Here is a 40,382-nt window from a genome sequence, read left to right as displayed (position 1 = left end):
ATCTATGCAAAGATATATCAATTAATGAAATAGAAAGTATACTTTCAAAATACGTGAATAAATATAAAGAAAACTCCTCACTACCTGATCTTAAATTTTTTAGACTTAATGCTACAGGGTTGGGATATATTAATGAAGAAGATCTGGATTTTATGAGGATAAGATCAGAGTTCTATAAAATTTTTAAAAAACAAAACTTAATTTTAGAAAATAATAATACTATTAACAATTTATATAAATTATTGCCATTTATAAAAGCTGGAGACTGGAATAATACGTATAGCAGCTATGAAAAATACAAGTATAAAGTTTTTCTGACTGAAGAAAATGTTAATCAAGTTATGGAAGGCTTAATTGATGATAGCAATAATTATAATGGATTATATAATTTTTGTTACTTTCTTGATGAAAGATATAAAACAAATCATACTATTGATGGAATAACATTAGCAGAATATTTGGAAGCTGAAGAAAGCTTTATTGATAAGTTTATAGCTTGCTTAACTAATAGATATAATTCAAAAGAGCTTGATCCATTTGATAAATTTAAATTAGATGAAATTTTAAATATGCTAAGGCTAAAAAAAGAAAGATTCAAAGTTCATTAGTCTCCCCCATGATAGCGCAAGCGTCCTCGCTTGTGCCTCTCAGCTAAAAGCGCGATCAAAAAATCCAAAGAATTTTGAATATTGGTTATGCCAACGGCTTATAAATAAAATTCGTAATGTTTTTATTAAGCTGCACCAGCGTGACCGCTGGTACTATCTTTCTTTATTTACACTCTATTGGCACACGCTTCACAGCGTGTGCCTAATTCCAACAAAAATACTTCAAAAATCAACCGCACTTTATTTAATGTCCAAGGCACGTATTAGGAAACGCGCACCAGCATAAACATTAATCACAAAAGTGCGGTTAAAATTTCCAACGTTTTTATATTTACTGCAACAACCAATCCACCACATAAATCACTTCAATCCCATCAATCTCCGTTTGTTCGTAATATTTTCCCGTAATTAAAATCTTTTTATAGTTATCTTTAATATGCAAAAGATTATCTGTTTCGTGGGTATTTTCAGGGATTTCAAAGGCAACTTGTACATATAGAATTTCATCGGCTTTTCGGGCGATAAAATCAATTTCTTTGCTGTCGAGTTTACCGACATCTACGGTATAACCCCGTCTTAGCAATTCAATAAAAACGATATTTTCTAAACGATTGGCATAATTTGCCCCTTTTTTGCCGATAGCGTGTCGTCTCAAACCGTTATCCACAATAAAATATTTCGCGTTGGTTTTTAAATAGCCTTTTCCGCGAATATCGTATTGTTTTGCTTTATAAAAAAGAAACGCATTTTCTAACAGATCAAGATATTTGCTGATCGTGTGATTTGAGGTGGGGACACGTTCGGATGTGAGCGTGTTGCTGATTTTGCTTGGATTCACCAACTGTCCTACGTTATCCGCCAGAAAGAGAATCACGCTTTTAAGAATATGGGTATCTTTCACGCCGGCTCGATGCGCAATGTCATTCAGCACAATGGAATCAAAAATGCCTGATAAAATCGTTTCTTTTAAAGGTTCATTAGCAATAGCAACACTGGGGAAACCACCGTATTTTTCGTATTCCGAATAGAGTTTATCGACCAATCTTGATTGACTATCCACATTTTTGGCGTGCAAAAATTCTTTGAAAGAAAGCGGGTAAATTTTGATTTCTATATACCTACCGCTTAACAGCGTCGCAAGCTCGCCAGAAAGCAAATTGGCATTAGAACCCGTGATCACAATATCGGTGTTAAAACTCACGCGAAGCCCATTGACGATTTTTTGCCAACCTTCCACAAATTGAATTTCATCAATCAGAAAGTAGGTTTTAGCTGGGGAAGACGGCATTTTTTCTTGAATAAGCTGTTGGAAATCTTGAGCGTCTTTCACCCATTGATATTCAAAAGATTCAAAATTGAGATAAATAATGTTTTCGGAAGCAATGCCCTGCTGTTGCAAGTAATCACGGTATTGCATGAGTAACACCGATTTACCAGAACGACGAACACCCGAGATGACTTTAATAAAATCGGTATCTTTAAATTGAATCAGTTGTTGTAAATAATTTTCACGAGAGATCATAGCTTTACTCATTGGAAGTTAATTTCATATCTGTAAAAAAGTGTACAAAAATCGGAAGTTAATTTCCATATTTTATTTTTTTGTGTGTATTTGGAATTACATTTCCAGTTTTTATTGCATTTTTTAGTCTCATTCCAATCCCTTGCACAATCCCCAATTTCCGCTATCATACGCGCTTTCTTATTTCTCGGAATTTTGTATTTATGAATAAATTAAAGATGGCATTGTTTGTGGGTGTCCTAGTGAGTTTATTTGCTTGTACCACAACACATCAGCCCAAGAAAACGGTTAAATCTCGATTTTTAAAGAATAATATTAGCCAAGCTGAGTTAAATAATTCGGTTAATTACAAGCCATATCATTATCGTTGTAATAATAAAGAAACTGGGGGGATTTCTCATTTGACGACTTATTTCCCTCTTTCGCGTGAAAGCCGTATGAAAGATAACTTCGGGTTTTATTTCCAGTTAGATAATGGTAAGGCGGTGCCTTTTGATCATTCATATACGCTGACACTGAATGCGCGCGGTACAAAATTTGAAGTGGTTTATCGTTCGTATGATCCAATTCAAGGAAGTTATGTGGACTTAATCGCGCGATCTCAAAGTTCCATTTACTACAAGAATCAACAAGGCAAGCAAGTTCCTTGGTTGATTTGTAAGGGCGGTTGATTTTTCTCGAAAATACTTTTTTACTTTCAGCAAAATGAGAAATTGGAATTAAGTTTCCAATTTCTCTATTCCATAAATCTCTCTTTTTTCTACATCAAATTTCACGCTTATATCAAAGGCTTGTGCAAGATTCGCTGAATTTAGCACCGCTTGTGTTTTGCCAGTCGCAATGATTTTGCCTTTATTGAGCAAAATCACTTCATCACAGTATTTATATGCAAGGGATAAATGATGGATCGCTACAACGCAAGTATGCTGGGGCGTGAGCGATTTTAATTGTTCCATCATGTCTATTTGGTAATAGGGATCGAGTGGTGCGATAGGTTCATCAGCAAGCAATATCGGTGCATTTTTGATACAACAACGAGCGAGTTGCACTCGTGCTTTTTCTCCGCCTGACAGTTTCTGAAAGGATTTATTAAGCAAATGTTCTATCGAAAATTTTTGTGAAATCTCCGTGATTTTTGACCGCTCTTTTGCCGATGATAATGGCGAATTTAAGCCGAGAGCAATCACATCATAAACCGATAAATCCCAATGGATATTGGTATCTTGCGCAAGATAAGCGAGTTGCTGGCTTTTTTCCGTTGTACTCATTTTGCTTAACGGGCTATTCCCAAAATAAATTTCACCTTTTGCAATAGGTAAAATTCCTGCGATCGTTTTGAGCAAAGTTGATTTACCCACACCATTTGCGCCCATAATGCCGATCAGTTTTCCTTTAGGAAGCGTGCAGCTGATGTTGTTTAAGCCATAAGGCTGAGAAAGGTTTTCGATTCTAATCATTATCTTGCCAACTTGCGTTGCTCCGTAATTAAAATCCAAATTAAGCAAGGGGCGCCAATGATTGCGATGAGCGTGCCAATATAAATATGTGAAAAGACAGGAATATATTGCACGCAAAGATCCGCAATAAGTAGCAATAATGCGCCAAGTAATGCACTGGTGATGTAAAGTTGCGAAGGGCGTTTTTTTAGCAATAGGCGAGCAAAGTGCGGTGCGATTAAGCCAACAAAACCGATAGTGCCTGTTTGTGGAATCGTTGCTCCAACTAATAATGCCACGCCAAAGGTCATGACGAAAAAGCTACGTTTAGGATTTACGCCCATTGTACTTGCAGTTTCTTCACCGAAGGTGAGCAAGTCAATATAGCGGCGTTCACGATACAAACAGAATAATCCCAATAATACGATTGGAAATGAAATGAGTAGCGTATCAAATTTTGCCGATACAAGAGAGCCTTGTAGCCAGCGGTACAGTTCAGCCAACGCCCACGGGCTTTCTGCGTTCGAAAGTAGCAATGCGACGGCAGCAGAGAGAAACATATTGACGGCTAAACCACTTAAAATCATCGCCGTTGTACCGTGGTTTTTAGCGATTAAATAAACCAATAAAAAACTAGATAACGCGCCAGCTACACCGCCAATAAGCAACAGACTTAAGGGTACGGAAAAATAGTAAAGCAAAAAGACACTGGTGGTGGTTGCACCGGTACTACTACCCAATAATCTGGGACTTGCAAGTGGATTTTGAAATATCCCTTGTATTGCATTGCCTGCTAAAGCAAGGCTTGCGCCAGTTAAAATGGCTAGTCCGATGCGCGGTAGGCGAATATCAAGCAATACGAGCGAACGCATATCCGTAAGCACACCATCGGCATTTTTGAGATGAGCAAAATCGCCGAGCTGATGATAAATTGCAAAACTGCTAATCAACAGCAACGCTAAGAAAAGTGCGGTATTTAATTTTAGTGTTTTGGTCAATGAATAATTTCCTATGTAATCCAAATATCATTTTAATTGTTGATAAATCTTCTCTGCACCTTGCCACACGCCGTGATCGAAGCAATAGGTATATTTCATTGGAATACGAAAGTGCGGTCGATTTTTAAAAAGATTTTGTAAAAGCGGATGTTTAAGTAATTCCGCTTGCTCGTTGTAACTTTGTTGGTCGCTGATTTCAATCAACACGTTTGGGTCAGCTCGTAACACTTTTTCAAGAGAAAAATTTTGTTCCGTAAGCAGTGTTTTTAGCGGGGTTAAGCCTAGCAAATTAAGTAAAGTAGGTACTGTGGCGTATAAGTTTCTACAATGCCTGTATCTGAAAGTATTAATGTGTCAGTGAGTGATAGATTGAGGCGAGAATCTTGTAATTTAAGTTTTTTAACCAAAGATTCCGCATGGGTTTCGTTACCCGTAAGTTTGCCCAAGTGCAATATAAGCCCAAATAATTCTTCTGCCGTTTGTGGCGTGTTATTAATTGGCTCAATTTTTGCCCCGAGTTTTTTCAAATCTGCTACAAGTTGTGGGTAAAAGGTTTCATTGATAAGAAACGTTTTATCGAGATAGGGCAATAATGCGGTGAGTTGCGGCTCAAGGGTTGGTTTATCCACATTGAGTTTATCCAACATCATCAAGCGATTTTTAGAATAAGGAGATTGTGCGGCAATTTGCTCAGGAAAAGTGCGGTAGTAATTAAGTTAGTTTTCATTAAGTTGGTTCCTCTTTTTAAAAAAGTGCATTATTCTGGCACAATAGAAATTCATTTCCTAGTTGAGAATTTTCATTTACTTTACAAATTCTGTCCATTTTGTAAAAAAATTCGTTTTTTGACCGCACTTTTTCGCCTTTATCCGCCTTACGCTTTCAAGTATAATGCGGGCATTTTTAATCACATTAGATCAACGATTATGAGCACAAAATTTAACGTAAAAACATTCCAAGGTATGATTTTAGCCCTACAAGAATATTGGGCAAACCAAGGCTGCACCATTGTGCAACCTTTTGATATGGAAGTGGGTGCAGGTACTTCTCACCCAATGACCGCATTGCGTGCATTAGGCCCAGAGCCAATGGCATTTGCTTATGTTCAACCTTCACGTCGTCCGACCGATGGTCGCTACGGCGAAAACCCAAACCGTTTACAGCATTACTACCAATTCCAAGTAGTGATCAAACCTTCTCCAGATAATATTCAAGAACTTTATTTAGGCTCGCTTGAAATGCTCGGCTTCGATCCAACACAAAACGACATCCGTTTCGTGGAAGATAACTGGGAAAACCCAACCTTAGGTGCTTGGGGCTTGGGTTGGGAAGTATGGCTAAACGGTATGGAAGTAACCCAGTTTACCTATTTCCAACAAGTGGGCGGCTTAGAATGTAAACCTGTAACAGGCGAAGTGACCTACGGTTTAGAGCGTTTAGCTATGTACATTCAAGGCGTCGATTCTGTGTATGACTTAGTTTGGTCTGATGGTCCATTAGGCAAAACCACTTATGGCGATGTTTTCCATCAAAATGAAGTTGAGCAATCAACCTATAACTTTGAACACGCAAACACAGATTTCTTATTCTACTGCTTCGATCAATACGAAAAAGAAGCACAAGAGTTATTAGCTTTAGAAAAACCGTTACCATTGCCAGCTTATGAACGTATTTTGAAAGCAGCACACAGCTTCAACTTGTTAGATGCACGTAAAGCAATTTCGGTCACCGAACGCCAACGCTATATTTTACGTATTCGTGCCTTAACCAAAGGGGTGGCTGAAGCCTATTATGCAAGCCGTGAAGCCTTAGGTTTCCCTGGTTGTAAAAAATAACGCTTAAAGGTAATTCAAAAAAGTGCGGTAAAATTTGACCGCACTTTAGGAGAGAAAAATGAGCAAACCCATTCTTTATTATGCGGCAGATTGCTCTGATACTGCGCCATTTGTGGCGGAGTTAAAACGCTTGGGCGTGGATTATGAGTCAGTGGAAGTACTATCTTCCATCCCGAATTTGAAACAATGGTTACGCTTGCGTGATCGTCACACCGCATTTGATGATGCAAAAGCACAAGGCTATGCGGGCTTTCCGGCGTTATTGTTAGATGACGATCGTGTTATTTTGGATGAATCCAAACTAAAAGAGATTTTCTAAAATGGTGAACAAAACCCTTAGCCTTTGCAACTTCAGCGATGATTTTGACCGCTTGTAGTAATGCGCAACCGCAAACTGAAATGCCAACTTTGGGCGGTCAAACCGATGCTCACGGTTGCTTACCAAGTTCGGGGCAGTCTTATTCTTATTTGAGAAAAGCCTGTGTACACGTGTTTGATGTAGCGGATATTAAGCTAGATGACCCCGCCAATAAAACCCAAGCGGTTTACGGCATTCTTTCGGAAGATAAACAACAGGTTGAAGTGTTTGCGTCTGATTTGCCAGAAAATACGGTTTTAGATGTGGTAAAAGGCGGCTATGTCTCAAAAGATGGTAAAGTGCGTTTAATGAAAACCAAGACAAGTTGGAAGATTCGTAAGTAATGAAGAAGGTCAGTTTTTTACAATTTTTATTTAAAATTGGCGATGACTATTTAATGTTTCTACGAAATTTAACGCCTGCAGTGTTATTTTTATCACTGGCATTATTTATGTTTTCTGAGTTGGATTGGGTACATTGGGGCTGGAGTGATGTACTAGTGCTGTTTTTATGCCTCGCTTCTGGATTTATTGCACTCAGTGTAATGGCAATCAATACTGTCGCTTTTCTACGCAAGATGCTGAAAACCTTAAGAGCATTAAGCGGAGAGAGTGAACTTGATGAAAATATTGGTACGCTCGCATTATTTAAAATGCTCTGGGTGGAGAGCAACAGTAAACAACTAATCTTTTTTGCGGTAGTCAATATTGTTGCAGTATTTATGGTGTTAGTTTACGGCACCAAATATGCCTTGAATTTTTATAGTTCAATTTCAACATTAAATGATTAAGTCTCGAATATGAAAAAAATAACCCTAAAATTTACCGCACTTTTGCTTGGCTCTGCTTTAGCAACTAGTGTGTTAGCAACAGAAAATAGCTCAAATTCCTCAAGTTCTGATTATGAATTAGAGAAAGTATTGATTTTTAGCCGACACGGATTGCGTTCGCCAGTGGAAAAAGATCCGCAAGAAATGGCGAAATATTCCCCTTATGAGTGGGCAAAATGGAATGTACCATCTGGCTATCTCACGGCAAAAGGGACGGTGCTAGAAACCTATTTCGGACAGTATTTAGGGCAATGGCTGGCAGACAAAGGATTATTAACAACAGAACGTTGTGCATCAGGCAAAGGCATTTTCGCTTATGCGAATGGCGTGCAACGCACCATTGCAACAGGTCAGGCGATTGTTTCTGGTGCATTTGCAGGTTGTAATGTTCAACTGCAACATCACGGTAAAATTGGTTCAGAAAAAGATCCGATTTTTAACACCCAAGCGCATAATCCAAGTAAAGCCTTAATTGAATCTGCAAAAAGCAAAGTAGATTTAAATGCGTTACAGCAAAAACTTGCACCAAATTATGCGTTATTAAGTAAAATCATTGATTATAAAAATTCACCAAACTGCTTACAAAAAGGCGAATGTGATTTAGGTGGAAAAGTCGGTGAATACAGTATTAAAGATGGTAAGTCAGTCAAAATTACTGGTTCTATTAGCACCGGGAAGAAAATTGTCAGTGCGTTATTGCTTTCACATTATGTGGGTAAGCCTGATTCAGAAATCACAAACGGCCGCGTGGATAGCCAAGAAAAATGGCGTGCAATTAACGAAATTAAAAACGAATATTACCGCACTTTATTTAAAAACAACGAAGCATTGGCACAAAATGCATCATATCCGTTGTTAGCATTTATTCAGCAACAGCTAAATAGTGAAAATAAAATTAACTTATTGGTTGGACACGATTCTAATATCGTTGCTCTGCTTGCAGCACTGGGTGTTGAGCCTTATGAATTGAATGATTCATTGGAAAATATCCCAATCGGTGGCAAGTTGCTATTTGAAGTGTGGAAACACAAACCAAGTGGCAAGCTTAAATTTAAGTTGGATTATGTGTATCAAACCACTGAACAACTGATTAACATCACGCCATTAAGTTTAGCAACACCACCAAATCAAACGGCATTAACCCTCAAAGGCTGTGAAAAAGATGCAAATGGTTTTTGTGATTACGAACGTTTTCAACAGGTGTTGAGTGGGAGTATTGAAAACGGTAAGAAGTAGCGTTCATGCAACCCTATGAAAAATACTTAAAAGAGAATTCGCAGAAATTGCGAGTGGAGCAAACGGATGCGGAAAGAAAATTATGGCAACACATCAATCGAGATCAATTATTAGGCTTTCGATTTAATCGACAAAAGCCACTTTTAAGTTATATTGTTGATTTTTATTGTGCGAAAGCAAAGCTGATTATCGAATTAGATGGTAGCCAGCATTATGAACCTGATTATCAGGAAAAAGACGCATTGCGAGACGCAGCATTAAATTCACTTGGTTTTACGGTGATGCGGTTTAGCAATGATGAAGTCATACGTGAAATTGAAGCGGTAGTAGAGAAGATTTATTTGTTTTTAGAGAATGTGAGGGCTAATTGAGTATGAGGCTGGATTAACCTCTGACAAATCTCCCCTACCCCTCTTTGCTAAAGAGGGGGGAAGTTCTTGAGTAAATTGACAGTAGCGGGCTATTTATATTTTAGAATATGAGGGATTATTGAGTATGAAGTTGGATTAACTTCTGTCACAAACGCAAGCGTTTGAACGTTGCTTTAGCAACGGCACGAAGTGCGAGCGAAGCGAGTAAATCTCCCTTACCCCTCTTTGCTAAAGAGGAGAATTCTTGAGTAAATTGATAGTAACTGACTCATTTACATTTTAAGTTTAATAGAGATTAAATTATCTGCTTTCAAAAAACGTTAAAATAGAACATAAATATTTAACTCTCCAAAGATCCAATCCCCTCTTTAGCAAAGATGAATAGGGGAGATTTGGCAGAAATGATAACGGGAAATATAATGAAGCAACATACTTATCAAACTACGGTAGAGTGGGTTGGAAATTTAGGAGCTGGTACTTCATCTTATATTGCATACGAACGGGATTTTATTGCTTCGGCATTGAATAAACCTAATATTTTAGGTTCTGCTGATCCTGCTTTTCGTGGCGATAAAACTCGTTGGAATCCTGAAGATATGCTACTGGCATCTATTTCTGCCTGTCATAAATTATGGTATTTACATTTTTGTGCAGTTAATAACATTATTGTGCAAGAATACCGTGATGAAGCAATAGCAATTATGGATGAAGGCAATTCTGAGCATGCTGGACGATTTATTTCGGCAACATTAAAACCTCGTGTGAGAATTTCAAGCGAGTCGGATGCCGTTAAGGCATTGGCATTACATGAAAATGCACATCACGCGTGTTTTATTGCAAATTCACTTAATTTTCCGGTGAAATGTGAAGCTATTATTGAAAAAGATTAAATTAAAATAAAATGGTGCCAAGGTGCACCTTACCAGAGAAAACAAAATGACAACCCAAAACTTCCTAGTAGAAATTGGCACGGAAGAGCTGCCACCAAAAGCTCTCAAAACATTAGCAACCTCTTTTGCGGATAACGTTGAGGCGGAATTAAACCAAGCGGGCTTAACCTTCGACAAGATCGAATGGTTTGCGACACCGCGTCGTTTGGCGGTGAAAGTGTTGAACTTAGCCACACAGCAACCGAGCAAAGAAATCGAAAAACGCGGGCCAGCAGTATCTGCAGCCTTTGATGCAGAAGGTAAACCAACTAAAGCGGCAGAAGGCTGGGCGCGCGGTTGTGGTATTACCGTTGAGCAAGCAGAACGCATTGCGACTGATAAAGGCGAATGGTTAGTTCATCGTGCAAAAATTGAAGGTCAGCCGACCAAAAACTTGCTAAACGACATTGTGGCTAATGCCTTAGCAAAATTGCCAATTCCAAAACCAATGCGTTGGGCTGACAAAACCGTGCAGTTTATTCGTCCTGTTCATACTGTGACCATGCTGTTAGGTGATGAGTTAATCGAAGGTGAAATCTTAGGTGTAGCAAGCGCACGCACCATTCGAGGTCACCGTTTCTTAGGCGAGAAAGAATTTGAAATTCAACATGCAGACCAATATCCACAATTATTGCGTAAAAAAGGTTATGTAGTGGCTGATTTCAACGAGCGTAAAGCAGAAATTCTTGCAAAATCTCAAGCAAAAGCGACCGCACTTGGCGGCGTGGCTGATATTGAAGAAAGCCTGCTTGAAGAAGTGACTTCGTTGGTGGAATATCCAAACGTATTAGCGGCAAAATTTGAAGAGCGTTTCTTAGCTGTGCCTGCGGAAGCATTGGTTTACACTATGAAAGGCGACCAAAAATATTTCCCAATTTATGACAAAGACGGCAAATTATTACCGCACTTTATTTTCGTATCGAACATCAACCCAGAAGATCCAACCGCGATTATCGAGGGGAATGAAAAAGTGGTTCGTCCACGTTTAACCGATGCGGAATTCTTCTTCAAAACCGACTTAAAACAAAAACTGGTCGATCGTTTACCACGCTTAGAAACCGTGTTGTTCCAACAACAACTGGGCACATTGAAAGACAAAACAGACCGCATTGAGCAACTTGCAGGCGAAATTGCAAAACAAATTGGTGCAGATGAAGCGAAAGCAAAACGTGCAGGTTTACTGTCAAAATGTGACTTGATGACGAACATGGTATTTGAATTCACTGATACGCAAGGTGTAATGGGTATGCACTATGCTCGTCACGATGGTGAAGATGAAGAAGTCGCAGTCGCATTAAATGAGCAATATATGCCACGCTTTGCGGGTGATGAGTTACCAAAATCGTTGGTGGCAAGTGCGGTCGCTTTAGCGGATAAATTTGACACTTTAACAGGGATCTTCGGCATCGGCCAAGCACCAAAAGGTAGTGCAGACCCATTTGCATTGCGTCGTGCGGCATTAGGTGCATTGCGTATTATCGTTGAGAAAAACTTGCCGCTGGATTTGGACGATTTAGTGAAAAAATCCACCGCACTTTTCGGTGATAAACTCACCAATCAAAATGTGGTTACTGATGTCGTGGACTTTATGCTCGGTCGTTTCCGTGCATGGTATCAAGATGAAGGCATTGCGGTGGATGTAATTCAAGCGGTATTGGCGCGTCGTCCAACTCGTCCAGCTGATTTTGATGCGCGTGTGCGTGCGGTATCACACTTCCGCACGTTAGATTCAGCAGAAGCGTTAGCGGCAGCAAATAAACGTGTAAGTAACATCTTAGCCAAAGCGGATGCTGCAATCGGCGAGATCAATTTGACCGCTTGCGTAGAGCCTGCAGAAAAAGCCCTGGCGGAAGCAGTACTTGCATTACGCACTGAAGTACAACCGCTTATCGCAGAAGGCGATTACACCGCAGTATTAGATAAATTAGCGAACTTACGCACACCGGTAGATAGTTTTTTTGATAACGTAATGGTAAATGCTGAAGATCCAGTATTACGCCAAAACCGCTTAGCGATATTGAACACACTTCAAGAGTTATTCTTACAAGTGGCGGATATTTCAGTGCTTCAATAATGATAAAAAGGGATGATTGATTTTTCATCAATCATCCCTTCTTTTATAGACTTCAAGTGATTATTTCTCTATAATCACCGCACTTTCCCCCCTTAGCTCAGTCGGTTAGAGCAGGCGACTCATAATCGCTTGGTCACTGGTTCAAGTCCGGTAGGGGGGACCATTTCCTCTTACTATACCCTTTAAATTTCCTTAGATTAATTACTTTTATCAATATTTATTACTTTAATTCTAGATCTTATTTTTTGAATAGGACTCTCATTAGAAATAATCGGTAATGATTTCTAGAAAATGGTGTGTTAGCTAAAAGCATTATTTCTGATAGACCTAATACCTACATCACATGAAAAATCCATAGAATCTCTCTTGATATTCCTTTCGTAATGGTGTTAAATCACTCATATATTGTGAGGTTATATCTTATTTAAATTATGTGTCAATTACTCGGAATGAATTGTAATACGCCGACGGATATTGTCTTTTCTTTTGAAGGTTTTCGTCGTCGTGCTGGTTTAACTGATTGTCATTCAGATGGCTTTGGAATCGCTTTTTTTGAAGGGCGTGGAGTGCGTATTTTTCGCGACAATCAAGCTGCTAGCCTTTCCCCCATCGCTGATTGTGTGAAGCAATATAAAATCAAGTCTTTGAATGTCATTGCGCATATTCGTAAGGCGACTCAGGGTGAAGTGAATATTGAAAATACTCATCCGTTTATTCGTGAAATTTGGGGGCAAAACTGGGTTTTTGCGCATAATGGTAATCTGAAAAACTTACCAGATATGACAGAACATTTTTTGCAGCCAATCGGTTCTACAGATTCTGAAGCTGCTTTTTGTTATATGGCGGAATATCTTAAAAATACTTTTCGTAAAAAACCGAGTGAAATGGAAATTTTTGAGGCTATTCAAAAAGTAACAAAAGAGCTTGCTCAACACGGCACATTTAATTTTATTCTCTCTAATGGCGAATGGATGATAGCTCATTGTTCAACGAATTTACATTATGTTATGCGACAAGCGCCTTTTGGTAAAGCGCACAGAATTGATGATGATGGTGTCATTGATTTTAGTGATTATGCAAAGGAAGGCGATAAAGTGAATATCATTACAACCTTTCCATTAACCAAAGATGAAAATTGGACAAAAATGGAAAATGGTGGATTTGTATTTTTCAAGAACGGGGACAAAATTGCTGAAGTGGTAGGTACTCCGAAAGAATCGATTGATGATGGTACCTTAGGTAATCGAGTAGCTTAATTAAATCTAGCCAAATAAAAGTGCGGTTAAACTCAAAGAGAATTAACCGCACTTTTTTTATTGAAGCGTGAAACTAATCGGCACATTTAACCCAGAAGGGAATCCTGAAGGTCTTGCACCGACAGGTCTTGCGCTGTTAACTGCTTCTAATGCTGCATTATCTAGGCTTTCATCACCTGATGATTGAGTAACGCGAGCACCACTTAGTGAGCCATCAGGACCTACATTGAAGGATACGCTAACTTTACCTTGCTTACGCATCATTTTTGCGCGAGTAGGGTAACGTTTATGACGTTCAATTTCACGACGAATTGCGGAGCGATAGGCTGCCATTTCGCTTGTGTCGGTTCCACTACCTGCTACTTGTGCATTGCTATTGGTGGCGCCAGTTGTGGTTGCTTTAGCATTCACGTTTGCATTTGAATCAATATTTTTATCACCTTTTGGTAGATCTTTATTGATTGGTTTTTCTTGTGGTTTAACGTCTTTTTTCGGTTTATCCTTTGGCTTTTCTTTAGGTTTTTCTTTTGGTTTTGGCTTTTCTTTTTCTGGTTCTTTGATTTTTTGTGGTTCAGGTTTCACTGTTGGATCTTCCACAACCTCTTGTTTTTCTGGTTCTGGATCTTTTTGTACATTTTCTGGCTCAGGAGCAGGTTCTTCCATCACCATGCCTTGCACCATTTCCATGGAAATACTTGTGGATATGTCGCCTGATACGCTATTGGCGCTATCACTTGGCTTATTCCAACTCCATAAGATTAATCCTACAACAATGCTGTGCACGATCAAAGAAATAAGCAAACCTAATAGCGAACGTTTTGTTTGCTGCATAATTATTCCTTAAGGCGTCGTTGGCACAGATTGAGCGGGTGCAGATTCTTGAGGATTTTTACCCGCACTTTTACCCTTATCTTTCATAGAAACAATAGCTACATTTTTGATCTCATTTTTAGAGAGCATATCTGTAATGGTCACAAAATCTTGGAAGGAGGCTTCAGCATCAATTTTTAATGTGACTTTTTGATCTTTGTTCCATTGGGCAATTTCTGCTTCTAGGGCTTCTTGCGTAATAGGTCTATCATTGAAATAGAGTTGTTTATCCGCTGTCACAGTCAATAATTTAGCAAGCTCATCAGCTTTAAATGCAACGGCTGTACTGGCTTTAGGCACGTTAACTTGAATTTTACCTTGAGAGATAAAAGACGCAGTGATAAGTACCACAGCAAGTAACACCAACATAATATCAATGAAAGGGATAATGTTGATTTCATCGAATTTTTTCACGGACTATTCCTTATCTTTTTGTTCGTTTAACACTTTCCATTTCAAACGATTAACTTCAACTTTACGACCTAAACCGTTATAAAACACCATCGATGGAATAGCCACAAGAATACCTAATGCTGTCGCTTTTAATGCTAAAGATAAGTGCATCATAATCACGCCGGTATCAATTTCACCACCGCCATGACCGATTTGATAAAACGTTAATAAAATCCCGATAACTGTACCAAGCAAACCAACATATGGTGCATTTGCGCCAATGGTAGAAATAACGGTCATATTGCGATTTAAATCGATATCTAATGCGTGAATGGTGGAATAGTGTGCGACGTTTACCTTTCTTAAGAAAAGATAACGTTCAATTACCATGGCTAGCATAATAATGCTCATCAGTAATAATAAACCGATGATAAAGTAGTCACTGTACTGTTGTAAAAAATCAAAAAGCTGCATCATTTTTTTCTGTCCTTATTATTTGAGAAATATCTTGGGAATATAATTGAGAATGAATTTCAATCAAGGATAAATTCTAGCAAAGGCAGAATAACGCGTAAATATTGAACTGAAAAAATAATGAATTTTTACCGCACTTTATATAGAAAAGTGCGGTAATTTTTGAAGAGTTATAGGGATCGAAGATAATCAACAATAATTTGATGATGTTCTGTTGTTTTGAATTTATCAAATACGTGAATAATTTTTCCGTTTTCATCAATTAAAAAACTAATTCGGTGAATACCATCGTAAGTTTTACCCATGAATTTTTTTTCACCCCACACGCCAAATTGTTCTGCAATTTTGTGATCAGGATCGGAAAGTAGTGTGAAATTAAGGGCTTTTTTCTCAATAAATTGAGCTAATTTTTTCGGTGTATCGGGGCTAATGCCAAGTACAACTAAACCTAATTCATCTAATTCTGATTTACTATCACGCAATCCGCATGCTTGCGTTGTACAGCCAGGCGTGAGTGCTTTCGGGTAAAAATAGACTAACACCTTTTTACCGCGAAAATCATTTAAAGAAACGGGTTGTTCTTGCTGATTTAATAACGTAAAAATGGGTGCTTGGCTACCAACGGATAACGGATTCATAAAAAGCTCCTTTGATGAAAAAATATTTGCAAATTCAAGTCATTTTAGCGACTATAACGAGCTATACCAAATAATAAAATTAAAAAACCAACGGAGGTTCTATGTCAGCACAAAATCATTTATTTTCAGGTAGTATTGTTGCACTTGTTACGCCAATGAATAATTACGGCGAAGTAGATTTCGCTTGTTTAGAAAAATTGGTGGAATATCACGTTCAGGCAGGCTCTAATGCGCTTGTTTCTGTGGGAACAACAGGTGAATCAGCAACATTAAGTATTGAAGAAAATGTAAAGGTTATTGAGAAGACGGTTGAATTTGCCAAGGGGCGTATTCCTGTGATTGCTGGTGCAGGTGCAAATGCGACAAGCGAAGCAATTACAATGACAAAATTATTACGCGATAGCGGCGTTGCAGGTTGTCTATCTGTTGTACCTTACTACAACAAACCAACCCAAGAAGGAATCTTCCAGCATTTTAAAGCCATTGCTGAATGTACAGATTTACCGCAAATTCTTTATAACGTACCAGGTCGTACCGGTAGCGATATGAAGCCAGAAACTGTTGCTCGTTTAGCAAAAATCAACAACATTGTTGGTATTAAAGAAGCAACTGGAGATATTAGTCGTGTCACCAAAATTAAAGAACTCGCAGGCAAGGATTTCATCGTTTTAAGTGGTGATGATGCAACGAGTTTGGATGCGATGAAACTCGGTGCAGAAGGCGTGATTTCTGTAACGAATAACTTAGCACCAAAAGATATGGCTGATATGTGTCGCTATGCTCTTACGGGAGATTTTGCTAAAGCCGAAGAAATTAATGCTCGCTTAATGCGTTTACACCATGATCTCTTTATTGAATCAAACCCAATTCCTGTGAAATGGGCGGCTTATCGTTTAGGTTTAATTAAGTCAGCACATCTACGCTTACCATTGACGGTGTTAAGCGAAGAGGTTCAACCAAAAGTGGAAGAAGCACTAAAAATCGCAGGATTATTATAAAAATCAGGGGTAAGTCATTACCCCTAAACTTTTTGCATTATAGGCTGTCGAAGTGCGGTCAAGATTCATAAAGTTTTCAATTTAGTTAAGGTTCAAATATGAAAAAAATAATGTTGAGTTTAGCAGCGGTTATCGTATTGGCTGGCTGTTCGTCTGATCCTGAAGCATTAAAGACTGCTAATGATTCTTTCCAAAAATCAGAGGCTTCTATCCCTGGATTTTCACCGTTGGCGAGCGGGGGCGTAATGCTACCAAAAGCAGACGATACTTATGCGTTGCCTAATATTGCTGTGAAAAAGGGAGAAAATATTGATATTCGTCCTCCATCAACACCGTTAGCGATTATTGAAAATTCATTAACACAATTCGATGGTGAACGAGCATTGATCGTGTATCCAGAACAGCAAGCGAGTGTGTATAACCTACAACAAGTTGAACGCTTATTAAAAGAAGACGGTATTTCATCAACGACGAATGGTGCGATTTTAACGACGGACTGGTCGCCAACAGGAAGAATTGGTGATAAGTCGGGCACTGAGATCAAATATCAAGTAGAACAAGTTATGGCTCAAGATGCGAGTGCACTAGCAGTATCTGTTTTACAAATGCGTCGTGATGGCGTAATTTTCACTCCAAGTGTATCTGATAAGCAACGTTATACGTCTGAACGCTTAAACCGCATTGTGTCTGCATTAACTTCTGCTTACAACAAACAGCAACAAGATTTATCTGGCGCTTCTGTGGGTGCGGTAGCTTCGCAAATTATTCAGGATTTGAATGGCCAAACTGCATTAGCGATGAATGTTAATTTTGGTCAAGCATGGGAAAAATTAGGTGGAGCTTTACCTAAAGTAGGTTTTGCGATCAAATCTGAAACTGCGGGTAAAGGTTATCGTGAATTAAAATATTCAGCATTAAAAAAAGAAGATTGGTTGCGCATGGGGACTGAACTTCCAGAGCTCGAAAACGGTACTTACCAAATGCAAATTTCTGATCATGGCAGACAAAGCTCCGTTGTCATTTCGGATGAAAAAGGCAAAGCATTGTCTGGCGATTCAGCCGAGAGAATTTACCAAGCAATTAGTAACTTGATTGCAAGATAAATAAAAGCTCAGCATTAGCTGAGCTTTTTCTTTAGAATAATCCCAATTTTTTCATTTGTTCAATGACGGGTTCGACTTGAATCTCTGCCATCAAATTTTTCCCTTTTAGTTTGGTTGCCCAAGGTAGTTCAGATGACGGTTTGCCAAATTCTTTTTGGGCATTTTCTTCATATACTGATACCACGTTATCTAAATTATTATAAGGCGCAGTACGCAAAGGATTGTGATAGGCATACAAGCCAATAACGGGTGTACCTTGTGTTGTCGCAATATGGGCAGGGCCAGAATCTGGCGAAAGCACCAAATCAACCTTAGAAATTAAAGCGGTAAGCTGTTTTAGGTTTGTTTTTCCTGCAATATTGGTTGGCGTGAAATGGCAAAGTGCGGTAATTTTTTCGACTATTTCTAATTCACGTTTGGCTGGCGAACTGCAGAAAATTACATTGACATTATTCTGATGGGCAATATTGGCAACCTCTGCATAACGTTCGATTAGCCAATCTTTTTCTGCTTTACTAGAACAAGGGGAAATTAATAAATTTTTACGAGAGAAATCAATAAATTGATCGGCAAATTTATAATCATCTTCTGAGATAGCTAATTCCCATTTCGGTTCTGATTTCGGTACGCCAATATATTCAGCGAAAGCCATAAATCCATCTAATACATGGGGCGATGAGGGATCGGTGATACGACGATTTACAAATAGCCATTGCCCTTCGCGAGAACGTTTTTCTCCAAATCCAATTTTGTATTTGGCTTTAATTCCTAAAGAAAGGATTGATGCACGAAATGCTGTTTGCATATTTAATAGCGCATCAAACTGTTTATTTTTTAGTTGTTTCCAGAGTGATAAAACGCCTTTCCATCCCGCCTTTTTATCGTAAGGAATGAGTGTGATATGAGGAATGCCCGAAAGCAAACCCATTTCGGTTTTACCTACAATCCACGTAATTTCTGTTTGGGGATAATGTGCCTGAATGTGCTGAACCACAGCTAAGGCATGACAGACATCGCCTACAGCTGACAATCGGAGAATACAAAGAGATTTTGGAGCTTCGATAAAAAGTGGCATTGACATTCCTTTCTCATTTAACTTGCGCCTATTTTAAAGTAGAATGAGTGCATTTTCTATTCATAACAACATTTCCATGCACCAATTCCAACAAGATAACCAATATTTTATCTTTAATTTTGACCGCACTTTTGAGCAAGCAACTGAGTTTTTCCAAGCGGAATTTTGGCAAAAACAAGAACGAGTGATAGGAAGTGCAAAAGGTCGAGGCACCACTTATTTCTTGCAAACGGAAGATTGGTTTGGCGTAAATTGTGCGTTGCGTCATTATTATCGCGGTGGACTTTGGGGGAAATTGAACAAAGATCGTTATCGTTTTTCTGTTCTTGAAACTACCCGTAGTTTTGCTGAGTTTCATTTGTTGCAACGTTTGTATGAAGCGGGGTTACCTGTGCCTAAACCGATTGCCGCACGTATTCAAAAAGGCAAGTTAGGTATTTGCTATCAAGCGGATATTTTGACGGAAAAAATCGAAAATGCGCAGGATTTAACCGCACTTTTACAAACACAAACATTGCCAAAAGAAACTTGGATGCAAATTGGTCGTTTGATTCGAAAATTACATGATTTACAGATTTGCCATACAGACTTGAATGCACATAATATTTTGCTTCAACAGACTGAACAAGGGCAAAAATGTTGGTTGATTGACTTTGATAAGTGCGGTGAAAAATCTGGAGATTTTTGGAAAGTGCAAAATCTGAATCGTTTAAAACGCTCCTTCGAAAAAGAAGTTGGACGAATGAATATTCAATTTACCGAGCAAAACTGGGCTGATTTAACGGCAGCTTATCATCAATAAAAGGATTGATTATGAAACAAAAAATCGTACTTGCTACAGGCAATAAAGGCAAAGTGAAAGAAATGGCTGATGTCCTATCTGATTTTGGTTTTGAAGTGATTGCGCAAACAGATTTAGGCATTGAAAGCCCAGAAGAAACAGGCTTAACTTTCGTTGAGAATGCGTTATTAAAAGCGCGCTATGCCTCAGAAAAATCAGGTTTACCTGCTATTGCGGATGATTCTGGCTTGGTGGTTTCCGCACTTAATGGCGCACCGGGTCTATATTCTGCACGTTATGCTGGTGAAGAGGGAAATGATGCTAAAAACCGTGAGAAATTATTGGCAGAGCTTGCTCATGTTGCACAAGATAAACGCCAAGCCAAATTTGTGAGCTGTATCGTGTTTTTACAGCATCCAATGGATCCATCGCCAATTATTGCCGAAGGTGAGTGTCACGGTGTGATTGGTTTTGAAGAAAAAGGCGAAAATGGTTTTGGTTATGACAGTTTATTCTTTAGCCCAGAACAATGTTGCACATTTGCTGAATTAGAAACAACTGAGAAGAAAAAAATTTCTCATCGTGCACGAGCATTGAAAGTATTAAAAAGTAAGTTATAAGCTTAGTTGAAAGTATGATGATAAAAGGCACGCATATTTTTATATGTGTGCCTTTTTATATGGAGTTTATCTATAGCGGAAAAGCAACATTATTCAGCATGTTCACTTAAAAAACCGCCACTTTGATGATTCCAAAGTTTAGCGTACAGACCATTACGCTCCAGTAATTCAGCATGGGTACCCTGTTCGACAATTTGCCCTTTATCAAGCACAATCAGACGATCCATCGCTGCGATGGTGGATAAACGATGGGCAATGGCAATCACTGTTTTATTTTCCATCATCTTATCGAGACTTTCTTGTATCGCCACTTCTACTTCTGAATCCAGTGCGCTTGTGGCTTCATCTAACAATAGAATTGGCGCATCTTTTAACATGACACGAGCAATAGCAATGCGCTGACGCTGACCACCAGAAAGTTTTACACCTCTTTCACCCACATGGGCATCGTAGCCTTTTCTGCCTTGAGCATCAGTGAGGAATGGAATGAAATCAGCGGCTTCTGCTCTTTCAGCTGCTAAAACCATTTCTTCATCTGTGGCATTCGGGCGTCCATAAATAATATTGTCACGAACAGAGCGATGTAGCAGCGAAGTGTCTTGGGTCACTAAACCGATTTGGAGGCGTAGGCTTTCTTGTTGCACATCTAGTACATCTTGCCCGTCAATGGTAATCTCACCTTGTTGTGCTTCATAGAAGCGCAGCAACAAGTTCACAATTGTAGATTTTCCAGCACCTGAGCGACCGATCAGTCCGACTTTTTCACCAGGTTTGATGGTGAGATTGAAATGATTGAGTAATGGTTTTGTCGGATCATAAGCAAAGGTAATATCGTTAAACTTAATTTCCCCTTGTGTCACTTGTAACGGCGATGCTTGAGGTTTATCCACAATAGTGTGAGGTTTAGTTAAGGTATTCATTCCGTCATTTACGGTGCCGATATTCTCAAACAAACGGGCAGACTCCCACATAATCCAACGAGACAGCCCATTTACGCGTAATGCCATTGCCGTTGCCGTTGCTATTGCACCCACGCCAATTTGACCATTTTTCCATAAAATAATACCAAGTATTGCAGTACTTAACGTAAGGAGAATATTTGTAGCGTAAGTGAGTGTATCTAGTGATGTTGCTAAGCGCATTTGAGCGTGCACTGTGACCATAAAATCTTCCATAGAACGCTTGGCATAAGCGGCTTCGCGCGAACCATGAGAGAATAATTTTACTGTAGCGATATTCGAATAAGCATCTGTAATGCGTCCTGTCATTAATGAACGCGCGTCAGCTTGTCGTTGTGCAGTCTTTGATAATTTAGGAATGAGGGTTCGTAGTATAAAAATAAAAATAGTAATCCAAGCAATAAATGGCAGTAAGAACCAAGAATCTAATGCTGCGAGAACTAAGCCTGATGTAATAAAATATACGATGACATATACAAACATATCCGCAAGTGTGAGCACTGTATCACGAACAGCAAGTGCGGTTTGCATGACTTTGGCAGACACTCTGCCAGCAAATTCATCTTGATAAAAACTTAAACTTTGTCCAAGCATTAAACGATGGAAATTCCAACGTAATCGCATTGGAAATACGCCTTGTAAGGTTTGTAAACGTACGGTAGAAGCTAAAAATCCCCACACGATGCTAATAAGTAATAGAGCAGCCATGCCAATTAATAAATGGCCTTTTTCTTGCCATAATGTCTTAGGCGTGAATGTCCCTAACCAATCTACAAGCGTTCCCATAAATTGGAATAATACGGCTTCCATTACACCAGTACCCACCGTTAGCACTGTCAGTAAGAGAATCCAGCCTTTCATTCCTTCCATGCTAGACCAAATAAAGCGCAATAAACCTTTTTTAGGTGTTGTTGGGTTACCTTCTGGATAAGGATTTAAACGGTTTTCAAACCACGAAAAAATTTTGTTAAACATATCTTTTCCTTAAAAAGAAAAGGCAACAGATGTTGCCTTTCAAAAAAACTTGGCGATTATAGCGCAAAAATTCTCCAATTTATAGGCTGGCAGATTTTCTGTATTGGCTTGGCGAAAGTTGGTAGTAATTCTTAAAGGCTTTACTAAAATGCGCCTCAGATTGATACCCCACTTCTAAAGCAATAGCAAGCACGGATTGTTGGGATTGTTTTAATAAAAACGCTGCCGATTGTAACCGCACTTGAGTAATAAAACGCCCTGGCGACATACCAAGTTGTTGTTGAAAAACACGAATAAAGTTTGCACGAGACATTGCAGAAAGATCGGCTAATTGTTCAATTCGCCAATCTTCTTGAGGACGTTGTAATATCGCACCTAGCACCGCATTTAATCGCTTATCTTGCAACGCGAGTAGCACACCGCCTGTAATTAAGTTCTCTTGAATCGCATGGCGTAAAATATAAATTAAAAGCACATTCGAAAGTGCATCGACGACTGATTTCGTGCCTGCATCGTTTTTTTGTGCTTCTTGTAGAAAAAGCTGAACCAAAGGATGAATCGGTGTATCGCATAAATTGAGATGCAAGTATTCAGGCATAGAAGCGGTGAGGAGTGCATCTTGCTGATAATAAAACGCCCCGCAGAACATTTTTAAATCTGGTGTGCCTTGCCCTACTTGATACAATTCAAATGCACCTTGCCAGCTTTTTTTCAATGATGCGTCCTTTGTTTTATCAGACGAATGACGCATAAAGTGCGGTTGATTTTGGGGAAGGAAAAAGATATCGCCTTCCTTTAAATGAAATTGCTTTTGTCCGAGTGTAAGCCAGCATTCGCCTTGTTCAATAAGATGGAATACGCCTTTTCCTGCATCTTTTTCTTGGTGGGCAACTTGCCATTCACCTTGAAATTCACAGCGAATATTAATTTCCCCACGCACTTGTGCTAAATGGGTGAGTTTATCTAAATAATCCATAATGAGATGTTAGCGATAAAAATTGAGATAAATAAGCAAGTATCATAATCCAATCTGCCTATAATTTGCCACACCAGTTCGTTATTAATTCAATATATTTAGGAGAACATTATGTTTGCAGATTGGAAAGAAGAAACATCACACGTTAAAAAATCATTCGGTGCGTTAGGTAAACAATATCCAAAAATGTTACAAGCTTACCAAGCATTAGGCGCGGCAGCGGCAGAAGACAATGTGCTTGACGCTAAAACTCGTGAACTTATCGCATTAGCCGTTGCTGTAACAACTCGTTGCGAAAGCTGCATTAGCGTACACGCAGAAGAAGCGGTAAAAGCTGGCGCAAGCGAAGCTGAAGTGGCTGCAGCATTAGCAATGTCTATCGCGTTGAATGCAGGCGCGGCTTACACTTATTCTTTACGTGCATTGGAAGCATATAACGTACAGAAAGGTTAATTACCCGTCATTCCATAGAGTTAAGTTGATTAAAGGAAAGGGAGTATTTTTAATACTCCCTTTGTTTTATCGATATTTGACTGCCTAATAAAATAAAAGCATTTTGTGATTAAAATTCTAACGATTTTCTAGCGCTTTTTTCACAGGGGCAAAGCTACGACGATGTTGCGGTAACGCGCCAAGTTCAGCTAATTTTTCCAAATGTAATTTGGTCGGATAGCCTTTATGCTGGGCAAAAGCGTATTCTGGATATTGCTTGTCTAATTCTTCCATTTCTTGGTCTCGTGCCACTTTCGCCAAAATAGAGGCTGCACTGATTTCCGCCACAAGGCTATCGCCTTTTACGACGGCTTGCGCTGGAATATCTAAATCTTTTGGGATCTTATTGCCATCAACCAACACAAAGTGCGGTTGAATTTTTAAAGATTTTACTGCCCGAGTCATTGCCAGCAAGGAGGCTTGCAGGATATTTATCTCGTCAATTTCGTTAGCTTCAGCTCGACCTAATGCCCAAGCAAGGGCTTTTTCTTTGATTTCTTCAGCAAGGGCTAAACGTTTTTTCTCAGAAAGTTTTTTAGAATCAGCGAGGCCTTCAATTGGGTTATTCGGATCTAAAATGACGGCAGCCGTTACAACGGCCCCAACTAGAGGGCCGCGTCCAACTTCATCAACGCCAGCGATCAATTCATAGCCTTGTGGATATTCAAACATTTTCTGTTCCTTCTAATAAATCAATGACTGCTTGGGCTGCTTGCTTATCGGCATTGCATTGAATTTTTTGGTGTAAATCCGTGAAGTGCTGAATTAAAACATGGCGATTTTTTACCGCACTTTCATCATCCGAAAGATAAGCAGATAGTTTTTCAGCGAGCAATTCTGGCGTGCATTCTTCTTGAATCATTTCAGGAACGAGCATTTCATTCGCAAGCAAGTTTGGTAAAGAAATATAATCGGTTTTCACTAAACGTTTTGCTAAGAAATAGGTCAGTGGTTTCATTCGATAGCCAACCACCATGGGGGATTTACACAGCATTGCTTCAAGTGCTGCTGTCCCTGACGCAAGCAATGTTGCATTAGCTGAGATCATTGCTTGTCGTGCATTGCCATCAATTAAATGCAGGTCTAGATTTGGCGCAATTTTAGCTTTAATGGCTTCAAATTGCATTCGTCGTTTTTCGTTCACCAAAGGAACTAGGAATTGTAAATCAGGAAATTGTTCTTTTAACAATAAAGCGGTTTTCAAGAAAGGCTCAGCCAGAAATTCCACTTCTGAACCACGGCTTCCAACTAGGATAGCTAAATAGCGTTGTGCGGGATCAATCTGTAGCATTTGGCAGGCTTCGGCACGGTTTGGTTTGAGTGGAATAGCATCTGCCATTGTATGTCCAATAAAACGGCAAGGTACGTTAAATTTATCGTAAAAGGCTTTCTCAAAAGGCAAAAAGGCAAGAACTTGGTGAGTCGCTTTGGCAATTTTATGGATGCGATTTTGACGCCAAGCCCATACAGAGGGGCTCACGTAATGAATAGTTTTAATTCCGTTTGCTTTGAGCTTGAGTTCTACATCCAAATTAAAATCAGGTGCATCAATGCCGATGTAAACATCAGGCTTTTCTTGCAACATGGTTTGAATGACATTTTTGCGAATTTTCAACAGACGAGGAAGATGTTTCAAAATTTCAGCTAAGCCCATGACTGAAAGCTCTTCCATATCGACAAGCGTCTCACAGCCTTCAGCCAACATTCTTGGGCCTGCAATGCCAATAAAGCGAGCATTAGGATAATGAGCTTTGAGCTGGCGTATTAATCCCGCCCCGAGAATATCGCCAGATACTTCTCCAGCAACAAGAGCAATGGTTGGATTTGTTTTGTTCATCAAATTTATCCTAAAAAATAACCGCACTTTGGTGTGCAAAGTGCGGTTGAAAATAAAGAAGTTTTATTAACGAATAATTCCGCGAGTTGAACGTTTGAAAAATTCAACAAAGAAACTGATCGCTGAATCGGTTTCCGCAATTTGCTCAATTTCTGGTAACACTTCTTCAAGTGTTTTACCGCTACGGTAGAGCATTTTATAAACGTTACGGATAGCGTGCATAGTTGGTTTATCAAAACCACGACGTTTTAAACCCTCTAAGTTTACGCCAAATGGACGGGCGTGGTTGCCTTGAGCCATAACATAAGGAGGTACATCTTGGCTTACCATAGAACCGCCGCCTAACATGACGTGTGCACCAACGATCACAAATTGGTGAATTGCTGACATACCACCAACAATGACGAAATCATCTAATTCTACGTGACCTGCAAGCGTTGCATTGTTTGCCAAAATACAGTTGTTTTTAATTTGGCAATCATGTGCAACGTGAACATTCACCATTAATAAATTGTTATTGCCAATAGCGGTTACGCCACCGCCTTGGATCGTGCCTCGATGGATTGTCACGTGTTCACGAATTCGGTTGCCATTACCAATAATCGTTTTGGTTGCTTCGCCGTTATATTTTAAATCTTGGTTCACTTCACCAATGCTAGCGAATTGATAGATTTCATTATCTTCGCCAATAACTGTATCACCACGTACGACAACGTGAGATTTCAATACGGTGCGAGCTTTAATTTCAACAGTGCCTTCAACAATACAGAAAGGCCCGATAACAACACCTTCACCAATAACCGCGCCTTCTTCAACTAAGGCCGTTGGATGGATTTTTGCATTTGGGTGGATCATATTTACCCCCTTAATTAACGACGAGCGCACATTAGTTTTGCTTCACAAGCAATTTCACCATTTACGGTTGCTACGCCAGTAAATGCAGTGATGCCACGGCGTTCTTTAATCACTTGAACGTTTAATTCCATTTGATCTCCAGGTAACACTGGGCGTTTAAAGCGCGCTTCATCAATACCTGCGAAATAGAATAATTCACCGCCTTTTAATTCGTGAGTTTTAAAGGCTAAAATGCCCATTGCTTGTGCCAAAGCTTCTAAAATTAAAACGCCCGGTAAAATAGGTTCGCCAGGGAAGTGACCTGTGAAACAAGGCTCATTGACGCTAATATTTTTAATCGCTTTTAACCATTCACCTTCTTTAAAATCCAATACGCGATCCACTAATAAAAATGGATAGCGATGTGGTAATAAACTCATAATTTCTTTTGATTCGATCACTCTTGGTTGTTGTTCTGACACGTTGACACCTTACAAAAAATAAACAAATAAAATCTGTCGGATTATACGATATTTACGGCTAAAAATAAAACGCACCCAATATAGCCTAGTGTTTAGGACGAATATCAATGGCAGGATCGTCATCTTTACGATATTTTTCATCAATTCGTTTTTGCAATCCAAAGTCATTTTTATCCGACTCGTTAGAAAATAAATCTTCTGTTTGCGTTAATTGAGGATTTTTAATTCCCATCCAATTTGCGATTCCTTCTAAGAAGTTCAACCCAGATTTAAACACCTTATATTCTTTGCGTTCGGTGTCATCCGACGAAATTTTGAATAACGGAATATTATGATGTTCTCGACTGAAACAGTTTTGATTGAACAAAAGTATATTGTTTTTTTCATCTTGTTGGTGGCATAAACCGTGATCTGAGAAATAAATCATTGAGAAAGTGCGGTGATTTTTCTTCGCGTTTTCTGCAAGCTGATCATATACGCGTTTTAAAAATTCATCAGTTTTCTTAATAGACGACACATAGCAATTTAAGTAACCATATCTCGGATTAAGATCTTTATCGTTAAAGATTTTTGGATAATCTTCGACACGGTCGCAAGCCATTGGATGTGAGCCATAAATATGCAACACAATAAAACGTTTTCCTTGAATAGGATCTTCTAGTACTTGGGCGAATTTTGGTAATAAATCAAAATCACTAAAGTTAGTAGAATTAAAGCTCCCGCCTTTTTTCAAGAAAAAGGTTTCATCAGATTTTGAAGCAAGAGATGAAACTGGCGTATCGAATTCACCGAGCATACCTTGATTAGAAAGCCAATAAGTTTTCACGCCTGCAGATTTGATGAGATCGACTAAACTCAAACTGTAATTGGGTTCCCATTTTTCTTTGTTAGGAAGGGTTAACATAAGTCGAAGTGAGGCGACGGTATTGGTTCCTGCTGAACGAAAACCATCAATCAATGTGCCTTTAGCGCTAGACATAAATGGCGTGTTTTCAATTGGATAGCCGTAGGCATTGTGATAATCTTTCCGTGCACTTTCACCAAGAACAATCACATAATCATCATAGCGTGAATTTTCTAATGTTGATTTTCCCCAGTTATCAGATTGGGACATTTGTTTGAGTTTTTGTACTTCATCCACAATTTTTAATGTAGAACTTACGGTTTCTTTAATCGGTTCAGCAAGCGGCATGTTGTAAGCAAAAAGCAATGTCGCCAAGGCAATAAATGTTTTATTACGATAAAATTTTATGCCAAATTTCACCGCACTTTTGTACTGAAGAAAAATCAAAATAGGAATGGCGAAAGCAATTAAGTAACTACTCACTGGGATTTGCAATAGAAATTCCTTTGTTTCCAACATATCTGTCGCGAAAAGCGAGGCGATATATTGGTAGCTTGGAGGGCCAAAATTTAGTCCTGTAGGCGTATAAAAAGCATGCAGTAATGCAAGCGGTAGCAAAATAAAATAAAAGGATTTTTTACTGCTACTTAATAAGAGAATAGTTGTTGTCGCAAGCAGAATGAGAACCACAGTTGGTTCTGTAAACATTCCAGAACCGATTAAAATAAAATAACCTGCTAATGCGGCACAAATCACCGCAAAAAGTGCGGGCAAAATTGGGCTTGTTTTTTTCGTGTTCATAATTGTCTTCCCTGAAAAGAAAATGCCGCTATTATCCTCCTTTCACTCAGAATTTCCATATTTAACTTCTTCACTCTTGAGCGGTTATTTTATAGAATAAGCCAATTTTTTAAGCCAGAGGGAAAAAACAATGAGCCAACCAATTTATAAACGTATTTTATTGAAATTAAGCGGTGAAGCATTACAAGGAGAAGATGGTTTTGGTATCGATCCTGCAATTCTCGATCGTATGGCTGTTGAAATTAAAGAATTAGTGGAAATGGGCGTGGAAGTTGGTGTCGTTCTTGGTGGTGGAAACTTATTCCGTGGCGCAAAACTAGCAAAAGCTGGGATGAATCGCGTGGTGGGCGACCATATGGGAATGCTTGCTACGGTGATGAATGGTTTGGCAATGCGTGATTCTTTATTCCGCGCTGATGTGAATGCAAAATTAATGTCAGCTTTCCAATTAAATGGTATTTGCGATACTTATAACTGGTCTGAAGCAATCAAAATGTTACGTGAAAAACGCGTAGTCATTTTCTCTGCGGGAACAGGAAGTCCATTCTTTACCACTGATTCTGCTGCTTGTTTGCGTGGTATTGAAATTGAAGCTGATGTTGTGTTGAAAGCGACTAAAGTTGATGGTGTGTATGATTGTGATCCAGCGAAAAATCCTGATGCAAAACTTTATAAAAATTTAAGTTATGCAGAAGTGATCGATAAAGAATTACAAGTGATGGACTTAGCGGCGTTTACTTTAGCTCGTGATCATGGCATGCCGATCCGAGTATTCAATATGGGTAAACCTGGTGCATTACGTCAAGTAGTGACTGGTACCGAAGAAGGCACCACTATTTGTTAGTGAATGTTGAAAAGTAAAACGGTAGGAAAATTCCTACCGTTTTTGTTTGGCTACAGCCTAGAGATTATAACAATCCACCTTGACCTAAGGCTGGGTCAGTTTCACGTGCTTTTAATGCATCTTCAACGGTTAAGCCCAATGCTTTTGCAACGCCTTCACCATATGCTGGCTCACACCAGTGACAGTTACGGATATGACGGTATTTGATGAACTCAGGTGCATCACCCATTGCAGCTGCAGTGTTGTTGAATAACGCTTGTTTTTGCTCTGCACTCATTAAGTTAAATAATGCTCGCGGTTGGCTGAAGTAATCATTATCATCATTACGGAAATCCCAGTGTGCCGCATCACCATTAATGCGAAGCGGTGGTTCAGCAAAGTCTGGTTGTTGTTGCCATTGGCTGAAGCTGTTTGGCTCGTAGTGCGGTAGGCTACCATAGTTGCCGTCTACACGGCCTTGGCCATCACGTTGGTTGCTATGAACAGGGCAACGTGGACGGTTTACTGGAATTTGACGGTAGTTCACACCTAAACGGTAACGTTGTGCATCCGCATAGTTGAATAAACGAGCTTGTAACATTCTGTCAGGACTTGCACCGATACCCGGCACCAAGTTACTTGGTGCAAATGCAGATTGTTCTACATCTGCAAAGAAGTTCTCTGGGTTACGGTTTAATTCAAACTCACCGACTTCAATTAATGGGTAGTCTTTTTTCGGCCATACTTTAGTTAAGTCGAATGGATGATAAGGCACTTTTTCCGCATCTGCTTCAGGCATAATTTGTACGAATAGCGTCCATTTCGGGAAGTCGCCACGTTCAATTGCTTCGTATAAATCACGTTGATGGCTTTCACGATCATTTGCGATAACTGCAGCTGCTTCTGCATCGGTTAAGTTTTTAATACCTTGTTGAGTATGAAAATGGAATTTTACCCAGAAACGTTCACCCGCTTCGTTCCAGAAACTGTAAGTATGTGAACCATAACCATGCATATGACGATAGCTTGCTGGAATACCACGATCACTCATAACAACGGTTACTTGGTGCAATGCTTCAGGTAATAATGTCCAAAAATCCCAGTTGTTAGTGGCTGAACGCATATTGGTACGTGGATCGCGTTTTACTGCTTTGTTTAAATCTGGGAATTTACGAGGATCACGTAAGAAGAATACCGGGGTGTTGTTACCCACTAAGTCCCAGTTACCTTCTTCGGTATAGAATTTTAATGCGAAACCACGAATATCACGTTCAGCATCAGCTGCACCACGTTCACCTGCAACAGTGGTAAAACGTGCGAACATTTCTGTTTTTTTGCCAACTTCACTGAAAATTTTTGCGCGAGTATATTTAGTAATATCGTGTGTGACAGTAAAGGTACCAAATGCACCAGAACCTTTTGCGTGCATACGACGCTCTGGAATAACTTCGCGTACGAAATCAGCTAATTTTTCGTTAAGCCATAAATCTTGTGAAAGTAATGGACCACGCGGACCAGCAGTTAAACTGTTTTGATTGTCCGCCACAGGGGCGCCATTTCCCATAGTTAGGTTAGTAGAAGATAAATGCGAAAAAGGGCATTGAGAACTCATTATTAACTCCTTGTATGTATGAAATAAGTAGGGTTGAAATAAATTTCGTGAAACATCATACAAAAAGGTTTTAACGATTGAAATCTATTAAATCAATCAAAAAAAACTATGCAAGATAACAAGGTTTTGAGATTTGATGAGACCTTTGCAAAATTTCCCAAAATCCCCTAAATTCCCACCAAGACATTTAGGGGATTTCTCATGAGCACCTTCTTCCAGCAAACCGCCTAAGCCATGATTGCCAAACATATTGACCGCTTCCCGCTCTTGAAGTTGGATCAGGTGATTGATTGGCAACTGATCGAACAGTACCTGAATCGTCAAAGAACCCGTTACCTCCGAGACCACCGCGGCCGTCCCGCCTATCCCCTGCTGTCTATGTTCAAAGCCGTCCTGCTCGGACAATGGCTCATCCTCTCCGATCCTGAACTCGAACACAGCCTCATTACCCGTATTGATTTCAACCTGTTTTGCCGTTTTGACGAGTTGAGCATCCCCGATTACAGCACCTTATGCCGCTACCGCAACTGGCTGGCGCAAGACGATACCCTGTCCGAATTGCTGGAACTGATTAACCGCCAACAGACCGAAAAAAACCTAAAAGTAGAGAAAGCATCCGCCGCCGTCATTGACGCCACCATTATTCAGACCGTCGGCAGCAAACAACATTAGGCCATAGAAATCGATGACGAAGGACAAGTTAGCGGTCAAACCACACCGAGTAAAGACAGCGATGCTCGCTGGACAAAGAAAAACGGTTTATACAAACTCGGTTACAAACAACATACCCGTACCAATGCGGAAGGCTATATCGAGAAACTGTACATTACCCCCGCCAATGCCCATGAGTGCAACCACCTGTCGCCTTTGCTGGAAGGTATAGCCGAAGATACGGCCGTCTATGCCGATAAAGGCTACGACAGTAAGGAAAACCGGCAACATCTGAAAGAACATCGGTTGTTGGACGGCATTATGCGCAAAGCCTACCGCAACCGTCTGCTGACGGAAAATCAAACGAAGCGCAACCGCTATTTGTCGAAGACCCGTTATGTGGTTGAACAAAGCTTCGGTACGCTGCACCGTAAATTCCGCTATGCCCGGGCAGCCTATTTCGGACTGATTAAAGTGAGTGCACAAAGCCATATAAAGGCGATGTGTTTAAACCTATTGAAAGCGGCTAACAGACTAAGTGTGCCTGCTGCCTTATTATGGGGCATCTGGGGAGGATTAAGGGGGTATTTGGGTAAAATCAGGAGGTATTGGGGGAGGGAAAGAGCCGAAAACCTGTGTTTGGGTTCCGGCTGTCGAAGGAAGGGCTTTTTTGCAAAGGTCTCGGATGGATTTGTTTTTTGATTTCTATCCGCATCCGCAAGCAATTTTTCGAGGGTATTAAGAATTAAAAATAGATGTCTGCTTGAGAGGGGAAGGGCAAGGGGCGATATCGACTGTTTCGAATTACTATTATGAGAAATTAAGTTTGAACCAGTACAGCCTTACCTTGCCGTAGCTCAAAGGGAACACTTATCAAGGTCAAAGTACCCAATGAATTGGGCTTAATACAGTCTGAGACCTTATTGCTTTGTCCTGATTTAAATCTAATCCACTATATTATGTCTTAAGGTCGTCTGAAAACACAGTTTCCATGGCATTAAGCCTTGAACTTGGGGTTAAGACGACCTTTTCTATTTTCAACCACTCAATCAACGCCTCCGCTGCCTGCGTTTTGTGGCGGTTGGGCGGGTAGCACAAGGCCATCGGTGGATAGATGGCCGGGCGTGAGCGAAAATTTCCAGCAGTGCGCCCGAGACAAGTTGGTCGGCGACGGCGTAATGCGGCAGCCACGCCAGCCCCAAGCCGTCGAGGGCGGCGGTTTTGATGAGGGCGGTGCTGTTGAATGTGAGGATGGCCGGAACGCGTACGCGGTGGATTTGCCAGTTTTTGAAAAACTCCCAGTCGTCCAAGCGGTTAAAGGCGTTGAACGCGGGTACGATGCAGCGGTGTTGCACCAGTTCGGACGGCGTTTCAGGCTGCCCGTGGCGGGTGAGATAGTCGGACGCGGCAACGACGCACATCGCCCGTTCGCCCGAAATCGGCACGGCGACCATATCCTGCGCCACATCGTCCAGCGGTCACACACCGAAATCAAAGCCCTGCGCCACAATATCCGACCAACTGTTGTTAATCAAAATCTCCACATCCACCTCGGGAAATTCCGCCAAAAACGACCGCACTTTCGGGTAAATCAGGTAATAAGCCGGATTTTCGGCGGCGTTAATCCGCAACTTGCCCGACACCTTGCCGCTCAAATCGCCCAACACCGCCAGCTCATCCTGAATCCCGCCAAACATCAGCGCAATTCGCTCATACAGCCGCTGCCCCGCCTCGGTGGGCGACATGGAACGGGTGGTACGGTTTAACAGTTTGGTATTTAAGCGGTTTTCCAAGTCGTTCATACGGTGGCTGAGCGCAGACGGCTGCACCCCGAGCGACTGCGCCGCCCGGCTGAAATTGCCGAGCTTGACGACTTGGGTAAAGGCGTAGAGGTCGTTGAAGTTGCGGTTTTGCATTAAATAATCTCTATATTTACTAAATTTGAGTTAAAAAAACTATAACCCTAAGGTTTTGTTGATTTCTTCTACAATATTCTCATCTTTTGAGAGTATTACAGGGAAGTCTTTTATATTTAATACGGGGCTATTTATGTGAACAGCTAAATGTTCCTTATCCTCACTTAATTTAAATGTAAATATTGATGAGTTTTGTTTATTTATACCTTGAGCTTTAACGTTAAAGTCTATATCTAACTTGCCATCTGCAAAATCAGCATAGATAGGAGTGATAATAGATAAGGCGATTTCTCTCAGTATTTCTTCTTCTCTAATCTCCACGCCATTAGATGAATAATTAAGGCAACTAACTATGTTTTCATACTGATGTCTCAAGCTATCATCTTGTGACTTATATATTTTTTCTGTTTCCGATATGGAAAATTCAATTTTATCCCCCTCAACTGTTTGCTTGTTAATATAATAAGATTCTATTGTTCCTTTCCTTAATATAAACAAGCCTGTCTTTTCAAAAATACTAAATAGGGATTCTATTGTGTTTTTAATTCGATTAGATTCAGCATCTTTAGATTCATTATTAAATAGACTACAAAAAATATCTCTACGGCCTGAATTTTGATCTGAATATTCTGTATTATTCTCACTATTCATTATTTTTTCATCTGCATATTTGATAAAATTATCTCTAACACTTTTTGTAAATTCTTTTATTGAGCTGTGCCCATTTTTTGAAGATATATTGTTGGCATTTTCCTCTATTTCTTTATCTAAGTAAAAGTTATTGATTAAGTCTAAGCCATCTACAAACATATCAGCATCAGCTAAAACAATAGGTTTTTTACCCATTAGTCTTAATAATTTTACTGTTGCTGGAAATTCATTCTTTCCATTAACAGGTAAAATTTGGCTTCCTGACGCTTCTAAATTTAATCCCAGTTTATCTGATAGTGCATTACAGATAATCACATCTGATGGTCCTTCGACAAGTAAAGGCTTATAGGAAAATAAAGATAGTTTATGCTCTTGGCCTAATCTCTTTATTAAACTTTGCAAACCTTTATTTTTTAATATATTGTTATCTTTAGAAATCTGTACAGGATCTTGTTTTAAATCGTAGCAAAAAATAAGAGATGATAAATCTCCAATGTGATTTATTCTTATCATTTCAGTTGAATGTGTTGCAATAATGATAATTTTTTTGTTATTTCCCACCTCGGGTTTTCCAGCAATTGATAAAATCTCTTTTAATAAAAATGCCTGTAATTGTGGATGCAATGAAACTTCTGGTTCATCAATAAGTAATACACCTACTTCATCATCATATAGAGCAGACAATAATGCCGTCAGATGTAATAAACCTGAAGCTTCTCGCGCAGAAGAGTATTGTTCAGAACCTTTTTGAAGTCTTGAAAAGTAAATATGTAAATTTCCACCATCCCAGTCAATATTAATATCCCTATTGAATAGCTTTCTTAATCGTTCTTTAACTTTTATTAGAATATCTGGTCTAGCAGAAAGAGTATGAAGATCTCCTTCAATTGTTTCGATCTGATGTCTACGGGTTGAGTAATCTTTTGAACCATGCATTGGATTGCTTTCAACATAACCATATCCTCTATAATCAGAACGGTATTGTTCAAACATTCCCATTCTTCCGGCAGAGATAAATCGAATTTTCTTTTGTGCAATTTGATCAGGGTGAAAGGCACTTTTAAAACCTTTTAATAAATGTGTCTTTCCTGAACCATTAGCCCCTAAAATAACGGTAAATGGATTTTCTAGTATAATTTTTCTTTCAATAGTTCCTTCATGGCTATCAAGAAATAGATTTAAATTAATAGGAGAAAACATAGTATAGCAATCCTCGAAATAATTTGGGTTAGAAAAGACACTCATTTTAGTACAAATACAAGTAGTTTAATTAAAATAATTCCACACTAACCAATCCACCACATGCACCACCTTAACCCCATCCACTTCGCCCACATCCATTCTGTTCGCCGTCAGCACGGTTTTTTGATAATTATCAGGCAGGTTGACTAGATTGCCGACTTCTCGGTTGCTGTTTTCGGGCAGTTGCATGGCGATTTGGAAATACTGGATTTCCGTGCCTTTTTTCGCCACGAAGTCAATTTCGGTGTTATCGTAGCTGCCCACGTCCACTTGGTAGCCACGGCGCAGCAGTTCGATAAACACAATGTTTTCAATCTGATGCCCGAAGTTGTCGCGGAACGATTTGTTCAGCGTGGCGTTGCGCAAGCCCGTGTCCACGCTGTAATACTTGGCTTGGGTGCGCAGGTGGGCTTTGCCGCGCAGGTCGTAGCGGCGGGCTTGGTAGAAGATGAACGCCTGTTCCAGCAGGTCCACATATTTGGCAATGGCGTTGTTGCTTGCGCCCGTACCCTCGTTTTTCAGGATGTTGGCGATGTTGTTAATGGAAATGCTGTTGCCTGTTTCACTCAATAAAAAGGCGGCGAGGCGGCTCAACACGCCGTCGTTGCGCAGGTTGGCACGCTCGCTCACATCTTTGAGTAAAATCGAATTGAAAATACCGTCCAAAATCGTGCGGCGCACTTCTTCGTCTTCCACCAACGCCGTGGCGGGGAAACCGCCGCGCTGCACATATTCGGGAAAAAGTGTGTCCGGCACGCCGTCGAATTGGCGGAATTGCATATATTCTTGAAATGAAAGGGGAAACACAGGAATTTCCACCATTCGCCCCACCAGCAGCGTCGCCAGCTCGCCCGACAGCAGCGAGGAATTTGAGCCCGACAGATAAATATCCGCATCCAAATCCACCCGCAGGCTGTTCACGGCATCTTCCCAGCCTGCAACCCGTTGAATCTCATCAAAAAACAGATACATTTTCTGCCCCGCCTGCGCACGCTCCATCACATAGCGGTACAGCGTTTCGGCGGTGCGCAAGGCTTGGAGCTGCATGGATTCAAAGTTCAAAAACACAATCTGTGCCTCTGCCACACCGCTGGTTTGCAAATAACGGCGGAACATTTCCAGCACAAAAGTCTTGCCCGAACGGCGCACGCCGGTGATGACTTTGATAAATTCACTGTTTTGGTATTTTTTCAAGCGGTTGAGATAAATGGGGCGGTCAAATACAGTTTGCAGCATAATGAAAACTTCCTAAATTTTGCTAGATTATTTTCATTATAATGCAAAGTTAAAGGGTTTTATAGGCTGATTTTCAGTATAGTGAAAATAAAAGGTCGTCTGAAAGCCTGATTGCTGAATTTTCCTCACAACGGCATTGCCATTTTCCCTAAAGACATCGTTTACATTCGTTAGGTTGTCTATGCCACAATGTGGCAGATTTAATTTTCATTTCCTTGGCATCAAAACTGCCCAGTAAATGAAAGCGATAATAAATATGCCAAATTCCATCGGCATAAGGCTCGAACGCTACAGGTTCATTGGCAAGCACTTGGCTGAGATAATAAGTTTTTCCTTGCCATTTGATTTCGCCACTGAGTTTCACTTTGCGGATTTCAACATTATCCCCATAGTCATATGGCTCAATGTGACCTGTATAAATTCGCTTTGACGGCTCATAACATTCGGCAGGTGTTTTACGACCAATGCCTTCGTGTGAACGTTCTTCGTTGTATTCTCGTAAGAATTGGTTGAAGAATGTCTGTTGAGCTTCAAAGCTATTTTGAGGTTGAAGCGCTGCTTTTAAGCTACGGTGCATTCGCTCGTGTCGTCCGTTTTGCTCTGGGTGTGATGGCTTAATTCGTTCAGGACGAATACCTAAGTCAATCCACCATTTAGAAAGTTTGCTGATTCCACCTAATGCTTGTGATGCAAAAGGTGAGCCGTTATCGGTACGAATTGAATACGGCAGACCAAATTGCTCAAAAAGGCGTTCAAACTCAGCAATAACAGGCGCTGATTTTGTATTCGGCAACCCCTTACAGCAAAATAAAAAGCGACTGAAATTATCCGTAATCGTCAGCGGATAGCAGAACTTCTGATTGCTGAGTAAAAATTTCCCCTTGAAGTCAGCACTCCAAGTGGCATTGGGTGCGGTGCATTCGCCAAAAGGTTGTGTGTCTGCACTCATACGACGCTTCGTCTTACGAGGCTGAACTAACCCTGCACGCGCCAAAATTAAATCGCCCGTGCTATCAGCTGGTTTTTTCGCCTCTGGAAAATGCCGAGTAAAGCTATCTAAAAGCTTTTTGGCACCCCAGTGAGGACGTTTAAGTTTCTCACTGATAAGCCAGTCACAAATCCATTGTGGCGTGGCATTAGGGCTATGATGAGGTTTACGAGATAACTCGGTTAAGCCCTCAAAGCCAAGCTGTTCGTGGCGTTTAATCCATTTATCTGCCGTTGGACGGCTAATATTAAACTGCTGATACAGTTCAGTTTTAGTATAGCGTTGGCTTAGCCACGCGTTTAAGAAAAGTACACGCTGTTGCATCGCATCGGTCTCTATCCAAGGTATCATCAATCTCCAGTGGATTAGGTATTTTGATGATAAGTTTACGGGAAAAATGTAAACGATGTCCTCGGGTTAGAATGTAAATGATGTTATCAGGTTGTACCGGGTATTTGGGTAAAATCAGGAGGTATTGGGGGAGGGAAAGAGCCGAAAACCTGTGTTTGGGTTCCGGCTGTCGAAGGAAAGGCTTTTTGGCAAAGGTCTCTAGATGTATTTTTATTGGTTTTATAATGCAACAAAAAAGCCTTGAAATTTAAAATTCCAAGGCTTTCTTATAAACTGGTGGAGATAATCGGGATCGAACCGACGACCTCTTGAATGCCATTCAAGCGCTCTCCCAACTGAGCTATATCCCCATAAAAAACAGCAACATGATAAAATTTGACTATGTGGCTGTCAATACGATTTTATTATGTGTTTGTTATCCGATTAAATATTAAGCGTTTTGTACATTAATAAAATCAATAGCACGCTGAATACGCGCAAGTACGCGATCTCTGCCGATACCGACTAGGGTAACATCCATTGATGGCGATTGACCAGAACCTGTCACTGCGACACGTAATGGCATGCCAACTTTACCCATGCCCACTTCTAGTTCTGCAGCCGTTTGCTCAATCGCTTCGTGAGTAGAATGTAAATCCCAGCTAGAAAGTGCGGTTAATTTTTCTTTTACTTTTGCTAGTGTTTCAGCAGCATTGCCTTTGAAATGTTTTTTCGCTGCGGCTTCATCAAAGGTTTCAAATTCTTCAAAAAAATAACGGCTTGAACTTGCCATTTCTTTTAAGGTTTTGCAACGTTCCGCAAGCATAGAGACAATTTCAGTTAATGCAGGACCATTGGTTGTATCAATGCCTTGATCTTTGTAATGCCATTCAAGATGTTTAGCCACATATTCTGGCGGTAATTCGCGGATATAATGTTGATTCAACCATTGTAATTTTTCAGTATTAAATGCACTAGCTGATTTGCTAACGTGATCTAATTCAAAATAATTGATCATTTCTTCGCGACTGAAAATTTCTTGGTCGCCATGTCCCCAGCCTAAACGCACAAGATAGTTGATTAAAGCTTCCGGTAAGTAACCATCATCACGATATTGCATTACGCTCACTGCGCCATGTCGTTTAGAGAGTTTTTGGCCATCATCTCCATTAATCATGGAAACGTGCGCATAGGTTGGAATTGGTGCACCAATTGCTTTTAAAATGTTAATTTGACGTGGCGTATTGTTGATATGATCTTCGCCACGTACCACATGAGTGATGCCCATGTCCCAGTCATCCACGACTACGCAGAAGTTATAAGTTGGTGAACCGTCAGTGCGACGAATAATAAGATCATCAAGCTCACTGTTGCTGATTTCAATACGGCCACGTACGGCATCATCAAATACTACCGAGCCTTCAGTTGGATTTTTAAAACGTACAACGTGGGGTTCATCAGGTGAATGGTTGTGATCGTGTAAGCAGTGACGATCATAACGTGGTTTTTCTTTATTTTGTTCTTGAGTATGACGAAGTTCTTCTAAGCGATCTTTAGTGCAATAGCAACGATATGCTAAGCCTTGTTCAATCATTTCATCGATAACTTGGTTGTAACGATCAAAGCGTTTAGTTTGGTAGTAAGGGCCATGTTCCCACGGAAGATTTAACCATTCCATGCCTTCAATAATTGCAGCAGTTGCTTCTGGTGTTGAACGCTCTAAATCAGTGTCTTCAATTCGTAATACAAATTCGCCGTTATTATGTTTTGCGTATAACCAAGAATAAAGTGCGGTACGTGCGCCACCTACATGTAAATAACCTGTAGGACTAGGAGCAAAACGAGTACGCACTTTTACATTTGGGTCTAAATTAAAAGGAGCATCTAGTTTCATTTTTATAACCTATCTTCAATAAAATATTAGTCGTTATTCTACTACGACTTGTTTTACTTCTAAATAAAAAAGCGGATTTTATGCTTATTTTTACGACAATTAAACAAAATTTAATAAAAAGGTATTGACTGAAAATGCATTCTCCCTATAATGCCAACCCACAACATTAAGGGCGATTAGCTCAGTTGGGAGAGCACCTCCCTTACAAGGAGGGGGTCACTGGTTCGAGACCGGTATCGCCCACCACTTTTCTAAAAAGTGTTCTTAATGTTACTAAGTTTGACCTAGCGGGCGATTAGCTCAGTTGGGAGAGCACCTCCCTTACAAGGAGGGGGTCACTGGTTCGAGACCGGTATCGCCCACCACTTTTCTAAAGTGTCCTTTCCGCTCAAACTTTCCCTTTATATTTAAACGCTTTCTAGTGGGCGATTAGCT

The 40,382-nt window shown here is 40.0% G+C and carries 39 protein-coding genes, 4 tRNA genes and 2 pseudogenes; 21 read left to right on the top strand and 24 right to left on the bottom strand.

The annotated features are described in order from the left end of the window. The coding region (locus GG9_RS09590) for a hypothetical protein (protein ID WP_032825209.1) at positions 1 to 608 on the top strand (608 nt) is incomplete at its 5' end. Positions 609 to 939: 331 nt separating this feature from the next. Here the strand turns inward: GG9_RS09590 and GG9_RS00140 are convergent. Further along, complete coding sequence (locus GG9_RS00140; RefSeq protein WP_005632934.1) at positions 940 to 2,142, bottom strand: ATP-binding protein; 1,203 nt, start codon at positions 2,140 to 2,142, stop codon at positions 940 to 942. 191 nt (positions 2,143 to 2,333) lie between these two features. Here GG9_RS00140 and GG9_RS0109060 point away from each other — a divergent pair, with 191 nt between their 5' ends. Then, positions 2,334 to 2,801 carry a hypothetical protein gene (locus GG9_RS0109060; protein WP_005636334.1) on the top strand — a complete coding sequence of 156 codons (468 nt, stop codon included), beginning with the start codon at positions 2,334 to 2,336 and terminating at the stop codon, positions 2,799 to 2,801. Positions 2,802 to 2,849: 48 nt separating this feature from the next. Here GG9_RS0109060 and GG9_RS00145 read toward each other — a convergent pair whose 3' ends face one another. The 3 genes and pseudogenes from GG9_RS00145 to GG9_RS0109055 all read right to left on the bottom strand — a co-directional run. Then, positions 2,850 to 3,587 (bottom strand): ABC transporter ATP-binding protein, encoded by a 738-nt coding sequence (locus tag GG9_RS00145; protein ID WP_005632929.1) that lies wholly within the window; start codon positions 3,585 to 3,587, stop codon positions 2,850 to 2,852. Then, complete coding sequence (locus GG9_RS00150; protein WP_005632926.1) at positions 3,587 to 4,564, bottom strand: FecCD family ABC transporter permease; 978 nt, start codon at positions 4,562 to 4,564, stop codon at positions 3,587 to 3,589. Before GG9_RS00150 ends, GG9_RS00145 begins: the two co-directional genes overlap by 1 nt. A gap of 27 nt (positions 4,565 to 4,591) precedes the next feature. Further along, positions 4,592 to 5,259 (bottom strand): annotated as a pseudogene (locus GG9_RS0109055) (substrate-binding domain-containing protein); the annotation flags it as partial. Between the two features lie 231 nt (positions 5,260 to 5,490). Here GG9_RS0109055 and glyQ point away from each other — a divergent pair. From glyQ to GG9_RS00195, 10 genes are all read left to right on the top strand, one after another. Next, positions 5,491 to 6,399, top strand: a complete 909-nt coding sequence (glyQ, locus tag GG9_RS00155) for a glycine--tRNA ligase subunit alpha (protein WP_005632923.1) — start codon at positions 5,491 to 5,493, stop codon at positions 6,397 to 6,399. 58 nt (positions 6,400 to 6,457) lie between these two features. Beyond that, positions 6,458 to 6,718, top strand: a complete 261-nt coding sequence (locus tag GG9_RS00160; protein ID WP_005632921.1) for a hypothetical protein — start codon at positions 6,458 to 6,460, stop codon at positions 6,716 to 6,718. 38 nt (positions 6,719 to 6,756) lie between these two features. Beyond that, a complete protein-coding gene (locus GG9_RS00165) occupies positions 6,757 to 7,101 on the top strand; it encodes a hypothetical protein (protein WP_005632918.1) in 345 nt (114 codons plus the stop codon). After that, the gene (locus tag GG9_RS00170) at positions 7,101 to 7,547 is read left to right on the top strand and encodes a hypothetical protein (protein ID WP_005632917.1); all 447 of its coding nucleotides are present in this window, start codon (positions 7,101 to 7,103) and stop codon (positions 7,545 to 7,547) included. The genes GG9_RS00165 and GG9_RS00170 overlap by 1 nt, the downstream gene beginning before the upstream one ends. Before the next feature lie 9 nt (positions 7,548 to 7,556). Continuing rightward, positions 7,557 to 8,822 carry a histidine-type phosphatase gene (locus GG9_RS00175; protein WP_005632915.1) on the top strand — a complete coding sequence of 422 codons (1,266 nt, stop codon included), beginning with the start codon at positions 7,557 to 7,559 and terminating at the stop codon, positions 8,820 to 8,822. A gap of 5 nt (positions 8,823 to 8,827) precedes the next feature. Beyond that, positions 8,828 to 9,193 (top strand): endonuclease domain-containing protein, encoded by a 366-nt coding sequence (locus GG9_RS00180; RefSeq protein ID WP_005632911.1) that lies wholly within the window; start codon positions 8,828 to 8,830, stop codon positions 9,191 to 9,193. Positions 9,194 to 9,612: 419 nt separating this feature from the next. Then, complete coding sequence (locus tag GG9_RS00185) at positions 9,613 to 10,083, top strand: OsmC family protein (RefSeq protein ID WP_005632909.1); 471 nt, start codon at positions 9,613 to 9,615, stop codon at positions 10,081 to 10,083. A 46-nt stretch (positions 10,084 to 10,129) separates the two neighbouring features. Beyond that, complete coding sequence (gene glyS / locus GG9_RS00190) at positions 10,130 to 12,196, top strand: glycine--tRNA ligase subunit beta (protein ID WP_005632908.1); 2,067 nt, start codon at positions 10,130 to 10,132, stop codon at positions 12,194 to 12,196. Between the two features lie 86 nt (positions 12,197 to 12,282). Continuing rightward, positions 12,283 to 12,359: transfer RNA gene (locus GG9_RS0109050), tRNA-Ile, on the top strand. A gap of 268 nt (positions 12,360 to 12,627) precedes the next feature. Further along, positions 12,628 to 13,452 (top strand): class II glutamine amidotransferase, encoded by an 825-nt coding sequence (locus tag GG9_RS00195; protein WP_005632906.1) that lies wholly within the window; start codon positions 12,628 to 12,630, stop codon positions 13,450 to 13,452. A 57-nt stretch (positions 13,453 to 13,509) separates the two neighbouring features. Here GG9_RS00195 and GG9_RS00200 read toward each other — a convergent pair whose 3' ends face one another. The 4 genes from GG9_RS00200 to bcp all read right to left on the bottom strand — a co-directional run bounded on the left by GG9_RS00200 (position 13,510) and on the right by bcp (position 15,827). Continuing rightward, positions 13,510 to 14,283 (bottom strand): energy transducer TonB, encoded by a 774-nt coding sequence (locus tag GG9_RS00200; protein ID WP_005632904.1) that lies wholly within the window; start codon positions 14,281 to 14,283, stop codon positions 13,510 to 13,512. 9 nt (positions 14,284 to 14,292) lie between these two features. After that, the gene (gene exbD / locus GG9_RS00205; protein ID WP_005627856.1) at positions 14,293 to 14,736 is read right to left on the bottom strand and encodes a TonB system transport protein ExbD; all 444 of its coding nucleotides are present in this window, start codon (positions 14,734 to 14,736) and stop codon (positions 14,293 to 14,295) included. A 3-nt stretch (positions 14,737 to 14,739) separates the two neighbouring features. After that, a complete protein-coding gene (gene exbB / locus GG9_RS00210; protein ID WP_005627854.1) occupies positions 14,740 to 15,192 on the bottom strand; it encodes a TonB-system energizer ExbB in 453 nt (150 codons plus the stop codon). A 167-nt stretch (positions 15,193 to 15,359) separates the two neighbouring features. Next, the gene (gene bcp / locus GG9_RS00215) at positions 15,360 to 15,827 is read right to left on the bottom strand and encodes a thioredoxin-dependent thiol peroxidase (RefSeq protein WP_005632902.1); all 468 of its coding nucleotides are present in this window, start codon (positions 15,825 to 15,827) and stop codon (positions 15,360 to 15,362) included. Between the two features lie 101 nt (positions 15,828 to 15,928). Here bcp and dapA point away from each other — a divergent pair, with 101 nt between their 5' ends. Then, positions 15,929 to 16,825, top strand: a complete 897-nt coding sequence (dapA, locus tag GG9_RS00220) for a 4-hydroxy-tetrahydrodipicolinate synthase (protein ID WP_005632900.1) — start codon at positions 15,929 to 15,931, stop codon at positions 16,823 to 16,825. A 98-nt stretch (positions 16,826 to 16,923) separates the two neighbouring features. Continuing rightward, positions 16,924 to 17,928 carry an outer membrane protein assembly factor BamC gene (gene bamC, locus GG9_RS00225; RefSeq protein WP_005632898.1) on the top strand — a complete coding sequence of 335 codons (1,005 nt, stop codon included), beginning with the start codon at positions 16,924 to 16,926 and terminating at the stop codon, positions 17,926 to 17,928. Positions 17,929 to 17,959: 31 nt separating this feature from the next. Here bamC and GG9_RS00230 read toward each other — a convergent pair whose 3' ends face one another. Continuing rightward, complete coding sequence (locus GG9_RS00230; protein ID WP_005632896.1) at positions 17,960 to 19,003, bottom strand: glycosyltransferase family 9 protein; 1,044 nt, start codon at positions 19,001 to 19,003, stop codon at positions 17,960 to 17,962. Positions 19,004 to 19,079: 76 nt separating this feature from the next. Here GG9_RS00230 and GG9_RS00235 point away from each other — a divergent pair, with 76 nt between their 5' ends. Together GG9_RS00235 and rdgB are read left to right on the top strand one after the other, a co-directional pair. Further along, positions 19,080 to 19,805, top strand: a complete 726-nt coding sequence (locus GG9_RS00235; RefSeq protein WP_032825212.1) for a 3-deoxy-D-manno-octulosonic acid kinase — start codon at positions 19,080 to 19,082, stop codon at positions 19,803 to 19,805. Positions 19,806 to 19,816: 11 nt separating this feature from the next. After that, positions 19,817 to 20,404 carry an RdgB/HAM1 family non-canonical purine NTP pyrophosphatase gene (rdgB, locus tag GG9_RS00240; RefSeq protein WP_005632893.1) on the top strand — a complete coding sequence of 196 codons (588 nt, stop codon included), beginning with the start codon at positions 19,817 to 19,819 and terminating at the stop codon, positions 20,402 to 20,404. Positions 20,405 to 20,493: 89 nt separating this feature from the next. Here the strand turns inward: rdgB and GG9_RS00245 are convergent, their stop codons facing one another. Continuing rightward, a complete protein-coding gene (locus GG9_RS00245; protein WP_005632892.1) occupies positions 20,494 to 22,338 on the bottom strand; it encodes an ABC transporter ATP-binding protein in 1,845 nt (614 codons plus the stop codon). Between the two features lie 79 nt (positions 22,339 to 22,417). After that, positions 22,418 to 23,314 (bottom strand): cupin domain-containing protein, encoded by an 897-nt coding sequence (locus GG9_RS00250; protein WP_005632891.1) that lies wholly within the window; start codon positions 23,312 to 23,314, stop codon positions 22,418 to 22,420. A gap of 111 nt (positions 23,315 to 23,425) precedes the next feature. On the opposite strand from GG9_RS00250, the gene GG9_RS00255 reads away from it, so the two are divergent. Continuing rightward, positions 23,426 to 23,767, top strand: a complete 342-nt coding sequence (locus GG9_RS00255; protein WP_005632890.1) for a carboxymuconolactone decarboxylase family protein — start codon at positions 23,426 to 23,428, stop codon at positions 23,765 to 23,767. 117 nt (positions 23,768 to 23,884) lie between these two features. On the opposite strand, the gene rnhB is transcribed toward GG9_RS00255, so the two are convergent. From rnhB to GG9_RS00280, 5 genes are all read right to left on the bottom strand, one after another. After that, positions 23,885 to 24,478 carry a ribonuclease HII gene (gene rnhB, locus GG9_RS00260; RefSeq protein WP_005632888.1) on the bottom strand — a complete coding sequence of 198 codons (594 nt, stop codon included), beginning with the start codon at positions 24,476 to 24,478 and terminating at the stop codon, positions 23,885 to 23,887. Next, positions 24,471 to 25,643 carry a lipid-A-disaccharide synthase gene (gene lpxB, locus GG9_RS00265; protein ID WP_005632886.1) on the bottom strand — a complete coding sequence of 391 codons (1,173 nt, stop codon included), beginning with the start codon at positions 25,641 to 25,643 and terminating at the stop codon, positions 24,471 to 24,473. Before lpxB ends, rnhB begins: the two co-directional genes overlap by 8 nt. Positions 25,644 to 25,709: 66 nt before the next feature. Beyond that, on the bottom strand, positions 25,710 to 26,498 hold the full coding sequence (gene lpxA / locus GG9_RS00270) for an acyl-ACP--UDP-N-acetylglucosamine O-acyltransferase (RefSeq protein ID WP_005632885.1): 789 nt from the start codon (positions 26,496 to 26,498) through the stop codon (positions 25,710 to 25,712). Positions 26,499 to 26,512: 14 nt separating this feature from the next. After that, positions 26,513 to 26,917, bottom strand: coding sequence for a 3-hydroxyacyl-ACP dehydratase FabZ (gene fabZ / locus GG9_RS00275; RefSeq protein ID WP_050541747.1), 405 nt, complete (start codon positions 26,915 to 26,917; stop codon positions 26,513 to 26,515). 127 nt (positions 26,918 to 27,044) lie between these two features. Further along, positions 27,045 to 28,604 carry a phosphoethanolamine transferase gene (locus GG9_RS00280; RefSeq protein WP_005632883.1) on the bottom strand — a complete coding sequence of 520 codons (1,560 nt, stop codon included), beginning with the start codon at positions 28,602 to 28,604 and terminating at the stop codon, positions 27,045 to 27,047. A gap of 130 nt (positions 28,605 to 28,734) precedes the next feature. Here GG9_RS00280 and pyrH point away from each other — a divergent pair, with 130 nt between their 5' ends. Continuing rightward, positions 28,735 to 29,448, top strand: coding sequence for a UMP kinase (gene pyrH, locus GG9_RS00285; protein ID WP_005628053.1), 714 nt, complete (start codon positions 28,735 to 28,737; stop codon positions 29,446 to 29,448). A 64-nt stretch (positions 29,449 to 29,512) separates the two neighbouring features. Here the strand turns inward: pyrH and GG9_RS00290 are convergent, their stop codons facing one another. After that, positions 29,513 to 31,039, bottom strand: coding sequence for a catalase (locus tag GG9_RS00290; protein ID WP_005632882.1), 1,527 nt, complete (start codon positions 31,037 to 31,039; stop codon positions 29,513 to 29,515). A gap of 234 nt (positions 31,040 to 31,273) precedes the next feature. Between GG9_RS00290 and GG9_RS09420 the strand changes: the two are divergent. After that, positions 31,274 to 32,242, top strand: a pseudogene (locus tag GG9_RS09420) (IS5 family transposase); the annotation flags it as partial. A gap of 497 nt (positions 32,243 to 32,739) precedes the next feature. On the opposite strand, the gene GG9_RS09415 reads toward GG9_RS09420, so the two are convergent. The 7 genes from GG9_RS09415 to gltX form a co-directional block, all read right to left on the bottom strand. Beyond that, complete coding sequence (locus tag GG9_RS09415) at positions 32,740 to 33,144, bottom strand: LysR substrate-binding domain-containing protein (protein ID WP_080563630.1); 405 nt, start codon at positions 33,142 to 33,144, stop codon at positions 32,740 to 32,742. Between the two features lie 24 nt (positions 33,145 to 33,168). Next, positions 33,169 to 33,606, bottom strand: coding sequence for a LysR family transcriptional regulator (locus tag GG9_RS09410; RefSeq protein WP_080563629.1), 438 nt, complete (start codon positions 33,604 to 33,606; stop codon positions 33,169 to 33,171). Positions 33,607 to 33,645: 39 nt separating this feature from the next. Further along, positions 33,646 to 35,457 (bottom strand): ATP-dependent nuclease, encoded by a 1,812-nt coding sequence (locus tag GG9_RS00295; RefSeq protein WP_032825205.1) that lies wholly within the window; start codon positions 35,455 to 35,457, stop codon positions 33,646 to 33,648. A gap of 66 nt (positions 35,458 to 35,523) precedes the next feature. Then, positions 35,524 to 36,735, bottom strand: coding sequence for an ATP-binding protein (locus GG9_RS00300; protein WP_005632879.1), 1,212 nt, complete (start codon positions 36,733 to 36,735; stop codon positions 35,524 to 35,526). Between the two features lie 148 nt (positions 36,736 to 36,883). Further along, entirely contained in the window at positions 36,884 to 38,071 is a 1,188-nt protein-coding gene (locus GG9_RS00305) for a DDE-type integrase/transposase/recombinase (protein ID WP_050541746.1), read from the bottom strand. A 277-nt stretch (positions 38,072 to 38,348) separates the two neighbouring features. Next, a tRNA-Ala gene (locus GG9_RS0109030) sits at positions 38,349 to 38,424 on the bottom strand. Between the two features lie 80 nt (positions 38,425 to 38,504). Continuing rightward, positions 38,505 to 39,947 (bottom strand): glutamate--tRNA ligase, encoded by a 1,443-nt coding sequence (gltX, locus tag GG9_RS00310; RefSeq protein ID WP_005632875.1) that lies wholly within the window; start codon positions 39,945 to 39,947, stop codon positions 38,505 to 38,507. 170 nt (positions 39,948 to 40,117) lie between these two features. On the opposite strand from gltX, the gene GG9_RS0109025 reads away from it, so the two are divergent. Continuing rightward, a tRNA-Val gene (locus GG9_RS0109025) sits at positions 40,118 to 40,193 on the top strand. 43 nt (positions 40,194 to 40,236) lie between these two features. Then, positions 40,237 to 40,312, top strand: a tRNA-Val gene (locus tag GG9_RS0109020). The last annotated feature ends 70 nt before the right edge of the window (positions 40,313 to 40,382 follow it).

The organism is Haemophilus haemolyticus M19501 (assembly GCF_000222025.1).
Taxonomy (GTDB): Bacteria; Pseudomonadota; Gammaproteobacteria; order Enterobacterales; family Pasteurellaceae; genus Haemophilus; species Haemophilus haemolyticus_G.
Note: the sequence above shows the minus strand (reverse complement) of the source record. Positions and strands in the feature narration are given on the sequence as shown.

What these genes read in the sequence shown, in the direction of transcription:
- GG9_RS00200 (WP_005632904.1), bottom strand. Translation starts at nt 14,283, where the DNA reads ATGCAGCAAACAAAACGTTCGCTATTAGGTTTGCTTATTTCTTTGATC.
- bamC (WP_005632898.1), top strand. Translation starts at nt 16,924, where the DNA reads ATGAAAAAAATAATGTTGAGTTTAGCAGCGGTTATCGTATTGGCTGGC.
- GG9_RS00140 (WP_005632934.1), bottom strand. Translation starts at nt 2,142, where the DNA reads ATGAGTAAAGCTATGATCTCTCGTGAAAATTATTTACAACAACTGATT.
- GG9_RS00230 (WP_005632896.1), bottom strand. Translation starts at nt 19,003, where the DNA reads ATGCCACTTTTTATCGAAGCTCCAAAATCTCTTTGTATTCTCCGATTG.
- GG9_RS00255 (WP_005632890.1), top strand. Translation starts at nt 23,426, where the DNA reads ATGTTTGCAGATTGGAAAGAAGAAACATCACACGTTAAAAAATCATTC.
- lpxA (WP_005632885.1), bottom strand. Translation starts at nt 26,498, where the DNA reads ATGATCCACCCAAATGCAAAAATCCATCCAACGGCCTTAGTTGAAGAA.
- dapA (WP_005632900.1), top strand. Translation starts at nt 15,929, where the DNA reads ATGTCAGCACAAAATCATTTATTTTCAGGTAGTATTGTTGCACTTGTT.
- bcp (WP_005632902.1), bottom strand. Translation starts at nt 15,827, where the DNA reads ATGAATCCGTTATCCGTTGGTAGCCAAGCACCCATTTTTACGTTATTA.
- GG9_RS00180 (WP_005632911.1), top strand. Translation starts at nt 8,828, where the DNA reads ATGCAACCCTATGAAAAATACTTAAAAGAGAATTCGCAGAAATTGCGA.
- GG9_RS00290 (WP_005632882.1), bottom strand. Translation starts at nt 31,039, where the DNA reads ATGAGTTCTCAATGCCCTTTTTCGCATTTATCTTCTACTAACCTAACT.
- GG9_RS00170 (WP_005632917.1), top strand. Translation starts at nt 7,101, where the DNA reads ATGAAGAAGGTCAGTTTTTTACAATTTTTATTTAAAATTGGCGATGAC.
- GG9_RS00295 (WP_032825205.1), bottom strand. Translation starts at nt 35,457, where the DNA reads ATGTTTTCTCCTATTAATTTAAATCTATTTCTTGATAGCCATGAAGGA.
- GG9_RS00300 (WP_005632879.1), bottom strand. Translation starts at nt 36,735, where the DNA reads ATGCTGCAAACTGTATTTGACCGCCCCATTTATCTCAACCGCTTGAAA.
- glyS (WP_005632908.1), top strand. Translation starts at nt 10,130, where the DNA reads ATGACAACCCAAAACTTCCTAGTAGAAATTGGCACGGAAGAGCTGCCA.
- glyQ (WP_005632923.1), top strand. Translation starts at nt 5,491, where the DNA reads ATGAGCACAAAATTTAACGTAAAAACATTCCAAGGTATGATTTTAGCC.
- rnhB (WP_005632888.1), bottom strand. Translation starts at nt 24,478, where the DNA reads ATGTTTGAATATCCACAAGGCTATGAATTGATCGCTGGCGTTGATGAA.
- GG9_RS00235 (WP_032825212.1), top strand. Translation starts at nt 19,080, where the DNA reads ATGCACCAATTCCAACAAGATAACCAATATTTTATCTTTAATTTTGAC.
- fabZ (WP_050541747.1), bottom strand. Translation starts at nt 26,917, where the DNA reads ATGAGTTTATTACCACATCGCTATCCATTTTTATTAGTGGATCGCGTA.
- GG9_RS00280 (WP_005632883.1), bottom strand. Translation starts at nt 28,604, where the DNA reads ATGAACACGAAAAAAACAAGCCCAATTTTGCCCGCACTTTTTGCGGTG.
- pyrH (WP_005628053.1), top strand. Translation starts at nt 28,735, where the DNA reads ATGAGCCAACCAATTTATAAACGTATTTTATTGAAATTAAGCGGTGAA.
- GG9_RS00145 (WP_005632929.1), bottom strand. Translation starts at nt 3,587, where the DNA reads ATGATTAGAATCGAAAACCTTTCTCAGCCTTATGGCTTAAACAACATC.
- GG9_RS00165 (WP_005632918.1), top strand. Translation starts at nt 6,757, where the DNA reads ATGATTTTGACCGCTTGTAGTAATGCGCAACCGCAAACTGAAATGCCA.
- GG9_RS00245 (WP_005632892.1), bottom strand. Translation starts at nt 22,338, where the DNA reads ATGTTTAACAAAATTTTTTCGTGGTTTGAAAACCGTTTAAATCCTTAT.
- GG9_RS09410 (WP_080563629.1), bottom strand. Translation starts at nt 33,606, where the DNA reads ATGCAAAACCGCAACTTCAACGACCTCTACGCCTTTACCCAAGTCGTC.
- GG9_RS09415 (WP_080563630.1), bottom strand. Translation starts at nt 33,144, where the DNA reads ATGGTCGCCGTGCCGATTTCGGGCGAACGGGCGATGTGCGTCGTTGCC.
- GG9_RS00195 (WP_005632906.1), top strand. Translation starts at nt 12,628, where the DNA reads ATGTGTCAATTACTCGGAATGAATTGTAATACGCCGACGGATATTGTC.
- GG9_RS00160 (WP_005632921.1), top strand. Translation starts at nt 6,458, where the DNA reads ATGAGCAAACCCATTCTTTATTATGCGGCAGATTGCTCTGATACTGCG.
- rdgB (WP_005632893.1), top strand. Translation starts at nt 19,817, where the DNA reads ATGAAACAAAAAATCGTACTTGCTACAGGCAATAAAGGCAAAGTGAAA.
- GG9_RS0109060 (WP_005636334.1), top strand. Translation starts at nt 2,334, where the DNA reads ATGAATAAATTAAAGATGGCATTGTTTGTGGGTGTCCTAGTGAGTTTA.
- GG9_RS00185 (WP_005632909.1), top strand. Translation starts at nt 9,613, where the DNA reads ATGAAGCAACATACTTATCAAACTACGGTAGAGTGGGTTGGAAATTTA.
- exbB (WP_005627854.1), bottom strand. Translation starts at nt 15,192, where the DNA reads ATGATGCAGCTTTTTGATTTTTTACAACAGTACAGTGACTACTTTATC.
- GG9_RS00250 (WP_005632891.1), bottom strand. Translation starts at nt 23,314, where the DNA reads ATGGATTATTTAGATAAACTCACCCATTTAGCACAAGTGCGTGGGGAA.
- lpxB (WP_005632886.1), bottom strand. Translation starts at nt 25,643, where the DNA reads ATGAACAAAACAAATCCAACCATTGCTCTTGTTGCTGGAGAAGTATCT.
- gltX (WP_005632875.1), bottom strand. Translation starts at nt 39,947, where the DNA reads ATGAAACTAGATGCTCCTTTTAATTTAGACCCAAATGTAAAAGTGCGT.
- GG9_RS00175 (WP_005632915.1), top strand. Translation starts at nt 7,557, where the DNA reads ATGAAAAAAATAACCCTAAAATTTACCGCACTTTTGCTTGGCTCTGCT.